Source organism: Pacificibacter sp., assembly GCF_039769035.1.
GTDB lineage: Bacteria > Pseudomonadota > Alphaproteobacteria > Rhodobacterales > Rhodobacteraceae > Celeribacter.
The window spans coordinates 1-41,429 of sequence record NZ_JBDMZG010000092.1; the positions used below are offsets into that span (position 1 = coordinate 1).

General features: G+C 53.8%; 41 protein-coding genes and 1 pseudogene. 21 read left to right on the forward strand and 21 right to left on the reverse strand.

From position 1 onward, the window contains the following. On the reverse strand, positions 1 to 824 hold an 824-nt coding region (locus ABF287_RS08570), incomplete at its 3' end, for an RNA polymerase factor sigma-32 (protein WP_347184595.1). A gap of 96 nt (positions 825 to 920) precedes the next feature. On the opposite strand from ABF287_RS08570, the gene cobU reads away from it, so the two are divergent. The 4 genes from cobU (at position 921) to ABF287_RS08590 (ending at position 4,405) form a co-directional block, all read left to right on the forward strand. Further along, a complete protein-coding gene (gene cobU / locus ABF287_RS08575) occupies positions 921 to 1,475 on the forward strand; it encodes a bifunctional adenosylcobinamide kinase/adenosylcobinamide-phosphate guanylyltransferase (RefSeq protein WP_347184596.1) in 555 nt (184 codons plus the stop codon). Further along, positions 1,472 to 2,041, forward strand: a complete 570-nt coding sequence (locus ABF287_RS08580; protein WP_347184597.1) for a histidine phosphatase family protein — start codon at positions 1,472 to 1,474, stop codon at positions 2,039 to 2,041. The genes cobU and ABF287_RS08580 overlap by 4 nt, the downstream gene beginning before the upstream one ends. Positions 2,042 to 2,118: 77 nt before the next feature. Then, positions 2,119 to 2,811 (forward strand): glutathione S-transferase, encoded by a 693-nt coding sequence (locus ABF287_RS08585; protein WP_347184598.1) that lies wholly within the window; start codon positions 2,119 to 2,121, stop codon positions 2,809 to 2,811. 82 nt (positions 2,812 to 2,893) lie between these two features. Beyond that, positions 2,894 to 4,405 (forward strand): YifB family Mg chelatase-like AAA ATPase, encoded by a 1,512-nt coding sequence (locus ABF287_RS08590; RefSeq protein ID WP_347184599.1) that lies wholly within the window; start codon positions 2,894 to 2,896, stop codon positions 4,403 to 4,405. Here the strand turns inward: ABF287_RS08590 and ABF287_RS08595 are convergent. From ABF287_RS08595 to rsmI, 4 genes are all read right to left on the reverse strand, one after another. Continuing rightward, on the reverse strand, positions 4,375 to 5,274 hold the full coding sequence (locus ABF287_RS08595; RefSeq protein ID WP_347184600.1) for an alpha/beta hydrolase: 900 nt from the start codon (positions 5,272 to 5,274) through the stop codon (positions 4,375 to 4,377). The two genes, ABF287_RS08590 and ABF287_RS08595, sit on opposite strands and share 31 nt — an antisense overlap. Continuing rightward, positions 5,275 to 6,213 carry a glutathione synthase gene (gene gshB, locus ABF287_RS08600; protein ID WP_347184634.1) on the reverse strand — a complete coding sequence of 313 codons (939 nt, stop codon included), beginning with the start codon at positions 6,211 to 6,213 and terminating at the stop codon, positions 5,275 to 5,277. A gap of 105 nt (positions 6,214 to 6,318) precedes the next feature. Next, positions 6,319 to 6,711 (reverse strand): YraN family protein, encoded by a 393-nt coding sequence (locus ABF287_RS08605; protein ID WP_347184601.1) that lies wholly within the window; start codon positions 6,709 to 6,711, stop codon positions 6,319 to 6,321. A gap of 11 nt (positions 6,712 to 6,722) precedes the next feature. Beyond that, positions 6,723 to 7,592 (reverse strand): 16S rRNA (cytidine(1402)-2'-O)-methyltransferase, encoded by an 870-nt coding sequence (gene rsmI / locus ABF287_RS08610; RefSeq protein WP_347184602.1) that lies wholly within the window; start codon positions 7,590 to 7,592, stop codon positions 6,723 to 6,725. Positions 7,593 to 7,699: 107 nt separating this feature from the next. On the opposite strand from rsmI, the gene ABF287_RS08615 reads away from it, so the two are divergent. Genes ABF287_RS08615 through murJ form a run of 3 tightly spaced genes read left to right on the forward strand, consistent with a single transcriptional unit; the run spans position 7,700 to position 13,204 of the window. Next, on the forward strand, positions 7,700 to 8,887 hold the full coding sequence (locus tag ABF287_RS08615) for a penicillin-binding protein activator (protein ID WP_347184603.1): 1,188 nt from the start codon (positions 7,700 to 7,702) through the stop codon (positions 8,885 to 8,887). Continuing rightward, positions 8,847 to 11,666 (forward strand): [protein-PII] uridylyltransferase, encoded by a 2,820-nt coding sequence (locus tag ABF287_RS08620; protein WP_347184604.1) that lies wholly within the window; start codon positions 8,847 to 8,849, stop codon positions 11,664 to 11,666. Before ABF287_RS08615 ends, ABF287_RS08620 begins: the two co-directional genes overlap by 41 nt. After that, positions 11,663 to 13,204, forward strand: a complete 1,542-nt coding sequence (murJ, locus tag ABF287_RS08625; protein ID WP_347184605.1) for a murein biosynthesis integral membrane protein MurJ — start codon at positions 11,663 to 11,665, stop codon at positions 13,202 to 13,204. Before ABF287_RS08620 ends, murJ begins: the two co-directional genes overlap by 4 nt. A 20-nt stretch (positions 13,205 to 13,224) precedes the next feature. Here murJ and ABF287_RS08630 read toward each other — a convergent pair whose 3' ends face one another. Then, positions 13,225 to 13,923, reverse strand: coding sequence for a rhomboid family intramembrane serine protease (locus ABF287_RS08630; RefSeq protein ID WP_347184606.1), 699 nt, complete (start codon positions 13,921 to 13,923; stop codon positions 13,225 to 13,227). A gap of 77 nt (positions 13,924 to 14,000) precedes the next feature. Between ABF287_RS08630 and trpS the strand changes: the two genes are divergently transcribed. Next, positions 14,001 to 15,017, forward strand: a complete 1,017-nt coding sequence (gene trpS / locus ABF287_RS08635; protein WP_347184607.1) for a tryptophan--tRNA ligase — start codon at positions 14,001 to 14,003, stop codon at positions 15,015 to 15,017. Between the two features lie 82 nt (positions 15,018 to 15,099). Here the strand turns inward: trpS and ABF287_RS08640 are convergent, their stop codons facing one another. After that, the gene (locus ABF287_RS08640) at positions 15,100 to 15,612 is read right to left on the reverse strand and encodes a L,D-transpeptidase family protein (protein ID WP_347184635.1); all 513 of its coding nucleotides are present in this window, start codon (positions 15,610 to 15,612) and stop codon (positions 15,100 to 15,102) included. A 488-nt stretch (positions 15,613 to 16,100) separates the two neighbouring features. On the opposite strand from ABF287_RS08640, the gene ABF287_RS08645 reads away from it, so the two are divergent. From ABF287_RS08645 to ABF287_RS08685, 9 genes are all read left to right on the forward strand, one after another. Further along, the gene (locus ABF287_RS08645) at positions 16,101 to 16,556 is read left to right on the forward strand and encodes a universal stress protein (protein WP_347184608.1); all 456 of its coding nucleotides are present in this window, start codon (positions 16,101 to 16,103) and stop codon (positions 16,554 to 16,556) included. Positions 16,557 to 16,684: 128 nt separating this feature from the next. Next, a complete protein-coding gene (locus ABF287_RS08650) occupies positions 16,685 to 17,248 on the forward strand; it encodes a NifU family protein (RefSeq protein ID WP_347184609.1) in 564 nt (187 codons plus the stop codon). A gap of 3 nt (positions 17,249 to 17,251) precedes the next feature. Continuing rightward, positions 17,252 to 17,680, forward strand: coding sequence for a GNAT family N-acetyltransferase (locus ABF287_RS08655; RefSeq protein WP_347184610.1), 429 nt, complete (start codon positions 17,252 to 17,254; stop codon positions 17,678 to 17,680). A gap of 220 nt (positions 17,681 to 17,900) precedes the next feature. Continuing rightward, complete coding sequence (locus tag ABF287_RS08660) at positions 17,901 to 18,890, forward strand: BMP family ABC transporter substrate-binding protein (RefSeq protein WP_347184611.1); 990 nt, start codon at positions 17,901 to 17,903, stop codon at positions 18,888 to 18,890. An 11-nt stretch (positions 18,891 to 18,901) separates the two neighbouring features. Beyond that, a complete protein-coding gene (locus tag ABF287_RS08665; RefSeq protein WP_347184612.1) occupies positions 18,902 to 20,503 on the forward strand; it encodes an ABC transporter ATP-binding protein in 1,602 nt (533 codons plus the stop codon). A 1-nt stretch (position 20,504) separates the two neighbouring features. Further along, on the forward strand, positions 20,505 to 21,599 hold the full coding sequence (locus tag ABF287_RS08670; protein ID WP_347184613.1) for an ABC transporter permease: 1,095 nt from the start codon (positions 20,505 to 20,507) through the stop codon (positions 21,597 to 21,599). A 2-nt stretch (positions 21,600 to 21,601) separates the two neighbouring features. Then, positions 21,602 to 22,564, forward strand: a complete 963-nt coding sequence (locus tag ABF287_RS08675; RefSeq protein WP_347184614.1) for an ABC transporter permease — start codon at positions 21,602 to 21,604, stop codon at positions 22,562 to 22,564. 126 nt (positions 22,565 to 22,690) lie between these two features. Continuing rightward, positions 22,691 to 23,602 carry a sulfite exporter TauE/SafE family protein gene (locus ABF287_RS08680; protein ID WP_347184615.1) on the forward strand — a complete coding sequence of 304 codons (912 nt, stop codon included), beginning with the start codon at positions 22,691 to 22,693 and terminating at the stop codon, positions 23,600 to 23,602. Further along, positions 23,602 to 24,348: a TIGR02186 family protein gene (locus ABF287_RS08685; RefSeq protein WP_347184616.1), complete on the forward strand. Its 747-nt coding sequence runs from the start codon at positions 23,602 to 23,604 to the stop codon at positions 24,346 to 24,348. Before ABF287_RS08680 ends, ABF287_RS08685 begins: the two co-directional genes overlap by 1 nt. On the opposite strand, the gene ABF287_RS08690 is transcribed toward ABF287_RS08685, so the two are convergent. The 4 genes from ABF287_RS08690 to ccrA form a co-directional block, all read right to left on the reverse strand. Next, positions 24,345 to 25,886 carry an AAA family ATPase gene (locus ABF287_RS08690; protein WP_347184617.1) on the reverse strand — a complete coding sequence of 514 codons (1,542 nt, stop codon included), beginning with the start codon at positions 25,884 to 25,886 and terminating at the stop codon, positions 24,345 to 24,347. The genes ABF287_RS08685 and ABF287_RS08690 overlap by 4 nt on opposite strands. Before the next feature lie 59 nt (positions 25,887 to 25,945). Continuing rightward, positions 25,946 to 26,584: an acyl-homoserine-lactone synthase gene (locus tag ABF287_RS08695; RefSeq protein WP_347184618.1), complete on the reverse strand. Its 639-nt coding sequence runs from the start codon at positions 26,582 to 26,584 to the stop codon at positions 25,946 to 25,948. 164 nt (positions 26,585 to 26,748) lie between these two features. After that, positions 26,749 to 27,462 (reverse strand): LuxR family transcriptional regulator, encoded by a 714-nt coding sequence (locus ABF287_RS08700; RefSeq protein ID WP_347184619.1) that lies wholly within the window; start codon positions 27,460 to 27,462, stop codon positions 26,749 to 26,751. Positions 27,463 to 27,928: 466 nt separating this feature from the next. Continuing rightward, positions 27,929 to 29,221, reverse strand: a complete 1,293-nt coding sequence (gene ccrA, locus ABF287_RS08705) for a crotonyl-CoA carboxylase/reductase (protein WP_347184620.1) — start codon at positions 29,219 to 29,221, stop codon at positions 27,929 to 27,931. Positions 29,222 to 29,585: 364 nt separating this feature from the next. Here ccrA and ABF287_RS08710 point away from each other — a divergent pair, with 364 nt between their 5' ends. From ABF287_RS08710 to ABF287_RS08720, 3 genes are all read left to right on the forward strand, one after another. Further along, complete coding sequence (locus ABF287_RS08710; RefSeq protein WP_347184621.1) at positions 29,586 to 31,553, forward strand: protein meaA; 1,968 nt, start codon at positions 29,586 to 29,588, stop codon at positions 31,551 to 31,553. 61 nt (positions 31,554 to 31,614) lie between these two features. Continuing rightward, a complete protein-coding gene (gene deoD, locus ABF287_RS08715) occupies positions 31,615 to 32,322 on the forward strand; it encodes a purine-nucleoside phosphorylase (RefSeq protein WP_347184622.1) in 708 nt (235 codons plus the stop codon). Positions 32,323 to 32,411: 89 nt separating this feature from the next. Beyond that, a complete protein-coding gene (locus tag ABF287_RS08720; RefSeq protein ID WP_347184623.1) occupies positions 32,412 to 33,407 on the forward strand; it encodes an aldo/keto reductase in 996 nt (331 codons plus the stop codon). Positions 33,408 to 33,562: 155 nt separating this feature from the next. On the opposite strand, the gene ABF287_RS08725 is transcribed toward ABF287_RS08720, so the two are convergent. From ABF287_RS08725 to ABF287_RS08765, 9 genes are all read right to left on the reverse strand, one after another. Beyond that, positions 33,563 to 34,342, reverse strand: coding sequence for a succinate dehydrogenase iron-sulfur subunit (locus tag ABF287_RS08725; protein WP_347184624.1), 780 nt, complete (start codon positions 34,340 to 34,342; stop codon positions 33,563 to 33,565). Positions 34,343 to 34,353: 11 nt separating this feature from the next. Beyond that, positions 34,354 to 36,162 (reverse strand): succinate dehydrogenase flavoprotein subunit, encoded by a 1,809-nt coding sequence (sdhA, locus tag ABF287_RS08730; RefSeq protein WP_347184625.1) that lies wholly within the window; start codon positions 36,160 to 36,162, stop codon positions 34,354 to 34,356. Positions 36,163 to 36,174: 12 nt separating this feature from the next. Beyond that, a complete protein-coding gene (sdhD, locus tag ABF287_RS08735; protein WP_347184626.1) occupies positions 36,175 to 36,546 on the reverse strand; it encodes a succinate dehydrogenase, hydrophobic membrane anchor protein in 372 nt (123 codons plus the stop codon). Between the two features lie 15 nt (positions 36,547 to 36,561). After that, a complete protein-coding gene (gene sdhC / locus ABF287_RS08740; protein WP_347184627.1) occupies positions 36,562 to 36,951 on the reverse strand; it encodes a succinate dehydrogenase, cytochrome b556 subunit in 390 nt (129 codons plus the stop codon). Between the two features lie 249 nt (positions 36,952 to 37,200). Continuing rightward, positions 37,201 to 37,971, reverse strand: coding sequence for a DUF4344 domain-containing metallopeptidase (locus tag ABF287_RS08745; protein WP_347184628.1), 771 nt, complete (start codon positions 37,969 to 37,971; stop codon positions 37,201 to 37,203). A gap of 7 nt (positions 37,972 to 37,978) precedes the next feature. Continuing rightward, a complete protein-coding gene (locus ABF287_RS08750) occupies positions 37,979 to 39,010 on the reverse strand; it encodes a MaoC family dehydratase (protein WP_347184629.1) in 1,032 nt (343 codons plus the stop codon). Between the two features lie 31 nt (positions 39,011 to 39,041). Further along, on the reverse strand, positions 39,042 to 39,245 hold the full coding sequence (locus tag ABF287_RS08755; RefSeq protein WP_347184630.1) for a DUF1737 domain-containing protein: 204 nt from the start codon (positions 39,243 to 39,245) through the stop codon (positions 39,042 to 39,044). Positions 39,246 to 39,257: 12 nt separating this feature from the next. Then, complete coding sequence (locus ABF287_RS08760) at positions 39,258 to 39,803, reverse strand: NnrU family protein (protein WP_347184631.1); 546 nt, start codon at positions 39,801 to 39,803, stop codon at positions 39,258 to 39,260. A gap of 3 nt (positions 39,804 to 39,806) precedes the next feature. Beyond that, complete coding sequence (locus tag ABF287_RS08765) at positions 39,807 to 40,676, reverse strand: CoA ester lyase (RefSeq protein ID WP_347184632.1); 870 nt, start codon at positions 40,674 to 40,676, stop codon at positions 39,807 to 39,809. A gap of 208 nt (positions 40,677 to 40,884) precedes the next feature. Here ABF287_RS08765 and ABF287_RS08770 point away from each other — a divergent pair, with 208 nt between their 5' ends. Beyond that, positions 40,885 to 41,196, forward strand: coding sequence for a hypothetical protein (locus ABF287_RS08770; protein ID WP_347184633.1), 312 nt, complete (start codon positions 40,885 to 40,887; stop codon positions 41,194 to 41,196). 41 nt (positions 41,197 to 41,237) lie between these two features. Here the strand turns inward: ABF287_RS08770 and ABF287_RS08775 are convergent. After that, positions 41,238 to 41,429: pseudogene (locus ABF287_RS08775) on the reverse strand (sulfite exporter TauE/SafE family protein); the annotation flags it as partial.

Below are 41,429 nucleotides of genomic sequence, written 5' to 3' on the forward strand. Positions count from 1 at the left end.
CCAAAGGCCGCCACTTCAACCTGACGCACCCGCTCTTTGGACAGCTTCAATTCAGCACCAAGACTTTCCAAAGTGCGTGGTTCTTCTGCCAACTTGCGCGCCTTTAGAATAAAGCGTTCGCGTTCGCTCAAGGTATTCAGCGCCTCATTCACCCATAACTTAAGCTGCGCTTGATCATAGTTGTCTTCGACAATCTCAGTGGTCGTGGCGCTTTCATCGGCCAAGGTATCGATCCACTCACGGCCCTCTTCATCGCTGGATTGGGTCGCGTTCAGCGAAAAATCTGATCCTGACAAACGGCCATCCATGGTCTCAACGTCGCGCAGCGGCACTCCAAGTTCGGTGGCAATCTTACGCATCAAATCCGCATGTTCGATTGGTGCACCTTGGGCCAAGGCTTCGCGTTCAAAGCGCGCTTGAACACGGCGCATATTGAAGAACAATGATTTTTGCGCAGATGTTGATCCGGTGCGCACCAAAGACCAATTGCGCATCACGTGATCTTGCACCGACGCTTTGATCCACCAAATCGCATAGGTGGAAAAGCGCACCCCATGATCAGGGTCGAACTTTTCAGCCGCCTTCATCAGGCCCACGGCCGCCTCTTGGATCAAATCCGGCATCGGCGCGCCGTAACGCTTGAACTTGGCCGCTTGAGAAATCGCCAACCGCATGTAAGCCGAAATCAACCGGTGCAACGCCGCTTCGTCACGTTGATCACGCCACGCCACCGCCAAAGCATATTCGGTTTCAGCGTCCAACATTTCAGCCTTCATCGACCGGCGGGCAAAAACTGAATCGTAGGATGTATCGAGGCGTCCCATGTTAATTTGTCCTTTAATTGATTGACCATCGCATGTTTGCGGAGCTGTGTTACAAGTGATACGCAGGGGCAACGGGTTTGGATGACAAAAAGAGTCATGAATATGAAAAAAGACATCACTTTGGTCTTGGGCGGCGCATCCTCTGGCAAGTCCGACGTGGCAGAAAAATTGTGTTTTGGCAGCGACTTACCCCGTATTTACATCGCCACAGCGCAAGCTTTTGACGACGAAATGCGCGCGAAAATAAAACAACATCGTATCGACAGAGGCGCTGATTGGACCACAATCGAAGCACCCTTTGATGCCGCCGAAGTGCTCGATAACTGCGCCCCCGATCATGTGGTTTTGCTGGACTGCGCGACGCTTTGGCTGACCAATCATCTTTTGGCCGAACACGACATCAGCGCGCGCACTGACGCGTTGCTCATAGCACTGTCAAGCTGCGCCAGCCCCGTTGTGATTGTGTCGAATGAAGTGGGGCAAGGCATTGTCCCCGAGAACAAACTGGCGCGGGAGTTTCGCGTCGCACAAGGGCGCCTCAACCGCCGATTGGCCGAACATGCAGATTGTGTGATTGGCGTGATGGCTGGCTTGCCTTTCGCGCTCAAGGGCGCATTGCCTGACACGCTTTCCAGTGGAGCAACATCATGAGCCGTCTGTGGCTGGTCCGCCATGGGCCGACGCACGCTAAAAGCTTTGTCGGGTGGACAGATTTGCCTGCGGATTTGTCCGATACAGCCGCAATTGCGCGATTGGACAAGGCCCTGCCAGAGGTTCCCGTTGTGTCATCCACATTGGACCGCGCCGTGAAAACTGCTGATGCAATTCAAGGCAACCGCCCTCGACTTGCGCATGATCCACGGTTGCGTGAAACCCATTTTGGCGACTGGGAAAACCTGTCTTGGATCCAAATTCAGAGCCTTGATGCCCCACTCGCGCGCCGCGTGTTCGAAGCGCCCGGTCATCACGCTCCACCCGGCGGCGAAAGCTGGAACGATTTTTACAATCGGGTCCATGCAGGGATCGACGCTCTGTCAGGCGACGCAATCGTGGTGGCGCATATGGGCGTGATCCTTGCGGTGGTGCAACGCGCCTTGGGCTGCACGGCTTATGAGGCCTTTGGGCATAAGATTGACAATTTTTCAGTGACCGCGATTTCGCGCGACACGCCTGAAAATCCAAAATGGGACGCCCATTTCATCAATCAAGTTATGTGATGCGCTTGATGAAGAATACTGGCTTTTCCGATATATCTTAGTCCGCTACGCTGCCTGCAACTTGCAGGAGAAAACTTATGACTTACGATTTATTTATTGGCGACAAAGGCTTTTCAAGCTGGTCATTGCGCGGCTGGCTGTTGTTCGAAAAATTCAACATCGACGTGAATGTCACGATGCTGGGCCTCTACAGCGGCACCATGAAACAAGAAATGGCCAAACTCGCCCCTGCGCGCTTTGTGCCGACAGTGCGCACCCCTGAAGGCTGGATCATCGGCGAAAGCATCGCGATTGTCGAAACTTTGGCAGAACGCCACCCAGAGGCAGGCCTTTGGCCTCAAGACGCCCAAGCGCGTATTTATGCCCGCTGGCTTGTCGCCGAAATGCACGCAGGGTTTTCCACTCTGCGCAACGACTGCCCGATGCAGTTGTTCAAGCAAGTGCAAGATTTCGCCATTTCTGACGCACTCGCCGCGGACATCAATCGCCTTGAAGAGATGCTTGGCCACGCCTTTGATAGATTTTCGGGTGACGGCGCGGACGGTTGGCTGTTTGGCGATTACTCTGCCGCTGATGCGTTTTACGCCCCTGTCGCGGCACGGATTGCAGGGTATGGCTTGCCGGTCTCAGACCGGTTGGCCAGCTATGTTAGCAAACATCTGAGCGATCCAGCCTTCAAAGCGTGGCGCGCTGAGGGCATTGCGGTAACCTATGATCCGTTCCCCTATGATTTGGGCATGGACCCGAAACCTTGGCCAGCGGCCGACTAACCTACTCGAAAATGGCCTCCTGTTAATCATTTGCTAACCGTAAACGCGCTACGCAATTTATATTGGTTAACAGGAGTTCAGAATGGTCGCGCGGACATTCACCGTCGCATTTGAAGGGGTCGAGGCACGTCGCGTTGAGGTGCAATGCGCCCTAACACCGGGCTTGCCCAACTTCACCATCGTCGGCCTGCCGGACAAAGCCGTGTCAGAAGCCCGCGAACGGGTGCGCGCAACGCTTGCGGCGCTGCAAATTTCATTGCCTTCGCGAAAAGTCGTTATCAACATGTCTCCTGCGGATCTTCCAAAAGCAGGGTCGCATTTTGATTTGCCGATCGTCTTGGCAATTCTCTCCGCCACGGGTGTCATCCCCGAAGAACGCATCGAACAGTGTTTATCCTTGGGCGAACTGTCATTGGACAGCTCCTTGGTCGCGGTCAATGGCGCACTGCCAGCTGCGCTCAAGGCGGCTGAACTGGGTTGTGATCTTCTATGCCCCGCCGCCTGCGCTGCTGAAGCCGCGTGGGTCGGGGCTACGCCGGTGTTTGGGGCAACGGATTTGTCCCAGCTGATCAAACACCTGACAGGAACAACGCCGCTCATCCAAGCCGATCCTGGCGAAGTGGCCATGCCGAAACACACGAAGTGCCTGCGCGATGTCAAAGGTCAAGAAAAGGCCAAGCGCGCACTGGAAATCGCGGCAGCCGGTCATCACCACATGTTTATGGTCGGCACACCGGGATCGGGAAAATCGATGTTGGCCACGCGCCTGCCTTCAATACTGCCCGCGCTCACACCGACGGAAGCGCTGGAAACCTCGATCATTCATTCCTTGTCAGGCCTTTTGGATGAAGGCGGTATCAGCCGCGCGCGTCCTTTTCGCGAACCGCATCATACGGCCTCGATGGCGGCTATCGTCGGCGGCGGTCGCGGCGCGCAACCGGGTGAGGTGTCGCTGTCCCACAATGGCGTGCTGTTTATGGACGAATTCCCAGAGTTTCCGCGCAATGTCCTAGAAAGTCTGCGCCAACCTGTCGAAAGCGGCGAAATCATGGTGGCGCGCGCCAATGCCCATATTAAATATCCTGCGCGCTTTATGCTGGTCGCCGCAGCGAACCCTTGTAAATGTGGGTATTTGCCCGACCCAGAACGGGCCTGCTCCAAAGTGCCCTTATGTGGTTCTGACTATTTGGGACGCATTTCTGGGCCTTTGCTTGACCGATTTGATTTGCGCTTTGAAGTGCCCCCTGTGGAATTCACAGATCTGGATTTGCCGCCCTCAGGCGACAGTTCGGCCACGGTCGCTGCGCGGGTCGCAGCCGCGCGCGATGTTCAAATGTCGCGCCTCAAAGGGACGGGCATGCTGACGAATTCGGAACTTGAAGGTCAATTGCTGGACGACGTTGCGACCCCAGATACAGAAGGCAAAGACCTGTTGATCAAAGCCGCAGAAAAACTCGGGCTTTCGGCGCGGGGTTATCACCGAGTTCTGAAAGTGGCGCGCACCATTGCCGACCTTGACCATAGCGACACTGTGCGTCGCCCGCATGTTGCCGAAGCTCTAAGCTACCGCGTGGTTTCAGGGACTTTGAACTGAGCGTCGATAAACTCATAGAGCTCTTTAAGTGCTGCATCCGCCTCATTTAAACGATCATGAAACAGCTGCCAAACATGCGGTAGATCATTCCATTCTTTGGCCTGCACGACGCCACCTTCGGCGCGTAAATGTTCCGCCATCCGGCGCCCGTCGTCCGCCAAAATTTCGCTATCGCTCCATTGCATAAACACAGGCGGCGCGTTCTTGAACGGCGCAAACAGCGGCGATGCACGATGGTCATGTGGATCGGCATGATGCAGGTAGTGTTTGCGAACTTCATAGATGCGCTCGACCGGCAAAATCGCATCCGTTTGTGCATTTGTACTTAGCGTGCTGCCCTTGAAACTCAAGTCTGTCCAAGGCGAAAACGCAAAGGCCGCAAGCGGTTGCGCATCGGTTTCGCACAGATGCGATAGCACCGCCAACGTCAGCCCGCCCCCTGCACTGTCGCCGCCAATCACCAGTTGATCAGACACAGGTTCAAGCGCTTCGGCCACAGACAAGGCATCTTCAAAGGCGGCAGGAAACGGATGCTCGGGCGCAAGGCGGTAATCAGGCAAAATGACTTCGAGATTGGTTTTCGCCGCGATCGTCCCTGCAATCGCACAATGTGTCGCGGGCGAACCCATGATGTAGGCACCGCCATGCAGATACAAAAGCGTACCACGTGGATTTTTGGGCGAAAGCTTGCGACAATAAACGCCGCCAAGCATGATCGTTTCGTCTTTGAGGCCCCGCTCGCGCGGGAACCCCAAGGCTTGCAATTCAAAGTTCTGTCGCTGGACTTGCACTGTTGGCAGCCACGCGAGTTTCTTTTTCTCGACAGTGCGGAGCCAAAAGTTCAAAACATCGCGGCGACGAAACAGCATTTATGCGGACCTTTTTGCCTCAATTGCTTCCCAAAGCTTTTCAGCCGTGTTGGTGCCATCAAAGCGTTCGAGCTCTTGAATGCCTGTTGGCGAGGTCACGTTGATCTCGGTCAGGTAATCACCAATCACATCGATGCCGACAAAGATTTGGCCTTTTTCACGCAAAAGCGGGCCGATGGCGGCACAGATTTCCAAATCGCGCGCACTTAGGCCGATTTTCTCGGGCCGTCCGCCAACGTGCATATTCGACCGTGTTTCGCCTTTTTGCGGCACGCGGTTGATGGCTCCGACAGGCTCACCATCGACCAAGATCACGCGTTTGTCGCCATTGGACACATCTGGCAGGAACTTTTGTACAATCAACGGCTCGCGGTTGATGCCCGTGAACAGCTCATGCAAGGACGACAAGTTTTTGTCGTCTGGCCCAAGACGGAACACGCCCGCGCCGCCGTTGCCGTAAAGTGGCTTCAAAATCACGTCGCCGTGCTTGGCTTTGAACGCTTTGATGGTGTCCAGATCGCGCGCAATAGTGGTCGGAGGCGTCAAATCTGGGAAGTTGAGAACAAGCAGTTTTTCAGGATAGTTGCGCACCCAGAACGGGTCGTTCACCACCAAGGTGGTATCAGCAATCATATCGAGCAGATGCGTTGTGGTGATGTAACCCATGTCAAACGGCGGGTCTTGGCGCAGCCAGACCACATCGTAAGTCGACAGGTCCACCTCGGTCTCATCCCCCAAGGTGTAATGGTCGCCTTCGACCATTTGCACCGTCACAGGCCAACCGCGAGCAGTCACTTTGCCCTCTTGGAACGCAAGTTTGTCAGGCGTGTAGTAAAACAACTCATGCCCGCGCGCTTGCGCTTCGATCATGATACGGAAGGTGCTGTCTGCGGTGATATCGATGGGACCGATCGGGTCCATCTGAATGGCGACTTTCAAGGACAAGGCTTGTCTCCTAATAGGAACTTTCTTCCTAGATGGACCAGCACGCGCCGTCATTCAATGGTTAGCAGTGCACAAGGGCTGTGAAGGAGGCCAAAAACCCTAGATTGAGGCGTTTTCAAGAATGTCGATTTGCCCACGTTCATCGACCAAGGCCACATCGATCCGCATATCTGTCAAAAACCCACGCGGGGTCTGGGCGATATAGTCGGTGGCGCTGTCGCAAATCCGCTTGAACTGACGGGCCGACAGGCTTTCGGCCGCGCGGGCATGCGTTTTGGAGGATTTCACTTCAACAAAGACATAGGCACCATGTTTTTCAAAGATCAGGTCGATCTCTCCTGCGCGGCCCCGCCAGCGTGTTTCGCAAAGCCTGTACTGGCGCGCGATATAGTCTGCGGATACGGCCTGTTCTGCGCGCACCCCAGACATATAGGCCAGTGCTCCGCGCGCCCTTTGCCGATCCTTTTGTATCTGCAAAGTTTGCCGAGGCATATCCAACCATCCTATTGCGATTTTAGCGCCTTTGATCGCTCAAGCGCTTGTTGATAAACCTGACGCTTTTGCATGCCCAGCGCCTTAGCGACTGTCGCCGCAGCATCTTTGACTGTCATCGTCGCCAACGCCGCATCCAAAGCCGCATCCAAATCTTCGGGGCTGGCGTCGACCGCCTCTGCGCGCGCCACCAGCAACACAATCTCGCCTTTGAAAGCGCGATCTTTCAGGCTTTCGCACAGCTCACCCAAAGTGCCGCTGATCACCTCTTCGAATTTTTTGGTGATTTCACGGCAGATCGCAACTTTGCGCGTCTCGCCATAAACTTCGCACAATTCAGTTAGTGTTTTGTAAATGCGGTTGGGGCTTTCATAAAACCCCAGCGTTGCCTGCACCGTTCCGAATTCGGTGAAAAACGTTTTGCGCGCGCCAGCCGAAGATGGCGGGAACCCAGCAAATAAGAACCGGTCTGACGGCAAGCCTGCGATGGTGAGGGCCGCGATCATTGCGGACGGGCCCGGTGCAGAGGTCACAAACAGCCCAGCTGCCAAAGCTTCGCGGCTCAGAACGAATCCCGGATCGGCAACAAGAGGCGTGCCAGCCTCAGACGCATAAGCGACAGATTTGCCTTCGGCCATCAGCGACAGCAAACGCGGACGCACTTTCGCGCCGTTTTGGTCATGGTAAGAAATCATCTTACGTGTCCCCAAAGGCACACCATGCATATCCATAAGACGGCGCAGGGTACGGGTGTCTTCGGCAGCCAGAATGTCGGCGGATGCCAATGTATCAAGGGCGCGCAACGTGATGTCGCGTGAATTGCCAATGGGTGTTGCAACAAAATGCAAACCGGCGGGAAGATGCTTTATCTCGAAGTCCAAGGGATTTCCAAGTCTTTGCGGCGTTTACTATTTGGGTCAGGTCGCTTAGTCTGCGGCCAAGAAAATGTTTCCCTATTAGCTGTCACCGACAGGAGTGAGGTTCCCTTATGTTCGCCGTTCTGAGCACTGCCCGCAAGTCAATCACGCGCGCGACCGCCGTTTTATCTCTGTTGGCTCTTGCTGCCTGTGATCCTAGCATGTTCCCAGCAACAGGTGGCTTCGGTGGACCGAGCATCAACACAAGCAAACCCGTTCCTGTGGCGCTTTTGGTTCCGTACGAATCAGCGCAAGAGGCCGATAATGGCATGGCCCAATCCATTGAAAATGCGGCCCGCATGGCGATGGCCGATTTGAATGGTGTGCAAATTGATCTGCGTGTGTACCCAACCCAAGGTCAAGCTGAGGGGGCTCAAGTCGCTGCAGCGCGCGCGGTTTCCGAAGGTGCCAAGATCATTTTGGGTCCTGTTTACGGTGGATCAGCAAAGCTTGCAGGTTTGTCGGTAAAAGATGCTGGTGTGAATGTTTTGTCCTTTTCAAACAACACAGCCATTGCCGGCGACAACGTTTTTGTTTTGGGGTCAACATTTGACAACACCGCAGATCGCCTCGTGCGCTTTGCCGCCACGCAGGGCAAACAACGCATCATGATCGTCAATGCGCTAAGCCCAGCAGAAACCGCTGGGGCCATGGCAATCAAAGGCGCAATCGCGCGCAATGGCGCTTCTTTGGCCGCTGAGCAGAGCTTTGAGTTGAGCCAAGAAGACGTTTTCAATTCGGTTCAACCAATCGCAAGCACAGTGCGTTCAACAGGTGCTGATGCGATCTTTTTCACCTCAGGCAATGATGGCGCTATGCCATTGTTCGCGCAAATGTTGCCAGAAGCTGGCATCGAGTCCCCCGCACCACAGTACATTGGCTTGCAGCGTTTGAACGTGCCATCCTCGGCCTTGTCTCTTCCAGGCCTTCAGGGCAGCTGGTTCGCCATTCCAGACCAAGCTCTCGCGCAGAACTTCTCGTCTCGCTATGCGGCGTCTTACGGCCAAGCCCCCCATGCTTTGGCGGGCTACGCATATGACGGCATCGCAGCAATCGGTGCTTTGGTGCAGTCTGGTGACTCACAAGCGCTTACGGCTCAGGCGCTCACACGCGGCTCTGGGTTTGTTGGCGTTAACGGTATCTTCCGCCTGAACAGCGATGGTACAAACCAACGCGGCCTTGCTGTCGCAACCATTCAAGATAATCAGGTAGTTGAGATTGACCCCGCACCAAGAGCCTTCGGCGGCGCTGGCTTCTAAGCCAACCCTAGCCTCGTTTGTTCCGGCACCACCGGACAGCATCATCTGCGCCCCCTCGGCGATTTTCGACACAGCAGCCGTTGAAGCCGCGCTTGAGACCGCTTTAAGCGCGGCCTCTGACGCCGCCGCTGTGCGTACTGCCACCGTCAAGATTTTGACGGAGGCCAATGCCCAAGGTCGCAGCACCATCGAAGATGCCATCATGCAGGCCCCGCGCAATGCGAGACCGGCGACCCATGCCTATGCGTGGTTGACCGACTGTCTTGTCACGTCGGTTCTGTTCGTATCGAAAACCAAACTGCACCCAAACCCAAATCCCGACGAGGGCGAGCAAATCGCTGTCATGGCGGTGGGTGGATACGGGCGTGCAGAAATGTCGCCGTACTCTGATGTTGATCTGTTGTTTCTTGCGCCGCAAAAAATCACGGGCCAGATCGAAAGCGTCATTGAGAGCATGCTCTACATGTTTTGGGATTTGCATCTCAAAGTGGGGCATTCATCGCGCACGATCCGCGACTGTTTGCGCTTGGGCAAAGAAGATTACACCATCCGCACAGCGATGCTTGAGCTGCGCTTTTTGGCGGGCAATCAAGACTTGGCGCACGAGCTGCGCACGCGTTTGCATGAAGAGTTGTTCCACAACACGGCCCGCGAATTCACCGAAGCCAAATTGCTTGAGCGCGCCGAACGCCACACCAAACAAGGTGGCCAACGCTACGTTGTTGAGCCGAATGTCAAAGAAGGCAAAGGCGGTCTGCGCGATTTGCAGTCGCTGTTTTGGATCGCGAAATATGTGCATGAGGTCAGCGACACTGCCGATCTGGTGAAAAAAGGCGTCTTCACCCCCGAAGAATTTAATCAATTTGACGAAGCCGAGACGTTTTTGCATGCCGTGCGCAACCAGTTGCACCTCATTGCGAAACGCCCGATGGATCAACTGACGTTTGATTTGCAGGTCGAAGTGGCGGAACGTTTGGGCTTTATTGACCACACAGGGCGCCGCGCCGTTGAACACTTCATGCAGTTCTACTTTTTGCACGCCACGCGTGTTGGTGAACTGACACGGATCTTTTTGACGGCCCTCGAAGAACAACACGTCAAATCGGAACCTGCCTTGCAACGCCTGTTCAAACGCAAGCGCAAAACCGTTGCTGGTTTTTACGTGCATCGTGGCCGCTTGAACATCGACGATCCAAAGACGTTCTTGGCAGATAAACTCAATATCCTGCGGATTTTTGAGGAAGGCCTGCGCACGGGGCACCTTATCCACCCCGATGTGATGCGGCTGATCTCGGCGAACCTCGATTTGATCGATGCCGAATTCCGCGCTCGCCCTGATGCGCAAAAGATGTTCCTCGACATTTTGCTCAAACACGGCAACCCCGAACGTGGCCTGCGCCGCATGAACGAATTGGGTGTGCTTGGCACGTTCATTCCTGAGTTTCAAAACATCGTCGCGATGATGCAATTCAACATGTATCACAGCTACACTGTGGATGAGCACACGATCCAAGTTGTGTCCAATCTTGCGCAAATCGAACGCGAAGAGTTGATCGAAGAGCTACCTGTGGCCTCTGGCATTCTCAAACGTGGCGTAAACCGCAAGGTGCTCTACGTGGCCATGTTGCTGCATGATATCGGCAAGGGCCGCAAAGAAGATCACTCCATCATCGGCGCGCAGATTGCCCGCAAAGTGGCCCCGCGCTTGGGGCTCAAGCCTGCCGAATGTGAAACCGTTGAATGGCTGGTGCGCTACCATTTGTTGATGTCTGACATTGCGCAAAAGCGCGATATTTCAGACCCGCGCACGGTGCGTGACTTTGCAAAGGCTGTGAAAACACGTGAGCGTCTTGATCTGCTGACAGTTTTGACAGTGTGCGACATTCGCGGTGTTGGGCCAAATGTGTGGAACAATTGGAAAGCCGTGTTGCTGCGCAATTTGCATGCGCAAACTGCTAACGCGATGGAACATGGTCTTGAAGCGGTCAATCGCGAGACCCGCGAAAGCGACGCCAAAAAAGCGCTGCGCGAAGCGCTCAAAGACTGGCCGCTTGCCGAGCGCCGTGCCGAAGTGGCGCGTCACTACGGCCCCTATTGGCAAGGTCTTCCAACGTCTGTGCATATCGTTTTGGCGAAGCTGCTTAAGGACATCAAAAACGACGAGATCAAGATCGACCTTAAGCTGGACGATGACCGCGATGCGACCCGCGCATGCTTTGCCATGCCAGACCATCCCGGTATTTTCTCACGCTTGGCGGGCGCGCTTGCGCTTGTGGGTGCCAACGTCGTTGACGCGCGCACTTATACCACCAAAGACGGCTATGCGACTGCCGCGTTTTGGATACAAGATGCCGATGGGCACCCTTACGAGAAAGCCCGTCTGCCCCGTCTACAACAGATGATCACCAAGACCCTCATGGGCGAAGTTGTCGCGCGTGACGCCTTGGTTTCACGCGACAAAATCAAGAAACGTGAAAGCAAGTTCAAGGTTCCAACATCGATCATTTTTGACAACGAAGGGTCAGAAATTTTCACCATCATCGAAGTGGACACCCGCGACAGACCCGGCCTTTTGCACGATTTGACCCGCGCGATGGCGTCCAATCACATCTCGATTGCGACCGCACAGATCGCCACATACGGCGCGCAGGTCGTGGATGTTTTCTACGTCAAAGACATGTTTGGGATGAAAATCCACTCCGCCAGCAAACGCGCCTCGCTTGAGAAGAAGCTACGCGAAGCGATGGAACAGGGCGCAAAGCGCGCGAGTGACGCATGAAACCGATCCGGCTGATGCGTGGTTTTTTGACCGTGGGCGGCTGGACATTGATGAGCCGTGTGCTTGGGTTTGTGCGTGACGCGCTGATCGCGGCCTATCTGGGTGCTGGCCCTGCGGCGGAAGCCTTTGTTGTGGCGTTTTCATTGCCCAACATGTTTCGCAGGTTTTTCGCCGAAGGCACGCTCAACGTCGCCTTTGTGCCGATGTTTTCCAAAAAGGTCGAAGCTGGCGACGACGCGCGTGGCTTTGCTGAAGACACGCTGTCGGCTTTGGCGGGTATTTTGGTGGCCTTTACGCTGCTGTCGATGATTTTCATGCCCGTTATGGTCTCGGCCATGGCGGCTGGATTTATCGGCGACAGTCGCTTTGATTTGGCCATCCACTATGGGCGTATCACCTTTCCTTATGTGCTGTTCATCTCTCTGGGCGCGCTTTTTTCAGGCATATTGAATGCCACAGGTCGCTTTGCGGCCGCGGCCGCGGCCCCTGTCATGCTCAATGTGATCCTGTCGCTTGCCATGGTTGGCGCGCATTTCATGGGGTTTGACGTGGCCAGCGCGTTGGTCTGGGCTGTGCCTGTTGCAGGTGCCGCGCAGCTGAGCATTGTCTGGATCGCCGCGCATAAAGCTGGGTTTTCGATCAGACCCCGCCTACCGCGCCTGACGCCTGAAATGAAAAAGCTGCTGATTTTGGCAGGCCCTGCCGCTTTGGCAGGCGGTGTCGTGCAGATCAATTTGCTGATCGGTCGACAGGTCGCATCCTTTTCCGAAGAGGGCGCTTTGCAATATCTTAATCTTGCGGATCGTCTGTATCAGTTGCCGCTTGGCGTGGTTGCGATTGCCATTGGCGTTGTGCTGTTGCCCGATCTGTCCCGCCGTTTGGCCGCAAAGGATAGCGCGGGCGCGCGTCATGCGTACAACCGCGCGTTTGAATTTGCCTTGCTGCTCACAATTCCTGCCGCAGTGGCATTGATCGTCATGCCCGAGGCATTGATCGGCGTGTTGTTCCAGCGCGGAGCCTTTACGCCTGAAGACGCAAAAGCAACGGCTTTAGCTGTGGCGATCTACGGTTTGGGCCTGCCGGCCTTTGTGATTCAAAAGGTGCTTCAGCCGCTTTATTTTGCACGGGAAGACACCAAAACGCCGTTTCGGTTCGCTCTGTACTCTATGGTTATCAACGCGGTTGTGGCCGTTGGGTTGTCGTTCTGGATTGGTTACTTGGCCGCAGCTGTCGCCACCTCTTTGGCCGCATGGGGCATGGTTGCCTTGTTGTGGATGGGCAAGCAATCGATGGGGGACGACGTGAAAACCGATGCTCAGCTGCGCACCCGTGCGCCACGCATTTTGGCCGCAGCGATCACAATGGGGGCGGTGCTATGGGGCGCGCAAATCGCGCTTGCCCCCGTCTTTGACGTGTCGCGTTTGTTGGCGACGCTCATCTTGATCGGTCTTGGTGTGGTCGTGTATTTTGGCGCGGGCCAAGCGATTGGCGCATTGAATTTGCGCGACATTAAGTCTTCGGTGAAGCGCGGCGGATAATCCCCGCGCGCGCGCCGGTTTTAGCGTTTGCGCAGCTTTTCCAGAATGCGAGGGAATGCGCCTGGCACCAAAAGGGGTGACATGGCAAATCCGACAACAAAGCCAGACACGTCAGCGACCCATGTTGGGTTGCCGCCAAAAATGATGCCCCAAATCAACTGGATCCCCAGCAAGAACCCAATGAGCGTAAAGGCACGCATCTTGTTTTCTTTCACCGCACCGAGACCAAGCCACAAGATGAATGTGTAAGCCCCAATCAAACCATAGGCACCAGGATAAGCGCCCAACAATGGAACGCTGGAATCCAAGAACAATCCGTATGCAACCGATCCAGCCAAGGCCGCGAGCGCGAAAATGGCGATGAAGGCTACATTGCCAAATAGTTCCGCCACCATCTTTCCAAGCGCCAAGACAAAAACCACTGCCATCAACGCTTGCACCATCGACACGTGGATCATGGAATAACTCAAGAAGCGGATCACGTGCTCAAGCGGCCAAGAATTGCGACTGAACATCGCGTCAAATACAGGATCGAAGAATCCATAGTTTTCGATCGCCGTAATACGCCAGCCCACCGCTTCAGGTCCGCCAATGATGCCGTAGGACCCGATTTGAAACAGCATTTCAATCCCGCCAATCAGCAAAGCAAGCGCGACCACTGCAGCAGGCAGGTCATTAAAGGGCATTTCTTCTTTATTAAACGGCGATTGGTCGGACATATGCTTTGGTTTCCTTGACGCTATTGCTTGGCATAGGTAAGCCATGAGAACTTAATAATCCAGTGACGGAGTTCCAAATGGAAAAGCCAGCCTTCACCCCCCGCGTTTTCTCGGGAATCAAACCTTCGGGCGGCCTCACCCTTGGCAACTACTTGGGCGCGATCAAGCGTTTCGTAGACATGCAAGGCGGTGAGTTTGAAACCATTTATTGCGTGGTCGACATGCACGCCGTGACTGTTTGGCAAGATCCAAAAGACCTGCAACACGCAACCCGTGAAGTTGCAGCAGGCTACCTTGCGTCGGGCATTGATCCTGACACATCGATCTTGTTCAACCAGTCCCGTGTGTCTGCCCATGCTGAACTCGGCTGGCTGTTCAACTGTGTCGCGCGCGTTGGGTGGATGAACCGCATGACGCAGTTCAAAGACAAAGCTGGCGAGAATGCTGAAGGCGTGTCTTTGGGTCTGTATGCCTACCCTGCTTTGATGGCAGCTGACATTTTGGCTTATCACGCGACGCATGTGCCTGTGGGCGATGACCAAAAGCAACATGTCGAGCTGACACGCGATATCGCCAACAAATTCAATCACGACTACAAGGTGAATTTCTTCCCTGAAACCACCCCTGTGATCGAAGGCCCTGCGATGCGGGTGATGAACCTGCGCGACGGCACAAAGAAGATGTCCAAGTCTGGTGAATCAGACATGGAACGCATCAACATGACCGACGACGCGGATAAAATCGCCAAGAAGTTCAAAAAGGCAAAGACCGACCCTGACGGCATTCCTGAAACTGTCGAGGGCTTGGAGGGTCGCCCAGAGGCACGCAATCTTGTCAACATCTATGCTGCGCTCAACGACATGAGCAATGAGGCGGTTGTGGCGGAATACGCAGGCGCAGGTTGGGGCAAGTTTAAACCTGCTTTGGCGGATTTGGCGGTCGAAAAACTCAGCCCGATCTCTACTGAAATGCAACGCTACATGGATGATCCCGCTGAAATTGATCGGATCATGGCCAAAGGTGCCGCTAAAGCGAAAGCGATTTCGACGCCGATTTTGGACAAGACATTCGATATCATGGGCTTCGTGCGCTAGTCGCAGCGACAGACATTCAGAACAAAAAAAGGGGCCGCAGTGGCCCCTTTTTACATGTCCAACATCAAAAATCGAGACGCGCTTAGATCAAGCGGACTTGTGTGCCAACCGGCACGCGCGGGTACAGATCGGCGATCATTTCATTGTACAGCCCGATACAGCCATCAGACGCCCGCCGCCCAATTTTGCGCGTGTCGTGCGTGCCGTGGATGCGATAATATTGCCAGCTTAGGTACAAAGCATGCGTGCCCAAAGGGTTCAGCGGGCCAGCAGGCACAACTTTTGGCAAGCTTGGGTCTCGTTCGCGCATGGATGGCGTCGGCGTCCAAGTTGGCGCTTCGCGTTTTCGGATCACCGATGTGTAGCCTCTGCGTGTAAGCTCTTCCGAGATCGGCACAGATGTTGGGTAAAGCTTGTAGCTCTCAGGGCCTGTTTCGTGCTCCGCCGACCAAAAGTGCAAGGCGCGACTGACCGTGTCGGCCACAATCGCGCCTTTGCCAAGCGTGTCAAAATGTTCGCGCCAATTCACCGTTCGGAAACTGGAAATGTTGTGGCGCACACCTTCACGTTCTTGCGCATCGATTTCTTGCGCCATGGCAGATGACCCCAGAAAAGGCGTGATCAAGACCGGTGCGGCAGCCATAAGCCCTAGGAATGTGCGCTTTGAGAGATGCCGTTTGGGGGTGTTCATTGTCGAAAATCCTGTGCGTTTTCCTTTACAAACACCCAGAAGAACACATTCGCAAATCACAATATGGTTAGTGCGCCGTCATTTTAAATTGATGTGTCGAAATGTGCCCAAATACTGCCTTTTGGCCCTGTGCACGAAAGAATAAAGCGCGACTGTCATAATTTAGGTTCATCGCGGAGGTATCCCTTTACACAAGCGAAAATTTCCGCTGATCCAGACCTTCCGCCCCGTTGGCTCTGGATATATTCGCGTCGACCGTCCCCTCGATGCAGCCTGAGGCACCCTCGTCTCCCCATCGAGGGTGTTCTTTTGCTTAGAGGCTTGCACTGGCGCATGACCTCAGCCATCATTGCGCAAAGTGCTGTAATATCAGACAGTATCAGGGAGTGATCATGCGTAAATTTCTTGTGATTTTAGATGACAGTCGCGAGTGCCTGAACGCGATGCGGTTTGCTGCGATGCGCGCGGCCAAATCGGGTGGTGGCGTGACAATCTTATCTGTGATTCCCCCAGATGAATTTAATCACTGGATCGGCGTCGCCGATATTATGCGTGAAGAAGCGCGCGAACGGATCATTGTGCACTTCGAAGTCTTCGCCAAATGGATGCGCGATCGCCAAAACATTGACCCTGAATTGGTGATCCGTGAAGGCGAAGCGGTCACTGAAATCCTTGCTCAAGTCAAAGAAGATCCAGAGATTGGAGTTCTCGTTTTGGGCGCCGGCACAGAAAAGAACGGGCCGGGTCCGTTGATCACCTCGATGACCAAACAGGCAGGCTTTTTGCCAATTCCGATGACATTGGTGCCCGGAGACCTGTCAAAAGAGCGGCTTGAGGCAGTCACCTGATCCTGACGACGTTCGTTTACAGTGCAACAAGCGTTTTGGCCGATGGTTTTCAGTTTAGAACCATTCCAAATATTGACTTTTCCGCATCAAAGGCGCATATCCGACTAACGCAGTAAGGAAAGCCGATCATGTTTATTCAAACCGAATCCACACCGAACCCCGCAACGTTGAAATTCCTTCCGGGTCAAACCGTGTTGGAAGCAGGCACTGCTGATTTCACAACTGCAGAAGCGGCGGCATCGTCCCCATTGGCCCAACGCATCTTTGCTGTTGGCAATGTCTCAGGCGTGTTTTTCGGTACCGATTTTGTGACTGTCACCAAAGATGAGGCCACAGACTGGGATCACATCAAACCCGCTTTGCTTGGCGCAATCATGGAACACTTCCAATCCGGCGCGCCGGTGATGGAAGGCGAAAGTGGCTCACACGCGGGCCACGCGGCCCACGACGGCCCTGACAGCGACATTGTGGATCAAATCAAAGAGCTATTGGACACGCGCGTGCGCCCTGCTGTGGCCCAAGATGGTGGCGACATCACCTTTCACGGCTTCGACAAAGGCGTTGTTTTCTTGCATATGCAAGGCGCTTGCGCCGGTTGCCCATCATCAACACTGACGCTGAAAATGGGCATCGAAAACCTGTTGCGTCACTACATTCCTGAAGTGCTCGAAGTGCGCCCCGTCGCGGCTTAACCCATGACCGCTGCGCTCTCCCATGCGGATCTCGCAGCGCTGCATACATCGTGTTTTACAATGCCCCGCCCTTGGTCCGAGACCGAGTTTGCGGGGCTTTTGTCTTCTTACGGCGTGTTTCTTGTCACCGGAGACGGACCATCGTTTGCCATGGGGCGTGTGATTGCCGGTGAAGCCGAATTGTTGACCCTTGCGGTGAACCCTTCGGGTCAGCGACACGGATTTGGACGTGCAGCGCTTGCACGCTACGAAACCGAAGCGCGCACGCGTGATGCGGAAGCTTCTTTTCTTGAAGTCGCCGCCACCAACACACCCGCGATCAATCTGTATCTATCGCACGGGTATACCGAATCTGGTCGCAGACGCGGATATTACACCGCCGCTGATGGCTCCAAAATCGATGCGCTGGTTCTCTCTAAGCTCTTGGATTAGGCGTAACCTCACGTCAACTCGCCCATGTTTTGGCAAAGTTCGACCGAATGACGACCATTTGGTAAAATTATTGTTGACCCCTCCATCGCAACGCGCCCTAATTCAAAGGTGAACAGCCAAGATCTGCTCGTGGCTGTGGATATGTGAATCAAACATGTCTTAATAATTTCCGGACACGCATTTAACGCAGGTCCCAATATAAACACTATGGGAGAAGACCATGACCCTGATGAAATCCTTTATGGGCGCTGCCGCCACATTGGCGCTGACAGCCGGCGCTGCTTTGGCTGAACCTGCGATCATTTACGATCTTGGCGGAAAATTTGACAAATCCTTTAACGAATCTGCGTACAACGGCGCTGAGCGTTGGGCAAAAGAAACAGGCGGCACCTACCGCGATGTTGAATTGGCTTCAGACGCGCAACGTGAACAAGCGCTGCGCCGCTTTGCTGAAGGCGGGTTTAACCCCATCGTGATGGCAGGCTTCTCATTCGCGACAGCTCTTGAAACTGTTGCTAAAGACTTCCCTGACACAAAATTTACCATTGTTGACATGGTTGTCGACGCACCAAACGTCCGCTCTGTTGTGTTCTCTGAGCACGAAGGCTCTTACGTCGTGGGTGTTGCAGCAGCTTATGCAGCGAAAGGCGACACAGTTTCCTTCGTCGGCGGCATGGACATTCCGCTGATCTCACGTTTCGCTTGTGGCTACGCGCAAGGCTTTAAATCCGTGAAACCTGAAGGCAACGTCATCGTCAACATGACAGGTACAACGCCTACGGCTTGGAACGATCCGGTAAAAGGCGGCGAACTCACACGCGCGCAAAAATCTGCTGGTTCTGAAGTTGTCTTCGCGGCAGCAGGCGGCACTGGTCTTGGTGTGCTTCAAACAGCCAAAGACGAAGGCATGCTCGCCATCGGTGTGGACAGCAACCAAAACTACCTGCAGCCAGGCACTGTTTTGACATCTATGGTCAAACGCGTGGACAACGCTGTGTTTGAAGCTTTCTCACAAGGCACTGAACTTGAAACTGGCTTCAACGTTATGGGGCTTGGCAACGGCGGTGTAGGTGCAGCTATGGACGAATTCAACGCACCTTTGATGACAGCGGAAATGACTGCGGCCATGGCCGATGCAGAAGCTAAAATCATCTCGGGTGAAATCGTTGTACATGATTACATGTCCGACTCTTCCTGCCCAGCTTACTAAGGCTGGCACAAATGGTTTCAACAACCCATCAGGGGCGGCAGACATCTGCCGCCCCAGTTGCCTCCGAACCGCTAGCGATTGAGCTGCGCGGTATCTCCAAAGCATTTGGCCCCGTCCAAGCGAACAAAGACATCTCGATTTCTGTCCGCAAAGGCTCGATCCACGGCATTATCGGCGAAAACGGCGCTGGGAAATCCACACTCATGTCGATCCTTTATGGCTTTTACAAAGCCGACAGCGGGACGGTGCTGATCGACGGTCAAGAAGTGCAGATCACCGACAGCCAAGCCGCGATCGCCGCCGGCATCGGCATGGTCTTTCAGCACTTTAAACTTGTTGAAAACTTTAGTGTTTTGGAAAACGTCGTACTGGGCGCCGAAGAAGGCGGGCTGCTAAAACCATCGCTTTCCAAAGCCCGCAAGCTGCTCAAACAGCTGTCCGACGAATACGAACTTTCCGTCGATCCAGACGCCTTGATCGAAAATCTCTCTGTTGGTCACCAACAACGGGTCGAGATCCTCAAAGCGCTGTATCGCCAAGCTGATATTTTGATTCTTGATGAGCCCACAGGTGTTTTGACACCTGCAGAGGCCGATCACCTGTTCCGCATTCTGGACGGACTGAAAGAACAGGGCAAAACCATCATTTTGATCACGCACAAGCTGCGCGAAATTATGGACGTCACAGATTCCGTGTCCGTGATGCGTCGTGGTGAAATGACGGCCACGGTGAAAACTGCAGACACCTCCCCCGAAGAATTGGCCGAGCTGATGGTCGGACGCAAAGTATTGCTGGAAGTTGACAAAACACCCGCAAAACCAGGCGCCCATATTCTAGAAGTCGAAAACTTGACGGTTGTGGACGACCACGGCGTCACGCGCGTGAAGGGCATTGATCTGAACGTGCGCGCGGGCGAAATTTTGGGCATTGCTGGCGTCGCCGGAAACGGCCAGACAGAACTGTTAGAAGTGCTTGGCGGCTATCAAAACGGTACAGGTACGATCCGTTTGAATGGCACAGAATTGGATCTCACAGGCAGCAAATCCGACGGGCAATCGCGCCGTGCACGCGGCATCGCGCATGTGCCAGAAGATCGTCACGACGAGGGTCTGATCCTTGAGTTTGCCGCATGGGAAAACATCATATTCGGCTATCACCATGATCCAGAGTATCAAAAAAATTCGTGGATTATGGACAATGCCAAGATCAAAAAGATCGCTCACGAAAAGATGGAGCGGTTTGACACACGTCCACTGAACGAATTGTTGGAAGCCAAAAGCTTTTCAGGCGGTAACCAACAAAAGATTGTTTTGGCGCGTGAAATCGAACGCAATCCCGACCTGCTTTTGATCGGCCAGCCGACGCGCGGCGTCGATATTGGCGCGATCGAGTTTATCCACCAACAAATTGTCGCACTGCGCGATCAAGGCAAAGCGATCTTGCTGGTCTCTGTCGAACTTGACGAAGTTCTGTCTTTGTCAGACCGCATCGCAGTGATGTTTGACGGCAAAATCATGGGTGAACGTTTGCCATCTGAGACAGATGAACGTGAACTTGGCATGCTCATGGCGGGTATCAATAACGGCGCTGATGGCGCAAGCGAGGACGCGTAACATGCAAGCAATGCCGAAATGGGCGGACGCCGTCCTCATTCCTTTGTTTTCAATTTTGCTCGCCTTCTTTTTCTCTGGCTTGACGATTTTGGCCATTGGCAAAGATCCCGTTGTTGCCATTCAAACCATGGTGCAGGGCGCTTTTGGGTCGACCAATGGGTTGGGATATACGTTGTATTACACCACCAACTTTATCTTCACTGGCCTTGCCATTGCGGTCGCCTATCATGCGCGGCTGTTTAACATTGGTGGTGAAGGTCAAGTGATGCTTGGCGGGCTTGGCGTCGCACTGGTCTGTCTGGCGATTGACTGGCCGCACTGGGCGCTTGCCTTGCCTGCAGCGATGGTTGGCGGCGCGGTGTTTGGCGCGGCGTGGGCATTTATTCCCGCCTATTTGCAGGCCAAACGTGGGTCACACATCGTGATCACCACCATGATGTTCAACTTTATCGCCTCGGCTTTGGTTGGGTATGTTTTGCTGAACTTCCTCAAAGTTCCAGGATCGATGTCGACCGAAAGCGCGGGCTTCCCAGTAGGTGCGCATCTGCCCACATTCCACGATATGCTGGCGCCTTTGGGGATCGAGTTTAACAAGAACTCGCCTGCCAATATATCGTTTTTGATCGCGCTTTTGGCCGCCTTCGCCTTTTGGGTGTTGATCTGGAAAACCCGCCTCGGGTTTGAAATTCGCTCATTTGGCGCCTCTGATACGGCCGCGAAATACGCTGGTATCAACCCAGTGCGCATCACCATCATTGCGATGATGATCTCTGGCGCGCTCTGTGGCTTGATGGCAATCAACAACGTCATGGGCGAGGCGGAACGCCTGATCGACAACGCGCCTGAGGGCGCTGGGTTCATCGGCATCGCCGTGGCGCTTATGGGACGCAATCACCCTGTCGGCATCGTGTTGGCGGCGCTTTTGTTTGGCTTTTTGTACCAAGGTGGCGCTGAGCTAAGCTTTTGGGAGGCGATCCCGCGCGAATTGGTCGTTGTGATCCAAGGTCTTGTGATTATGTTCACCGGCGCGCTCGACAACATGGTACGAGCCCCTCTTGAAAAATTGTTTGTGCTGATGCGCAAGAAGGAGGCGTGATCATGGATTACATCACCATCCTACAAATCCTCGACAGCACCATCCGCCTTGCCACACCGCTTTTGTTGACCTGTCTTGCGGGTCTGTTTTCAGAACGCGCGGGCATCGTTGATATCGGCTTGGAAGGCAAACTCTTGGCAGCGGCATTCATGTCTGGAGCCATTGCCTATGTGACAGGTTCTATCTGGCTTGGCCTTTTGGCTGGTATCGCCGCATCCCTAACCTTTTCAATGCTGCATGGGTTGGCGTCCATCACATTCAAAGGCGACCAATTGATTTCCGGCGTTGCGCTCAATTTCCTCGCGGCAGGCCTAACAATTGTGATTGGCCAAAGCTGGTTTGCTCTTGGAGGCCGAACACCGCCCCTGTCCGGTGCTGGGCGCTTCGGCGAATGGAACCTACCGTTTTCAGATGCGATGGCGAAAATCCCTGTGATTGGCCCGGCCTATGATGAACTGATCTCAGGACACACGGCCCTCACTTACGTTGCGCTATTGGCGGTGCCTTTGTCGTGGTGGGTTTTGTACCGCACCCGTTTTGGGCTGCGCTTGCGCGCTGTGGGGGAAAACCCAAGCGCGGTTGATACCGCTGGCATTTCGGTGGTGAAATTGCGCTACATGGCGCTTGTGATTACAGGGATCCTTTGTGGTCTCGCAGGAACGTATTTGGCGTCTTTGGCGGCCGGATTTGTAAAGGACATGTCTGCGGGGCGTGGCTATATCGCGCTTGCTGCGTTGATCTTTGCCAAATGGCGACCTTGGTATGCCCTGAGTGCCACATTGCTGTTCGGTCTTTTGGAAGCAATCGGCAACCGCTATCAGTCGATTGCCATCGGCGACTTTGTGATTCCTGTGCAATTCATGCAGGCGCTGCCGTATATTTTGACTGTGGTTATTCTGGCGGGATTCATTGGCAAAGCCATTCCACCGCGCGCAGGCGGCACCCCTTACGTCAAAGAACGATAATCTCAATAACTGCTATCCATAGAAATGCGAGCCAAATGCTCGCATTTCTTATTTTACGGGGTCTCAGTATTTGACGTGGCCTCAAATACATTGCATCCATAGGCACCCCATCTTTGAGAACCCGCCATGCAAATTTTTCTACCTATTGCTGAAGTTTCGGTGAATGCCTTTGTCCTTTTAGGACTTGGCGGTCTTGTAGGAGTCTTGTCTGGCATGTTTGGCGTTGGCGGCGGATTTCTCATCACGCCGTTGCTGTTCTTTGTTGGCATCCCACCTGCCGTGGCCGTTGCGACATCTGCAAACCAGATCGTTGCATCATCTGTCTCTGGCGTGCTCGCCCATTTCAAACGAAAGACCGTTGATCTTCGAATGGGCACGGTGCTGTTGATCGGGGGCCTGATCGGCGCCGCAATCGGTATGCAAATTTTCAACATGCTCAAAGCTATGGGCCAAGTCGATCTGCTGGTAACGCTTTGCTACGTGGTGTTCTTGGGCATCATTGGCGCGCTTATGTTCGTAGAATCCTTGCGTGCCTTGCGCCGCGCCAAGGGGCGTCCGGGTAAAACCCGTGAGCGGACCAAGCACACATGGGTTCACAACCTGCCGTTCAAAATGAAATTTCGGGCCTCTGGTCTTTATATCTCCGTCATTCCACCTGTCGTTGTTGGGGTTGTGGTTGGGATGCTCGGCGCGATTATGGGCGTCGGCGGCGGCTTTATCATGGTCCCTGCGATGATCTATATCCTTGGCATGCCGACAAAAGTCGTCATCGGAACATCCCTGTTCCAGATCATTTTTGTAACTTCTTTCAACACCATGCTGCACGCCTATACAAACCACACAGTGGATATGATGCTGGCCCTGATCTTGCTCGTGGGCGGTGTGATTGGTGCGCAAATTGGGACGCAGATCGGGCTGAAACTCAAGGCCGAGCAGCTGCGCATCATGTTGGCGCTGCTTGTGCTCAGTGTTTGTCTCAAATTGGGCTTGGATCTTTTGATCCGCCCAAGTGAGCTGTTTTCGATTGGGATCCTATAATGCGTCAGCTGGTCCTCGCCATTGTGCTATTGGTGCTCCCCTTGATGAGCGCCCAAGCCGAAGAAGTCGTCGCTGATCTCAGCCAATCCCGCGTGTCCATCACGTCAAATTTCGACGGTTCTGAAATTTTAATTTTTGGCGCGGTCAAGCGTGAAGACATCATTCCTGAAGACAGTGAGCTGGATATCATTGTCACGGTGATGGGCCCGCGAAAAATGGAAACAATCCTGCGTAAAGCACGTCGCTTTGGCATTTGGATCAATGTGGAGTCCGAAAGACTTGGGCATGCCCCAAGCTTTTACAGCGTCGCGAGCACACGCCCCTTGGAAGACATCATTATTCCTATGATGGATTCTCTTTGGCAAATTTCAGCGGATGAGCAGATTTTGAGTGAGCGGCGCGGTCTGCCTGCGCGCGAAGCGCTTCTCAGAATTCGCACCGAAAACGGTCTTTACCGTCGCTCCAACGAAGGTGTGACGCTGAACTCTGAGACCTTGTTCAACACATCCATCGCACTGCCGGCCAACCTTGTCGAAGGCGAATATACGACGCGGATTTTGCTGGTACGTGACGGCATGATTTTGGACGACTACCGTACAGCAATCGAAGTGCAAAAAGTCGGCATCGAACGTTGGCTCTACAATCTCGCCTACGACAACGCCATTTTGTACGGCCTCTTGTCGCTGCTTTTGGCGGGCCTGTCTGGCTGGGGTGCGTCGGAAATTTTCCGCCTCATACGTCGCTAAAGCAGCGTATCACTGCCCTGCATTTCCAAGGTTAGAGGCCCAGCCTCAATCGCTTTGAGATCGCGCACCGTCAACGGGTTTTCTGGCTTGGCCAGTCGCGCGCGCGTGACCCAAAACAACCGCTTTTCAGCACGGGTGATCGCAACATAAGTCAAGCGTTTCCAAAGCGGAATTCCTGCTTCCATGCGCCCTGCCCTTGAGGCTGCGAAAATATCAGGCGCGAACACCTGTACGTTTTCCCATTGAGACCCCTGCGCTTTGTGAATGGTCACTGCCGCGCCATGCAAAAAGGCCGCGCCCATGCGCGCCGCAAAGGGAATAAAGGGCTCTTCTTCGTCAGGGAATTCAATCTTAACGATCGAAGCCGCTGAAATATTCGGGTCTTGTGCGCCCATCACGTGCAAGCGCGAAAATCCAGGCTTGCGTCCAGGTCCAAGATAAACAACCTGCGCACCTTTGATGAGCCCGCGCGCTTCAAGGTCGAGACGCTTTTTGCGATGTTTTGCAGGCAGCTCGATCCCGTCACAAATTAGGGGTTCACCCGCCAAAAGCTCGTCGGCAGGTGCGCCATAAACGTTGCGAAAGGCTTGGATCAAACGGATACGGGTCGCGTTGCGCCACACCAATGCAGGGGATCGCGCCATCAAGTCGCTTTCCACTCGCTGGGCGTACACCACACGGTCATCCGACTTTGCAGCGTCTTCGACCATGCGTTCAAAGTCGTTATATCCAAGCTGCGGATCGGCCAAAGCATGCGCCAAATCCAAAATGGGACTGTCGTTTTCTTGCCTGTGAACACGGCTCAAAGTGTGCACGGCAGGTGCGGGCAGCTCTTCAAACACCATCGACCCCGCCTGATTGACAGGGGCAAGTTGCGCAGGATCACCAAACAAGACCAGCGTCGGAAAGATGTCTTGCAGGTCTTGGAACTGCTTTTTGTCGAGCATCGACGATTCATCGATAAACCCAATATCCAGCGGATCTTCGCGGCGCTTCCAGCCGGTGATAAAATCTGAACCACGCAAACCCGCAGCCGCCAAAGCGCCGGGAATCGACTTATTGTTTTGATAAAACGCAAAGGCGCGATCCAATGCATCTGGACCAATGCCTTCGACTTCGGGACGATCCGCCTCGCCTGCGAGCCATTCCGCGATTTTTTCATAATCTGGGTCATAAACCGGCGTATACAAAATGCGGTGGATTGTCGTTGCCGGCACGCCGCGGTTGCGCAAAACCGACGCCGCTTTGTTGGTCGGCGCCAAGATCGCCAATGTGCGGCGATCAGGACCTTTTTTGCCCTCATAGTCGCCAGACACGATATCGACGCCAGCCTCATCAAGCGCCTTGTACATCTCAGAAAGCAAAAGTGTTTTCCCAGATCCAGCCTTACCAATCACGGCACGGACGTGTGATTGCCCCTCCTCGATTGGCGTGATCATTCCATTGTCGAGATCCACCCCGACGCTTTTTAAAACGTCGCTGATGGCATCAAAGGCTTCGGCCTGATCGTTCGAAAATGTAACAGCTGAATTTGACATGCGCAGACCCTATAGGGACTGCGCAAAAGGTGCCAGAGAGATTGAGTGCTTCGCCCAATTCAGGCGTGCGCGCGCATCTGAGTTTGATCGATTGGGGCAAAAGCGCGGCGCAGCCATGCTTTCGATGTGCCACGGTCGATGCCAAGCTTTGCAAGTGTCGGTGCGAAGGCGTCTTTGCGCATTTCCCAAAGGCCAACACCAACTTCGTCCCTGCCTTCTCCGGCACGACCAATCACGTCAGGCGACAGCCCCATAAGGCGGTAAATACGTTCCATGCGAGGATCAAAGACCCCGACGAAGTGATCCAGTTTGAATTCATCCATGACTTCGCCAGCACCGACGGTGAGCGCAGCAGTGATCTTGCGATCCGCACCGGGGGCCAGACAAAAACGTGTGCATTCCCAAATCAGCGGGCTTTCAATGCGAACGCCATCGGTGAGGTGCGAAAAGTGATCGTTGACCATCGTACGGCCCGTGGTTGGCAAAAAACGCATCGAACCGCCGTGGGTGCCATTTTGGTTTTCCCAGATCACATAAAGCGGGTTCATGTCATCGTATTCGTCGCGCTCTTCACCGGCTTCATTCACATGCACGGCCCATCCGAGCCGGTTCTTAAACTGGTCGGCACGATCTTTGAACATTGTATCGTGCAAGAGAGGGAAGAGGTGAAGGGAATCGCCGTAAATGTAGTGCAGCATGTGTAGCTCCTATGACCGTTCGTTGGTCTAGAAACTAAACAGCAGGCGTAACGACGGGCTGTTCACACCGTGCGCACGCACTATCAAGCTATGTTGCAAACGCGCGCGCAACGGGTAAATCGGCGCAACACCTTGCCGAAAAGCCCTGCAAAATAGCGCCGCGTTTAAACGATGATTACACCTGTCGACAAAGCGCGTGCCACGGCGTGGGTGGTGTTGAGCGCGCCGAGCTTGTGCCGCGCAGCCTCGATATACACGCGCAAAGTATGCTCAGATATACTCATTTCCTTGGCGGCTTGGGCGCGTGAAAGCCCTTTCGCAAGGTTGGCAATCGCCATTGTTTCTCGAGGCGATAGGCTTGGCGTTGGTTGTGCGTCTTCGCCTATCTCAAATTCGAGCGCCTTTTTGTTAAACTCATGGCCTGCGATGATCAGATCCCGCCCATGCGTTTCGATAAATGCTTCCCAGTCCTCATCAGTCGTCGTTTTGTTGAGCGTGAAAATTGCAAATTGCCCGTGCGGGCCGCGAATAGGAATGGTGTAGCCTTGATTGCCAACTCCGAACTCAATGGCCTCCAACAGAAGTCCTTTGGCTGCTTTCGACGACCAGTCCAACTGTTTCCAGTTCACGGGCGTAAAACGTTGGAAGCATCCGAAAATCACGGGATCCATGCGCAAGTAGTCTTTTTCAAGATAGCGATCGACCCATTCAGACGAATAGGTCCCTGCGCCAAATCGCTCCCCAACACTGTTCACCCAATGATAAACAACATGTTCCAGCTCAAGGATATCTCGCAACGTTTCCGTCGCGGTTTGAAACTCTTCTAATGTCTTAACTTGCTGGATGACCTCCAGAAAGTTTTCTAAAGTCAATTTCATGCGTACTTGCCTGATCTAGCGGAGTCTCGTCCCCTTTGTTGGCAAGTTCAATGGCCACTACTACGCTGGCATCTGACAGATGTTCAGCAGTCGCAGGCATTCCATTGAGCTCGGCAAAGGTCCGAAGGTCTGTAAGTACATCAAGTATCCAATCGTTTCGCATGTAAAGCCTCATCCGCAGGAGTTTCTGTTGTTAGATCAACTTTAGCATGTGAAATCGCCATCGAGAATTCGCGGATTCACCCTCCCCCAAAATAGCGAGGTCGCGAATTTTAAGAATATGTTTTATATAAGTATCCGAAAGTATTGGGAAAAAATTTGAGCATTGGCGTGAGTTTTCCGGACATGGCCAACTTCGCGGGCTCTTTCGCCACCACAACTTCAAGTTGCGCAAACGACACACAGTAGAAAAACGTTGGGCCCGCACAAAATGCAGGCCCAACGCTAGAATTTAGACATGGTGGCGTTACGTGCGTGCGCCAGCCTCGATCACATCTTCGAATGTCTTCAAACCAGATTTTGGCGCTTGCACCAAAACGGCCATATTGCCAGGCAAATGATTGTTGCTCCGCATTTTGATATGGGCTTCAGGAATTTCATCCCACGTCAGAACTTCCGACATACACGGATCAATAAGACCTTCGCACATAAGCCGGTTGGCTGACGCGGCCTGTTTGAGGTGGGCAAAATGTGACCCTTGAATGCGTTTTTGATGCATCCAAATGTAGCGCACGTCGAACGTACAGTTGAAACCTGACGTACCCGCACAGATCACGATCATCCCGCCCTTTTTGCAAACGAACGACGATACTGGGAAGGTTGCTTCGCCAGGGTGTTCAAACACCATGTCAACGTTGTTGCCTTTGCCGGTGATGTCCCAGATCGCTTTGCCAAACCGGCGCGCCTCTTTGAACCATGTCGCATATTCTGGCGTGTTCACCGTGGGCAGTTGGCCCCAACAATCGAAATCTTTGCGATTGATCACGCCTTTCGCGCCCAAAGACATCACGAAATCGCGCTTGTCTTCGTCAGAGATCACGCCGATCGCATGTGCGCCCGCCGCCTTTGCCAATTGGATCGCATATGAGCCAAGCCCACCGGACGCGCCCCAAACCAAAACGTGTTGTCCCGGTTTGATGTCATGTGGTGCGTGACCAAACAACATGCGGTAAGCCGTTGCGAGCGTCAGCGTGTAGCAAGCACTTTCTTCCCAAGTCAGATGCGACGGGCGCTTCAAAAGCTGTTGCGCTTGAACACGTGTAAACTGCGCAAAGGATCCATCTGGCGTCTCGTAGCCCCAGATCCGCTGGGTCGGTGAATACATAGGATCGCCGCCGTTGCATTCTTCATCGTCGCCATCATCCTGATTGCAATGGATCACAACTTCGTCGCCGACTTTCCAGTTTTTCACCTTCGATCCGACTTTCCAAACGATCCCAGACGCATCAGACCCCGCGATGTGATAGTCGGCGCCGTGCACGTCAAAGGGTGAAATTGGCACGCCGAGACCAGCCCAGACACCATTGTAGTTCACACCAGCCGCCATCACGAGCACAAGCACCTCATGCGCGTCAATTTCAGGGGTGTCTACAACTTCGACTTGAAAGCTTTTGTCAGGTTCACCGTGGCGCTCACGTCGGATCGCCCAAGCGTACATTTGCGATGGGACATGTCCCATCGGAGGGATTTCACCCATCTCGTACAAGTCTTTTTCAAGTGCAGCATACTGAGCCGATGTGCCCATTTCATCTAGCGCCATGTCAGTCTCCTCTTCGTCCTTACGGTGCCAAAACACGAGGTTTGGCGGGATCTTCGCGTTGGTTTTCGCGAGGCTTTTCACAATGCCGCGACGCAGAATCGCGGCCTCTCCGCCTTAGCGATACGGTCCACAAAGTAACTTTGCAACATTTTTGTTGTATTTTTTGTAATTTAATAACCCATTGAATGCGAAATTTCGGCCAAAATTTGAAATTCAGAAACAGACGTCAATCGCAAAACCAAATCAAGTATTTATAAATACACAGTAAAATTGATTTTCTGCGGTGCAAAATTTCATATTGGCTTATTATTCCAATTTTGGTACAATTGACGAAATTTAGTTTCAACTCGGATGAGGCCATACAATGACCCAAGCCCAAAAAGACAGACCTTGGCTGTTCCGGACCTACGCGGGTCACTCAACAGCCAAAGCGTCGAACGCCCTGTATCGTGGCAATCTGGCCAAGGGACAGACAGGTCTATCTGTTGCGTTCGATTTGCCCACTCAGACCGGCTACGACAGTGATCATGAACTCGCCAAGGGGGAAGTCGGCAAGGTCGGCGTGCCGATTTCGCATTTGGGTGACATGCGAATGTTGTTTGACAGCATCCCGTTGGAACAAATGAACACATCGATGACCATCAACGCCACCGCCCCGTGGCTCTTGGCGCTGTATATTGCGGCGGCCGAAGAACAGGGTGCCGACATTTCCAAGCTGCAAGGCACGGTGCAAAACGATATCGTGAAAGAATACCTGTCACGCGGCACATATGTGTGTCCGCCGCGCCCGTCGATGCGCATGACGACTGACATCGCTGCCTACACGCAAAAACACATGCCCAAATGGAACCCGATGAACATCTGTTCCTACCATTTGCAAGAAGCCGGTGCGACGCCAGAACAAGAACTTGCCTTTGCATTGGCCACCGCGATTGCCGTGCTGGATGACCTTAAAGGCAAAGTACCATCAGAGGCCTTTCCTGCGATGGTGGGGCGCATTTCGTTTTTCGTGAATGCAGGCATCCGCTTTGTCACCGAGCTGTGCAAAATGCGTGCCTTTGTCGAGTTATGGGATGAGATCACGCAAACGCGCTATGGTATCGAAGACCCAAAATTTCGCCGTTTTCGCTATGGTGTGCAGGTGAATTCGCTTGGACTTACTGAGCAACAACCCGAAAACAACGTCTACCGCATTTTGATCGAAATGCTGGCCGTGACCTTGTCGAAAAATGCGCGTGCGCGCGCTGTGCAATTGCCAGCATGGAACGAAGCACTTGGGCTGCCGCGCCCGTTTGACCAGCAGTGGTCCCTGCGCATGCAGCAAATTCTGGCCTATGAAACGGATTTGCTGGAATACGATGACCTATTTGACGGCAATCCAGCGATTGACCGCAAGGTTGCCACGCTTAAAGAAGGCGCCCGCGCAGAGCTGGATACGCTGGATGGCATGGGCGGTGCGATTGATGCCATTGAATATATGAAATCGCGATTGGTCGATGCCAACGCAGACCGCATTGGGCGCATCGAAGCAGGATCAACCACCGTCGTGGGCGTCAACAAATGGCTGGAAGGCGAGCCTTCTCCTCTGACCACAGGGGACGGCTCTATCATGGCCTCCGACCCAGACGCGGAAGCAGACCAAATCACGCGCCTGACCGCTTGGCGGGCAGCGCGCAATGAAGCAGCCGTGCAAAATGCCCTGAAGGATCTGCGCGATGCTGCTGCATCGGGTGCAAACATTATGCCACCGTCTATTGCAGCGGCCAAAGCGGGGGCAACAACAGGCGAATGGGGAGCGATGGTGCGCAATGCATTTGGGCAGTATCGTGGGCCAACGGGTGTGTCGCAAAGCACGTCAAACCGCACCGACGGGTTGGACGATATCCGCGAACAAGTTGCACGCGTGTCTAAAACACTGGGCCGTCCGCTCAAATTCTTGGTCGGAAAACCAGGCCTTGATGGGCACTCAAACGGCGCTGAACAAATCGCAGCACGCGCCCGCGATTGCGGGATGGACATCACCTATGAAGGCATTCGACTGACGCCAACGGAGATTGTTGAAGCGGCGCGACGCGACGATGCGCATGTCGTTGGCCTGTCAATTTTATCAGGGTCTCATATGCCGTTGATCGCTGATTTGATGGACATCATGAAGGCAAGTGATCTGTCTCACATCCCTGTTATTGTCGGCGGCATTATTCCCGAAGCTGATGAAAAGGCTTTGCTCGAAATGGGCGTCGCGCGCGTCTATACCCCCAAAGATTTCGAGCTTAATCGCATCATGTTCGATATCGTTGGCCTTGTTGAACCGGAGCTTGTGAGCGCGACGTAACCCCTAGCGCGTGGGAATTTCGGAGTTATAGTCAAGGCAACTTCAGACAAAAGGTGCCATTATGCCAACTCCACATATTTCTGCAGCTAAGGGCGACATCGCCGAAACTGTGTTGCTGCCCGGCGATCCATATCGCGCCAAGTGGGCGGCCGAGACGTTTTTGGACAACCCAAAACTTGTGAACGAAGTCCGCGGGATGTTTGGGTTTACAGGGACTTACAAAGGCAACCCTGTGACCATTCACGGGTCAGGCATGGGCATGCCATCCCTGTCGATTTATGCCAACGAATTGATCACGGAATACGGCGCAAAGACACTTATCCGCATCGGGTCATGTGGCGCGATGCAAGAAGACATCAAAGTGCGTGACGTGATCATTGGTATGACTGCCACCACCCTGTCCACGCCGTCACGTGGTATTTTCAAAGACATCAACTTTGCGCCTTGTGCCGATTTCGGTCTGTTGGAAAAAGCGGTCGCAGCGGCCAGGGCCAAAGACACTGCAACGCATGTCGGCAATATCTATTCATCCGATGTGTTCTATGACGAGCGCCCTGATTTGAATGAAATCATGATCCGCCATGGTATTTTGGGCGTCGAGATGGAAGCCGCCGAACTGTACAATTTGGCAGCCCGTCACAGCGTGCGCGCACTGGCTGTTTTGACTGTGTCAGACCATCTGATCACACATGAAGCCCTGCCATCGTCAGAGCGCGAGAGCTCATTCGGTGATATGGTCGAAATCGCTCTGCAAGCCGCCTTTGCATAAGTGAACCTTTGGCACAGCCAGCCTATGAACTAGAATACAAGGGTCGCCCAAGGGGCGGCCCTTTTTATCAAAGATATTTGGAGATCCCCATGACGATGCCAAAACGGAAATTGGGCAAAAACGGCCCCGAGGTGAGTGCGCTTGGGCTTGGCGCCATGAGCTTTGCAGGCTTCTTTGGTCGTGCCGATGATGAAACCAGCTTGGAAACCCTCGCGGCTGCTGAAGACGCGGGCATCAACTTTTGGGACACCGCCAATATCTACGGCATGGGACGATCAGAAACCGTTATCGGCCGATATTTCAAAGAGGTTGGGGCCAAAACCAATATCACCTTGGCCACGAAGGCGTCGATCGTGCCTGGCCCACCCCGTTCGATCAACAATGAGGCAGGGTATATTCGGGGTGAACTTGAGGGCTCGTTGAAGCGTCTCAATCGTGATCACGTTGAACTGTATTACATCCACCGCCGCGAACAAGATCGCCCCATCGAAGAGGTAGCCGAACACATGGGCAAGTTGATCGAAGAGGGGCTGATCGGCGGTTGGGGACTGTCAGAAGTTGCGCCCACCACCATTCGTCGCGCCCATGCGGTGACGCCAGTGCGCGCGGTTCAAAGTGAATATTCGCTGTGGTCGCGGGAGCCTGAGCTGGGTGTTTTGCAAACGTGCCAAGAACTTGGCATCGCTTTTGTACCCTTCTCGCCGGTTGGCCGTGGCATCATCAGCTCCGTTGATCTCGACCCGCCAAACTTCGAAAGCCATGATTTCCGCAAATCAAACCCACGCTTTATGGAGCCAAATTTCTCCGCCAATATGCAGCATGTCCACGCTCTACGCGATTTCGCGGCCCGCAAAGGCGTTACGGTCACTGCACTCGCAATTGCGTGGTCCATGAAGGCGAATGACATGGTCATCCCTATTCCGGGCACACGCACCAAGGAACATCTGCAAGACTGGTTGCCCGCGACGTCCATAACGTTGAGTGCTGATGATTTGGCTGAAATTGAGCAGATCATGCCAGTCGGCTGGGCGCATGGTCCGCGCTATGGTGATGCGCAGGTGATCGGGGTCGAACGGTTCTGTTAAGCCCCAACGCGCCAAGCACGGGCCGCTCTTTTACTGATGGGCGGCCTAACCCCCTGAGGTCTTAGGGACAGAAAAAAGGCCCCGCAACTGCGGGGCCTTTTCATTCGATTGAACCAAATTAGGTCTGTCTTCCAACGACTGTGAGACCCAAAGCCTTAGTGTGCGCGTTCAAGCATCATGCCTTTGATAGACGCGATCGCTTTCGCTGGGTTCAAGCCCTTAGGGCATGTTTTGGAACAGTTCATGATTGTGTGGCAACGGTACAGTTTGAACGGATCTTCCAACTCGTCCAAACGTTCGCCAGTTGCCTCATCGCGGCTGTCAATGATCCAGCGGTATGCGTGCAGCAAAGCTGCTGGCCCGAGGTATTTGTCGCCGTTCCACCAGTATGATGGGCAAGATGTGGAACAAGACGCACACATCACACATTCATACAGACCATCAAGCTTTTTGCGGTCTTCAATGGACTGACGCCACTCTTTCGCTGGACGGTTTGTCTTGGTCTCAAGCCACGGCATGATCGACGCGTGTTGCGCGTAGAAGTGCGTGAGGTCTGGGATCAAATCTTTGACCACAGGCATGTGCGGCAGAGGGTAGATTTTCACATCGCCTTTGATCTCATCCATGCCGTAAATACAGGCCAGAGTGTTGATGCCATCGATGTTCATCGCACAAGAACCACAGATGCCTTCACGGCAAGAGCGGCGGAACGTGAGCGTTGCATCAATTTCGTTTTTGATCTTGATCAGCGCGTCCAAAACCATCGGGCCACATTTGTCCATATCGACAAAATACGTGTCCACGCTTGGGTTTTTGTTCTCGTCCGGATTGTAGCGATAGATCTGAAACTTGCGCACATTGGTCGCGCCCTCGGGCTTCGGCCAAGTTTTGCCTGTCGTGATCTTGGAGTTCTTAGGCAGTGTAAGCTGTACCATGGGTGATCTCCTTAGAAGGTCCGCGCTTTGGGCGCGATTGTTTTGAGGCTGATGCCGCCTTCTGCTTCAGTGGACAAAGGATCTTTGACCACGTCGCGGTGAGACAATTCAACTTTGTTGCCGTCGACATGTGCCACAGTGTGCACACGCCACGCTTTATCGTCACGCTCTGGGTAGTCTTCGTGCGCGTGCGCGCCGCGAGACTCTTTGCGTGCTTCGGCGCCAACGATGGTGGCCATCGCGTTTGGCATCAAGTTGGCCAGTTCAAGTGTTTCCATCAGATCAGAGTTCCACACGAGGCTGCGATCGGTGACCTGAAGATCACCCATTTTGCCTGCGATGACTGTCATCTTATCAACGCCCTCTTTGAGCGTCTTATCTGTACGGAACACAGCCGCGTCAGCTTGCATTGTTTTTTGCATCTCAAGACGCAACTCAGCTGTTTTGATCGCACCGTTTGCATTGCGCAGACCGTCGAAACGATCAAAGGCCGCATCAATAGAAGCTTGGTTGAGCACTGGGTTCGGCGCATCCGCGTCAACAACTTTGCCAGCTTTGATCGCAGCTGCGCGACCAAACACCACAAGGTCGATTAAGGAGTTTGACCCCAAGCGGTTCGCACCGTGGACAGAAGCACAGCCCGCCTCGCCCACAGCCATAAGGCCAGGCACAACCGCGTTTTGATCTTCGGCAGTTGGGTTGAGAACCTCACCCCAGTAGTTTGTTGGAATGCCGCCCATGTTGTAGTGCACTGTTGGCAAAACTGGGATTGGCTCTTTGTTCACGTCCACGCCAGCAAAGATTTTCGCGGACTCGGAAATGCCGGGAAGACGCTCAGCAAGCGCTTCTGGTGGCAAGTGCGCCAAGTTGAGGTGGATGTGATCGCCCTCAGCGCCAACACCGCGACCTTCGCGAATTTCCATAGTCATGGAGCGAGACACGTAGTCACGTGGTGCAAGGTCTTTATAGGTCGGCGCGTAACGTTCCATGAAACGTTCGCCTTCGGAGTTGGTCAAGTAACCACCTTCGCCGCGTGCGCCTTCGGTGATCAAACAGCCAGAGCCGTAAATGCCGGTTGGGTGGAATTGAACGAATTCCATATCCTGCAACGCCAAACCAGCGCGCGCGACCATGCCGCCGCCGTCACCTGTACATGTGTGTGCAGATGTGGCTGAGAAGTAGGCACGACCGTAACCGCCTGTCGCCAACACAACCATTTTTGCATTGAAGATGTGGAATGTACCGTCGTCGAGCTTCCAGCAAACAACACCCTGACATTGACCGTCTTCAGACATGATCAAGTCGATGGCGAAGTATTCGATGTAAAACTCAGCGTTGTTTTTCAAAGACTGGCCGTAAAGCGTGTGCAAGATCGCGTGACCAGTCCGGTCGGCCGCGGCACAGGTGCGCTGAACGGGGGGACCTTCGCCGAATTCGGTGGTGTGACCACCGAAAGGACGCTGGTAGATTTTGCCTTCTTCAGTGCGCGAGAATGGCACACCGTAGTGCTCAAGCTCGTAAACCGCCTTGGGCGCTTCACGGGCGAGATATTCCATCGCATCTGTATCACCAAGCCAGTCAGAACCTTTGACTGTGTCATACATGTGCCACTGCCAGCTGTCTGGCCCCATGTTACCCAAAGACGCCGCGATGCCGCCTTGAGCCGCAACAGTGTGCGAACGGGTTGGGAAAACTTTGGTCACACAAGCTGTGCGCAGGCCCTGTTCGGCCATGCCGAGGGTCGCACGCAAGCCAGCGCCACCAGCGCCGATCACAACGACGTCGTAGTCGTGTGTTTCATATTCATAAGCTGCTGCCATGGGGTGTGCTCCTTACAGCGCGAGTTTAACAAGGCCAAACAGGCCTGCGGCGATCAAAGTGTAGGACAGCATGTTCACAGCAATGATTGTGAACTTGCGTTTGATCCCACCCACATAGTCCTCGATGAGAACTTGCGCGCCGTTTTTGAAGTGAATGAGGCCAACAACCAATGTGAGGCCTGCGATGATAGAAGGATAAGGCCGGCTGTATGTCGCCAGAACTTCTTCGTAAGTGCCGCCCAGGGCATTGCCGAAAGACAAGACGAATAATGGGATGAGGATCAACAACGCGATAGACGTCGTGATCATGTGCCAGTGGTGCTCGGGGCCGGATTTGGCCGCGCCAAGACCTACTGCGCGTTGGCGATCAGTGCGAAAAGACATATTCTGCGCGCTCCCTTATGTGACGATCATTGTGAGGAATGTCAGAACAGTCGCACCGATCAACATGGCCCAGCCAAGTTTCTCAGAGGTTTCAACGTTCAAACAGTAGCCGAAGTCCCACGCGAGGTGACGCAAACCGCCGCCCAAGTGATACCAAAGCGCCCAAGTGGATAGGAAAAAGACCAAGTCGCCAAACCAAGAGCGCAAAAAGGCGTCGGCTGAGGCAAAGCATTCCGGTGATACGGCTGCGGCAACAAGCCACCAGACAATCATCACGGTGGCAACGATCAAAGCGTTACCAGTAATGCGTACAAGAATAGATGACATCGACGTCATCTGGGGACGATAGTATGTCCCGATCATAAAGGGTGACAGAGGGCGGTTGCCTCGGTTCACATCAGCCATGGCGAATTCCTTTCACGAATGATGCGGTGACGGTTCTTACGTGTTGTAACAAGTTCTTCGCCAGAGTCATCCATTGTCAGCGCTAACGAACAATAAATTTCAGCACATTCATGGCAAAACAGTCAAAAACTTACCATTTGTGATCACAAATTTTTCGTCGTGATCACAAAATGCGGTCACAAATTTTCTGACGATTTTAGTATACTTTAGCCAGCCACGCCACTGCACCAAGTCAGCGACAAAGCTGCCTTAAAGCGCAGGCGCCATATCCGCCAATGAGTCGCCATACTCCGTGCACACCGTCAGCGTCGTATTGTTTGGGTCATAAAACGCGTTCGCTTCACCGCAGGGCGCCACTTCGACAGTCAATGGGCTCGACAATTGGAACCCAGCGTTAAAGGCCTCGACCTCGGCCTTGATCACTTGGCTCGTCAAAGCCCCTGATGGCGTGCTGTCGTCAAGCTCTCCGAGTTCCATCGAGGTGCCGCCGCCGTTGGCCGCGATATCGTCCAAGACACCGCCCCAGCTGTCAGCGGCCAATTCGAATTCTTCCTCGCAAGTTTCTGCGCGTTCTTGTGGGAGACCCAACTCTTGCGCAACATCATCGCGCTCTTCAGCATCCGCCCCGTAGAACAGGCATACGAGCGTATAGTAGCGTTGCAAATCAGGTCCATGCGTATCCCAAAACGCGGGTTCTTCACCCGTTTCGGCTTGTTCGTCCGCGTAGCCTAAAAAACCATATGCCGCGTCATACGTGATTTGAACCGCGGTCTCTTCGTCATAAAAGGCATCGATCAACACGACGGACAACACGTCTGCGGCATCTTCTTCTTGTCCAAACACGGGCAGCTGTTCGATATCAATCAACGCATGGCCAAGCTCATGATAGAACGTCGCAATAAGATTGCTTTCCACGAACCCGACCACAGTGTCTGGGGCATCAGACGCAAGGTCGGCCTGCGCAGGGGCAGATTGATTTACAAAGACGGCGGCAATTGCGGCAAAAATAAATTGCTTCATGCCCATATCAAAGCGGCATGAGCACCCAGTAATCAAGATCCAAAAGCACGTCAGGATGATATTTTCCATCATCCCCTTTCAGAGCGAAATCTGGCGCACCGTCTTTCACCGCGACAAGCCGCAATCGCACAGCGCCAACACCTGGTGCGCGCGTATCAGCCTTATCCAACACTTCCGACCAGGCCCGCACAGTATCACTTGCGAAACACGGATTGGCATGCGCCCCGCCGTTGATCGCAGCAATCATCTGCGCATTCGCCAAGCCATTGAAAGACAAAGCCCGCGCCATGGAAATCACATGACCACCATAAATCAGTCGCTTGCCATCTTCGCGGTTGGTCGCGTCAAAATGCACTTTTGCGGTATTTTGCCAAAGCCGCGTTGCCATCATGTGTTCAGCATCTTCAATCGTCACGCCATCAACGTGATCAATCTTTTCACCAATCTCGTAATCAGCGAACCTGTGCTCTTCCCCCGCCAGCGCAAAGTCATAGCGCAGGAATTCAAGCCCTTCAGGCAATGACAGCGTGCTTGGATCCACAACGCCTGACAGCTGCGGAATAACAGTTTCGGGCGCGGGGGCTTCCAAATCACCTTTGCGCACCATCACCCAGCGCACATATTCCAACACAGTCTCACCGTGTTGATTAAGCCCTTTGGTGCGCACCCAAACCACACCCGATTTGCCGTTGGAGTTTTGTTTGACCCCGATCACTTCGGACACGGAACGCAAGGTATCGCCAGCAAAAACCGGTTTTAGAAACCGCCCTTCCGCATAACCAAGATTTGCAACAGCATTGAGCGACACATCGGGAACCGTTTTGCCAAACACCGTGTGAAACGCAATCAAGTCATCCATCGGCGACGCAGGCAATCCGCAGTCATGTGCGAACTCATCAGATGAATACAATGCATGACGTGCAGGATAGAGCGCATGGTAAAGTGCACGCTCGCCCCCAGACAAAGTCCGCGGCACCGCGTGTTCGATCACTTGTCCAACCGCGTAATCCTCGAAAAAACGTCCTGCATTGGTCTTCATCTGTATAAGCTCCGTGGTTTAAGAGCCCCCGCTAGAGGACTCCTAATTTTACATCGCGGTCGTATTCACCACCTGCGACTTTGGTAACAGCTTGGGCACAGCGCATGGTGCCATTCGCCGCGTCATATGCGTAGGCAGGATCTCCGTAGAGCTCCCACCCTTTGCTCAGAGCTTCCGTCACCTTGTGACAAAACTCTGACGTGTCGTCGGCGGTCAAAAGTCGATATGCATGCATCGAAAGTACTCCTTAACCCCAAGGTGTGGCGCCAAGCCACGCATGAACGCCCATGACAACAATGGTCAAACCCGCAGACCCCACGACTGCTTTGATTTCGTTGCCCGTGTTGACCGCAGGTGCTGGCTCTGGTTGCTCGCCGCTGCGCTTTAGCACGATCACAGTCACCACAGCCCAAGCCAACATGCCGCCGAAAAGCAAGATGTCTTCCAAAGCGCCATTCACCAAAAGATGCGCAAAGGCCCAAACCTTAACGGCTGTCAGCTGTGGGTTCTTAATTTTAGATGTGATCCGTGTTTTCAGGCCGCTTGCCGCAAACAAGTAGAATGCAAACAGCATCAAAAGGTTGTTGATGCCCGCAAGAGGCGCAGTGCGTTCCCAAAAAACCGGTCCGCTTGCACCGCGATATCCGATGACCATCAACACAATCGCAAGGATCGATAGAATGGCCACAAGACCGCGGCCTTTGTCACCAAGATTGGCCCGCGCATCAGGCGCAAGCCGTTTGAATAGATGTGCGCCGCTCCATAGCAGCACCCCGAGAATAATAAGGATCATGGCTTACTCCATTGCTGAGATCGCGCGCGCCTTTTCCAAAGTGGCCCGCGCCGTAACAATATGAAGATTTTCTACGATCTTACCATCCACAACTGCGACGGCCTCTCCTTTTGCCTCGCAAGCCTCAAAAGCAGCAATCTGGCGTTCAGCCAAATCGATCTCGCCTGCACTGGGCGCGAAGGCAGCATTGGCAGTGGCCAACTGCGCAGGGTGGATCAACGTTTTGCCGTCAAATCCCATGTCGCGCCCCTGCTCGCACTCATTTTTCAGACCATCGTCGTCTTTAAACGCGTTGTACACGCCGTCCAGCACCACAAGCCCGTAAGCCTTGGCAGCCAACAAAGCCAAATGCAGCCCCCCCATCATGGGCAAGCGGTCTGCACGAAAACGCGCGTTTAGCTCTTTCGCCAAATCATTTGTGCCCATAACAAACCCCGCCATACGCGGGTGCGCTGCAATCTCGGCTGCGTTCAACATCCCAAGCGGCGTTTCCATCATCGCCCAAATTGGCACATCAGGAATGGCCTGCGCCAAGGCTTCAACCATCGCGGCGCCTTCAACCTTTGGCAGCAAAATACCGTCGATATCTGCCCCAACAAACGCGGCGACATCATCTTGGCCCCATTGCGTATCAAATCCATTGACTCGTACAATTTTTGCGCGCACCCCATAGCCCCCTGCTGCGATCGCTGCCTTCAACGTCTCACGCGCCGTGTCTTTTTCTGAAGGCGCGACAGCGTCTTCAAGGTCAAACAAGATCGCATCACAAGCGAGACCCTTGGCTTTTTCCAAGGCGCGTTCTTTTGCACCCGGAATGTAGAGCGCTGATCGGTAGGGACGTGCTGCTGTGGAAGTCTGGACTGCTTGGGTCATTGATTCTTTTGCTCCGCAATATTGTTGCGCAATTAGTCACGTATGCGCACCATTACGCAACCCTTAAATTTCCGCACCGCAGAAAAAGTTAACGCAGTTAGGCACGCACACGCCGCTAGAGACCGCTGTATTAACCATTATTTGACCGCAACAAGAGGAACATAGCTGACAAATACGATGCACGGTTCTCGACACAAAAGGACATAAGATGACAGTTTTCTCACGCCTTCTGACCGCCTCAGCGTTTGTAATCATTGGCCTGACAACACCCGCAGCGGCGGAACTTCAATGCGCGAAACGCGATCAAGCCGTTGAGCAACTCACCCAGAAATTTGGCGAAGCGCGCCAGTCCATCGGCCTTGTACCGAACAGCGGTGTCTTCGAAGTTTACGCCTCAAAAGACACCGGAAGCTGGACCATTTTGGTCACGAATGTGCACGGAATGTCGTGCGTGGTTGCCTCTGGTCAAGCGTTTGAAACATTGGCAGCGGTCGCCGCTCCTGCAGGGGATGACGCTTAGCCAACATCGCCCGCGCTTGAGCAAAGCATCACGTCAAAGCATCAGGTCAAAGCGTCGAAAATAAGTTTCAATCCCGTGACGACCAAAAACACATAGGTCAGACCAAAGAACAGCTTTTCAGACATCTGTTTGTGCAAGTAAGCGCCGATCAGAACGCCAACGATGCCCGCAGGGATCAAGTATAGATCCGCGATGAATGTTTCCTTCGAAAAGATTCCAACTGCAAAATATGG

Coding starts and splice junctions, on each gene's coding strand:
- cobU (WP_347184596.1), top strand. CDS start 921: ATGAATATGAAAAAAGACATCACTTTGGTCTTGGGCGGCGCATCCTCT.
- ABF287_RS08580 (WP_347184597.1), top strand. CDS start 1,472: ATGAGCCGTCTGTGGCTGGTCCGCCATGGGCCGACGCACGCTAAAAGC.
- ABF287_RS08585 (WP_347184598.1), top strand. CDS start 2,119: ATGACTTACGATTTATTTATTGGCGACAAAGGCTTTTCAAGCTGGTCA.
- ABF287_RS08590 (WP_347184599.1), top strand. CDS start 2,894: ATGGTCGCGCGGACATTCACCGTCGCATTTGAAGGGGTCGAGGCACGT.
- ABF287_RS08595 (WP_347184600.1), bottom strand. CDS start 5,274: ATGCTGTTTCGTCGCCGCGATGTTTTGAACTTTTGGCTCCGCACTGTC.
- ABF287_RS08605 (WP_347184601.1), bottom strand. CDS start 6,711: ATGCCTCGGCAAACTTTGCAGATACAAAAGGATCGGCAAAGGGCGCGC.
- ABF287_RS08615 (WP_347184603.1), top strand. CDS start 7,700: ATGTTCGCCGTTCTGAGCACTGCCCGCAAGTCAATCACGCGCGCGACC.
- murJ (WP_347184605.1), top strand. CDS start 11,663: ATGAAACCGATCCGGCTGATGCGTGGTTTTTTGACCGTGGGCGGCTGG.
- ABF287_RS08630 (WP_347184606.1), bottom strand. CDS start 13,923: ATGTCCGACCAATCGCCGTTTAATAAAGAAGAAATGCCCTTTAATGAC.
- trpS (WP_347184607.1), top strand. CDS start 14,001: ATGGAAAAGCCAGCCTTCACCCCCCGCGTTTTCTCGGGAATCAAACCT.
- ABF287_RS08640 (WP_347184635.1), bottom strand. CDS start 15,612: ATGGCGCAAGAAATCGATGCGCAAGAACGTGAAGGTGTGCGCCACAAC.
- ABF287_RS08645 (WP_347184608.1), top strand. CDS start 16,101: ATGCGTAAATTTCTTGTGATTTTAGATGACAGTCGCGAGTGCCTGAAC.
- ABF287_RS08650 (WP_347184609.1), top strand. CDS start 16,685: ATGTTTATTCAAACCGAATCCACACCGAACCCCGCAACGTTGAAATTC.
- ABF287_RS08655 (WP_347184610.1), top strand. CDS start 17,252: ATGACCGCTGCGCTCTCCCATGCGGATCTCGCAGCGCTGCATACATCG.
- ABF287_RS08660 (WP_347184611.1), top strand. CDS start 17,901: ATGACCCTGATGAAATCCTTTATGGGCGCTGCCGCCACATTGGCGCTG.
- ABF287_RS08665 (WP_347184612.1), top strand. CDS start 18,902: ATGGTTTCAACAACCCATCAGGGGCGGCAGACATCTGCCGCCCCAGTT.
- ABF287_RS08670 (WP_347184613.1), top strand. CDS start 20,505: ATGCAAGCAATGCCGAAATGGGCGGACGCCGTCCTCATTCCTTTGTTT.
- ABF287_RS08675 (WP_347184614.1), top strand. CDS start 21,602: ATGGATTACATCACCATCCTACAAATCCTCGACAGCACCATCCGCCTT.
- ABF287_RS08680 (WP_347184615.1), top strand. CDS start 22,691: ATGCAAATTTTTCTACCTATTGCTGAAGTTTCGGTGAATGCCTTTGTC.
- ABF287_RS08685 (WP_347184616.1), top strand. CDS start 23,602: ATGCGTCAGCTGGTCCTCGCCATTGTGCTATTGGTGCTCCCCTTGATG.
- ABF287_RS08690 (WP_347184617.1), bottom strand. CDS start 25,886: ATGTCAAATTCAGCTGTTACATTTTCGAACGATCAGGCCGAAGCCTTT.
- ABF287_RS08695 (WP_347184618.1), bottom strand. CDS start 26,584: ATGCTGCACTACATTTACGGCGATTCCCTTCACCTCTTCCCTCTCTTG.
- ABF287_RS08700 (WP_347184619.1), bottom strand. CDS start 27,462: ATGAAATTGACTTTAGAAAACTTTCTGGAGGTCATCCAGCAAGTTAAG.
- ccrA (WP_347184620.1), bottom strand. CDS start 29,221: ATGGCGCTAGATGAAATGGGCACATCGGCTCAGTATGCTGCACTTGAA.
- ABF287_RS08710 (WP_347184621.1), top strand. CDS start 29,586: ATGACCCAAGCCCAAAAAGACAGACCTTGGCTGTTCCGGACCTACGCG.
- deoD (WP_347184622.1), top strand. CDS start 31,615: ATGCCAACTCCACATATTTCTGCAGCTAAGGGCGACATCGCCGAAACT.
- ABF287_RS08720 (WP_347184623.1), top strand. CDS start 32,412: ATGACGATGCCAAAACGGAAATTGGGCAAAAACGGCCCCGAGGTGAGT.
- ABF287_RS08725 (WP_347184624.1), bottom strand. CDS start 34,342: ATGGTACAGCTTACACTGCCTAAGAACTCCAAGATCACGACAGGCAAA.
- sdhA (WP_347184625.1), bottom strand. CDS start 36,162: ATGGCAGCAGCTTATGAATATGAAACACACGACTACGACGTCGTTGTG.
- sdhD (WP_347184626.1), bottom strand. CDS start 36,546: ATGTCTTTTCGCACTGATCGCCAACGCGCAGTAGGTCTTGGCGCGGCC.
- sdhC (WP_347184627.1), bottom strand. CDS start 36,951: ATGGCTGATGTGAACCGAGGCAACCGCCCTCTGTCACCCTTTATGATC.
- ABF287_RS08745 (WP_347184628.1), bottom strand. CDS start 37,971: ATGAAGCAATTTATTTTTGCCGCAATTGCCGCCGTCTTTGTAAATCAA.
- ABF287_RS08750 (WP_347184629.1), bottom strand. CDS start 39,010: ATGAAGACCAATGCAGGACGTTTTTTCGAGGATTACGCGGTTGGACAA.
- ABF287_RS08755 (WP_347184630.1), bottom strand. CDS start 39,245: ATGCATGCATATCGACTTTTGACCGCCGACGACACGTCAGAGTTTTGT.
- ABF287_RS08760 (WP_347184631.1), bottom strand. CDS start 39,803: ATGATCCTTATTATTCTCGGGGTGCTGCTATGGAGCGGCGCACATCTA.
- ABF287_RS08765 (WP_347184632.1), bottom strand. CDS start 40,676: ATGACCCAAGCAGTCCAGACTTCCACAGCAGCACGTCCCTACCGATCA.
- ABF287_RS08770 (WP_347184633.1), top strand. CDS start 40,885: ATGACAGTTTTCTCACGCCTTCTGACCGCCTCAGCGTTTGTAATCATT.